At 45.3% G+C, this 57,671-nt stretch carries 46 protein-coding genes, 1 other RNA gene and 1 pseudogene (1 of these 48 running past the window's edge); 18 read left to right on the top strand and 30 right to left on the bottom strand.

The annotated features are described in order from the left end of the window. From nuoH to QUA07_RS13570, 9 genes are all read right to left on the bottom strand, one after another. Positions 1 to 217, bottom strand: partial view of an NADH-quinone oxidoreductase subunit NuoH gene (gene nuoH, locus QUA07_RS13610; protein ID WP_333325951.1) — the beginning only. 902 nt of this gene lie to the left of the window's left edge; 217 of the gene's 1,119 nt are visible here — the first part of the coding sequence; it begins with the start codon at positions 215 to 217; the stop codon falls past the left edge of the window. A gap of 611 nt (positions 218 to 828) precedes the next feature. Beyond that, positions 829 to 1,219, bottom strand: a transfer-messenger RNA (tmRNA) gene (ssrA, locus tag QUA07_RS13605). Between the two features lie 351 nt (positions 1,220 to 1,570). Beyond that, positions 1,571 to 3,349: a serine/threonine-protein kinase gene (locus tag QUA07_RS13600; RefSeq protein ID WP_333325948.1), complete on the bottom strand. Its 1,779-nt coding sequence runs from the start codon at positions 3,347 to 3,349 to the stop codon at positions 1,571 to 1,573. A 55-nt stretch (positions 3,350 to 3,404) separates the two neighbouring features. Further along, complete coding sequence (locus QUA07_RS13595) at positions 3,405 to 3,569, bottom strand: hypothetical protein (RefSeq protein WP_333325945.1); 165 nt, start codon at positions 3,567 to 3,569, stop codon at positions 3,405 to 3,407. Between the two features lie 17 nt (positions 3,570 to 3,586). Then, a complete protein-coding gene (locus QUA07_RS13590; RefSeq protein ID WP_333325942.1) occupies positions 3,587 to 5,932 on the bottom strand; it encodes a hypothetical protein in 2,346 nt (781 codons plus the stop codon). Between the two features lies 1 nt (position 5,933). Beyond that, the gene (locus QUA07_RS13585) at positions 5,934 to 9,890 is read right to left on the bottom strand and encodes a hypothetical protein (RefSeq protein ID WP_333325940.1); all 3,957 of its coding nucleotides are present in this window, start codon (positions 9,888 to 9,890) and stop codon (positions 5,934 to 5,936) included. Positions 9,891 to 10,054: 164 nt separating this feature from the next. Beyond that, positions 10,055 to 10,294, bottom strand: a complete 240-nt coding sequence (locus tag QUA07_RS13580) for a type II toxin-antitoxin system prevent-host-death family antitoxin (RefSeq protein ID WP_333325937.1) — start codon at positions 10,292 to 10,294, stop codon at positions 10,055 to 10,057. A gap of 58 nt (positions 10,295 to 10,352) precedes the next feature. Continuing rightward, positions 10,353 to 10,622, bottom strand: a complete 270-nt coding sequence (locus QUA07_RS13575) for a ParE family toxin-like protein (protein WP_333325934.1) — start codon at positions 10,620 to 10,622, stop codon at positions 10,353 to 10,355. Continuing rightward, positions 10,619 to 10,837, bottom strand: a complete 219-nt coding sequence (locus QUA07_RS13570) for a hypothetical protein (RefSeq protein ID WP_333042039.1) — start codon at positions 10,835 to 10,837, stop codon at positions 10,619 to 10,621. The genes QUA07_RS13575 and QUA07_RS13570 overlap by 4 nt, the downstream gene beginning before the upstream one ends. An 18-nt stretch (positions 10,838 to 10,855) precedes the next feature. Here QUA07_RS13570 and QUA07_RS13565 point away from each other — a divergent pair, with 18 nt between their 5' ends. Beyond that, a complete protein-coding gene (locus QUA07_RS13565; RefSeq protein ID WP_333325931.1) occupies positions 10,856 to 11,473 on the top strand; it encodes a hypothetical protein in 618 nt (205 codons plus the stop codon). On the opposite strand, the gene QUA07_RS13560 is transcribed toward QUA07_RS13565, so the two are convergent. The 4 genes from QUA07_RS13560 to QUA07_RS13545 all read right to left on the bottom strand — a co-directional run bounded on the left by QUA07_RS13560 (position 11,470) and on the right by QUA07_RS13545 (position 15,414). Then, complete coding sequence (locus QUA07_RS13560; protein ID WP_333325928.1) at positions 11,470 to 11,739, bottom strand: hypothetical protein; 270 nt, start codon at positions 11,737 to 11,739, stop codon at positions 11,470 to 11,472. The genes QUA07_RS13565 and QUA07_RS13560 overlap by 4 nt on opposite strands. Positions 11,740 to 11,876: 137 nt before the next feature. Next, positions 11,877 to 12,404, bottom strand: coding sequence for a GNAT family N-acetyltransferase (locus QUA07_RS13555; RefSeq protein ID WP_333325925.1), 528 nt, complete (start codon positions 12,402 to 12,404; stop codon positions 11,877 to 11,879). 41 nt (positions 12,405 to 12,445) lie between these two features. Then, positions 12,446 to 14,386 (bottom strand): glycosyltransferase family 39 protein, encoded by a 1,941-nt coding sequence (locus QUA07_RS13550; protein WP_333325922.1) that lies wholly within the window; start codon positions 14,384 to 14,386, stop codon positions 12,446 to 12,448. A gap of 449 nt (positions 14,387 to 14,835) precedes the next feature. Beyond that, positions 14,836 to 15,414, bottom strand: coding sequence for a hypothetical protein (locus tag QUA07_RS13545; protein ID WP_333325920.1), 579 nt, complete (start codon positions 15,412 to 15,414; stop codon positions 14,836 to 14,838). A gap of 361 nt (positions 15,415 to 15,775) precedes the next feature. On the opposite strand from QUA07_RS13545, the gene QUA07_RS13540 reads away from it, so the two are divergent. Both QUA07_RS13540 and QUA07_RS13535 read left to right on the top strand, forming a co-directional pair. After that, positions 15,776 to 16,108 (top strand): DUF565 domain-containing protein, encoded by a 333-nt coding sequence (locus QUA07_RS13540; RefSeq protein WP_333325917.1) that lies wholly within the window; start codon positions 15,776 to 15,778, stop codon positions 16,106 to 16,108. Between the two features lie 96 nt (positions 16,109 to 16,204). Then, positions 16,205 to 17,425 (top strand): glycerate kinase, encoded by a 1,221-nt coding sequence (locus QUA07_RS13535; protein ID WP_333325914.1) that lies wholly within the window; start codon positions 16,205 to 16,207, stop codon positions 17,423 to 17,425. A gap of 190 nt (positions 17,426 to 17,615) precedes the next feature. On the opposite strand, the gene QUA07_RS13530 is transcribed toward QUA07_RS13535, so the two are convergent. Then, positions 17,616 to 17,984 carry a hypothetical protein gene (locus QUA07_RS13530; protein ID WP_333325912.1) on the bottom strand — a complete coding sequence of 123 codons (369 nt, stop codon included), beginning with the start codon at positions 17,982 to 17,984 and terminating at the stop codon, positions 17,616 to 17,618. 327 nt (positions 17,985 to 18,311) lie between these two features. On the opposite strand from QUA07_RS13530, the gene QUA07_RS13525 reads away from it, so the two are divergent. Beyond that, on the top strand, positions 18,312 to 18,839 hold the full coding sequence (locus tag QUA07_RS13525) for an orange carotenoid protein N-terminal domain-containing protein (RefSeq protein ID WP_333325909.1): 528 nt from the start codon (positions 18,312 to 18,314) through the stop codon (positions 18,837 to 18,839). A gap of 249 nt (positions 18,840 to 19,088) precedes the next feature. Here the strand turns inward: QUA07_RS13525 and QUA07_RS13520 are convergent, their stop codons facing one another. After that, on the bottom strand, positions 19,089 to 20,957 hold the full coding sequence (locus QUA07_RS13520) for a PAS domain-containing sensor histidine kinase (RefSeq protein WP_333325906.1): 1,869 nt from the start codon (positions 20,955 to 20,957) through the stop codon (positions 19,089 to 19,091). Between the two features lie 397 nt (positions 20,958 to 21,354). Here QUA07_RS13520 and QUA07_RS13515 point away from each other — a divergent pair, with 397 nt between their 5' ends. Next, the gene (locus QUA07_RS13515; RefSeq protein ID WP_333082892.1) at positions 21,355 to 22,074 is read left to right on the top strand and encodes a response regulator transcription factor; all 720 of its coding nucleotides are present in this window, start codon (positions 21,355 to 21,357) and stop codon (positions 22,072 to 22,074) included. Positions 22,075 to 22,558: 484 nt separating this feature from the next. After that, positions 22,559 to 24,211: an alpha-amylase family glycosyl hydrolase gene (locus QUA07_RS13510; protein WP_333325903.1), complete on the top strand. Its 1,653-nt coding sequence runs from the start codon at positions 22,559 to 22,561 to the stop codon at positions 24,209 to 24,211. A gap of 272 nt (positions 24,212 to 24,483) precedes the next feature. On the opposite strand, the gene QUA07_RS13505 is transcribed toward QUA07_RS13510, so the two are convergent. Both QUA07_RS13505 and QUA07_RS13500 read right to left on the bottom strand, forming a co-directional pair. After that, on the bottom strand, positions 24,484 to 27,132 hold the full coding sequence (locus QUA07_RS13505) for an EAL domain-containing protein (protein WP_333325901.1): 2,649 nt from the start codon (positions 27,130 to 27,132) through the stop codon (positions 24,484 to 24,486). A 401-nt stretch (positions 27,133 to 27,533) separates the two neighbouring features. Further along, complete coding sequence (locus QUA07_RS13500; protein ID WP_333325898.1) at positions 27,534 to 28,337, bottom strand: DUF2267 domain-containing protein; 804 nt, start codon at positions 28,335 to 28,337, stop codon at positions 27,534 to 27,536. Positions 28,338 to 28,881: 544 nt separating this feature from the next. On the opposite strand from QUA07_RS13500, the gene QUA07_RS13495 reads away from it, so the two are divergent. Then, positions 28,882 to 29,340, top strand: a complete 459-nt coding sequence (locus tag QUA07_RS13495) for a response regulator (protein ID WP_333325895.1) — start codon at positions 28,882 to 28,884, stop codon at positions 29,338 to 29,340. Here the strand turns inward: QUA07_RS13495 and QUA07_RS13490 are convergent. Together QUA07_RS13490 and QUA07_RS13485 are read right to left on the bottom strand one after the other, a co-directional pair. Beyond that, positions 29,294 to 29,725, bottom strand: a complete 432-nt coding sequence (locus QUA07_RS13490; protein ID WP_333325892.1) for a DUF2294 domain-containing protein — start codon at positions 29,723 to 29,725, stop codon at positions 29,294 to 29,296. The two genes, QUA07_RS13495 and QUA07_RS13490, sit on opposite strands and share 47 nt — an antisense overlap. A gap of 104 nt (positions 29,726 to 29,829) precedes the next feature. Continuing rightward, on the bottom strand, positions 29,830 to 30,207 hold the full coding sequence (locus QUA07_RS13485; RefSeq protein ID WP_333082899.1) for a BON domain-containing protein: 378 nt from the start codon (positions 30,205 to 30,207) through the stop codon (positions 29,830 to 29,832). Positions 30,208 to 30,231: 24 nt separating this feature from the next. Between QUA07_RS13485 and QUA07_RS13480 the strand changes: the two genes are divergently transcribed. Further along, entirely contained in the window at positions 30,232 to 30,369 is a 138-nt protein-coding gene (locus QUA07_RS13480) for a hypothetical protein (RefSeq protein WP_333325889.1), read from the top strand. A gap of 124 nt (positions 30,370 to 30,493) precedes the next feature. Here the strand turns inward: QUA07_RS13480 and QUA07_RS13475 are convergent, their stop codons facing one another. After that, positions 30,494 to 30,712, bottom strand: coding sequence for an alpha amylase C-terminal domain-containing protein (locus QUA07_RS13475; protein WP_333082901.1), 219 nt, complete (start codon positions 30,710 to 30,712; stop codon positions 30,494 to 30,496). A 1,162-nt stretch (positions 30,713 to 31,874) separates the two neighbouring features. On the opposite strand from QUA07_RS13475, the gene QUA07_RS13470 reads away from it, so the two are divergent. Further along, positions 31,875 to 32,123 (top strand): hypothetical protein, encoded by a 249-nt coding sequence (locus QUA07_RS13470; protein WP_333082902.1) that lies wholly within the window; start codon positions 31,875 to 31,877, stop codon positions 32,121 to 32,123. A gap of 161 nt (positions 32,124 to 32,284) precedes the next feature. On the opposite strand, the gene QUA07_RS13465 is transcribed toward QUA07_RS13470, so the two are convergent. Together QUA07_RS13465 and QUA07_RS13460 are read right to left on the bottom strand one after the other, a co-directional pair. Beyond that, positions 32,285 to 33,130, bottom strand: coding sequence for a cyanophycinase (locus QUA07_RS13465; protein ID WP_333325885.1), 846 nt, complete (start codon positions 33,128 to 33,130; stop codon positions 32,285 to 32,287). Between the two features lie 346 nt (positions 33,131 to 33,476). Beyond that, on the bottom strand, positions 33,477 to 33,674 hold the full coding sequence (locus QUA07_RS13460) for a hypothetical protein (protein ID WP_015175364.1): 198 nt from the start codon (positions 33,672 to 33,674) through the stop codon (positions 33,477 to 33,479). A 381-nt stretch (positions 33,675 to 34,055) separates the two neighbouring features. Here QUA07_RS13460 and QUA07_RS13455 point away from each other — a divergent pair, with 381 nt between their 5' ends. The 5 genes from QUA07_RS13455 to coaBC all read left to right on the top strand — a co-directional run bounded on the left by QUA07_RS13455 (position 34,056) and on the right by coaBC (position 41,366). Beyond that, positions 34,056 to 35,966, top strand: coding sequence for an ATP-binding protein (locus tag QUA07_RS13455; protein ID WP_333325882.1), 1,911 nt, complete (start codon positions 34,056 to 34,058; stop codon positions 35,964 to 35,966). A 375-nt stretch (positions 35,967 to 36,341) separates the two neighbouring features. After that, on the top strand, positions 36,342 to 38,429 hold the full coding sequence (locus tag QUA07_RS13450; protein WP_333325879.1) for a CHASE domain-containing protein: 2,088 nt from the start codon (positions 36,342 to 36,344) through the stop codon (positions 38,427 to 38,429). Between the two features lie 565 nt (positions 38,430 to 38,994). Beyond that, the gene (locus QUA07_RS13445) at positions 38,995 to 39,618 is read left to right on the top strand and encodes an alpha/beta hydrolase (RefSeq protein WP_333325876.1); all 624 of its coding nucleotides are present in this window, start codon (positions 38,995 to 38,997) and stop codon (positions 39,616 to 39,618) included. Between the two features lie 45 nt (positions 39,619 to 39,663). Further along, complete coding sequence (gene isiD / locus QUA07_RS13440) at positions 39,664 to 39,876, top strand: protein IsiD (RefSeq protein WP_006632739.1); 213 nt, start codon at positions 39,664 to 39,666, stop codon at positions 39,874 to 39,876. Positions 39,877 to 40,166: 290 nt separating this feature from the next. Beyond that, complete coding sequence (coaBC, locus tag QUA07_RS13435) at positions 40,167 to 41,366, top strand: bifunctional phosphopantothenoylcysteine decarboxylase/phosphopantothenate--cysteine ligase CoaBC (protein WP_333325874.1); 1,200 nt, start codon at positions 40,167 to 40,169, stop codon at positions 41,364 to 41,366. A 15-nt stretch (positions 41,367 to 41,381) separates the two neighbouring features. On the opposite strand, the gene QUA07_RS13430 is transcribed toward coaBC, so the two are convergent. Together QUA07_RS13430 and QUA07_RS13425 are read right to left on the bottom strand one after the other, a co-directional pair. Continuing rightward, entirely contained in the window at positions 41,382 to 41,777 is a 396-nt protein-coding gene (locus QUA07_RS13430) for a transcriptional regulator (RefSeq protein WP_333325871.1), read from the bottom strand. Continuing rightward, positions 41,749 to 42,097, bottom strand: a pseudogene (locus tag QUA07_RS13425) (type II toxin-antitoxin system RelE/ParE family toxin). Before QUA07_RS13425 ends, QUA07_RS13430 begins: the two are co-directional and overlap by 29 nt. A 148-nt stretch (positions 42,098 to 42,245) precedes the next feature. Here QUA07_RS13425 and QUA07_RS13420 point away from each other — a divergent pair. Further along, a complete protein-coding gene (locus QUA07_RS13420; protein ID WP_333325869.1) occupies positions 42,246 to 42,719 on the top strand; it encodes a hypothetical protein in 474 nt (157 codons plus the stop codon). Positions 42,720 to 42,959: 240 nt separating this feature from the next. On the opposite strand, the gene QUA07_RS13415 is transcribed toward QUA07_RS13420, so the two are convergent. From QUA07_RS13415 to QUA07_RS13400, 4 genes are all read right to left on the bottom strand, one after another. Beyond that, complete coding sequence (locus QUA07_RS13415) at positions 42,960 to 44,030, bottom strand: aromatic ring-hydroxylating dioxygenase subunit alpha (RefSeq protein WP_333325866.1); 1,071 nt, start codon at positions 44,028 to 44,030, stop codon at positions 42,960 to 42,962. Continuing rightward, entirely contained in the window at positions 44,030 to 44,716 is a 687-nt protein-coding gene (locus tag QUA07_RS13410) for a methyltransferase domain-containing protein (RefSeq protein ID WP_333325864.1), read from the bottom strand. The genes QUA07_RS13415 and QUA07_RS13410 overlap by 1 nt, the downstream gene beginning before the upstream one ends. 307 nt (positions 44,717 to 45,023) lie before the next feature. Further along, entirely contained in the window at positions 45,024 to 46,976 is a 1,953-nt protein-coding gene (locus QUA07_RS13405) for an FAD-dependent oxidoreductase (RefSeq protein ID WP_333326035.1), read from the bottom strand. A gap of 493 nt (positions 46,977 to 47,469) precedes the next feature. Further along, positions 47,470 to 47,616, bottom strand: a complete 147-nt coding sequence (locus tag QUA07_RS13400) for a hypothetical protein (RefSeq protein ID WP_333325861.1) — start codon at positions 47,614 to 47,616, stop codon at positions 47,470 to 47,472. 296 nt (positions 47,617 to 47,912) lie between these two features. Between QUA07_RS13400 and QUA07_RS13395 the strand changes: the two genes are divergently transcribed. Further along, positions 47,913 to 49,436 carry a CHAT domain-containing protein gene (locus tag QUA07_RS13395; RefSeq protein WP_333325859.1) on the top strand — a complete coding sequence of 508 codons (1,524 nt, stop codon included), beginning with the start codon at positions 47,913 to 47,915 and terminating at the stop codon, positions 49,434 to 49,436. A gap of 127 nt (positions 49,437 to 49,563) precedes the next feature. Then, positions 49,564 to 51,651 carry a hypothetical protein gene (locus tag QUA07_RS13390; protein ID WP_333325856.1) on the top strand — a complete coding sequence of 696 codons (2,088 nt, stop codon included), beginning with the start codon at positions 49,564 to 49,566 and terminating at the stop codon, positions 51,649 to 51,651. Positions 51,652 to 51,705: 54 nt separating this feature from the next. Here the strand turns inward: QUA07_RS13390 and QUA07_RS13385 are convergent, their stop codons facing one another. Next, positions 51,706 to 52,653 carry a hypothetical protein gene (locus tag QUA07_RS13385; RefSeq protein WP_333325853.1) on the bottom strand — a complete coding sequence of 316 codons (948 nt, stop codon included), beginning with the start codon at positions 52,651 to 52,653 and terminating at the stop codon, positions 51,706 to 51,708. A gap of 9 nt (positions 52,654 to 52,662) precedes the next feature. Next, positions 52,663 to 54,273: a glycosyltransferase family 39 protein gene (locus QUA07_RS13380; RefSeq protein ID WP_333325851.1), complete on the bottom strand. Its 1,611-nt coding sequence runs from the start codon at positions 54,271 to 54,273 to the stop codon at positions 52,663 to 52,665. A 1,207-nt stretch (positions 54,274 to 55,480) separates the two neighbouring features. On the opposite strand from QUA07_RS13380, the gene QUA07_RS13375 reads away from it, so the two are divergent. Beyond that, on the top strand, positions 55,481 to 57,541 hold the full coding sequence (locus tag QUA07_RS13375; RefSeq protein ID WP_333325848.1) for an iron uptake porin: 2,061 nt from the start codon (positions 55,481 to 55,483) through the stop codon (positions 57,539 to 57,541). Positions 57,542 to 57,671 lie beyond the last annotated feature (130 nt).

The following is a 57,671-nucleotide window of genomic DNA, read 5'->3' as shown; positions in this document are numbered from 1 at the left end:
CTCCCAGAGGGCCGATGAATTCCGGGCCTACCCGCTGTTGAGCGGCGGCGGAAATTTTCCGTTCCAGCCAGACGCTAGTGAGTACCCCGAAAACGGCAGCGACAATCATCAGCAACATTGGCAGCGGTAGCCAAAGCACTTGGGCGATGTCCGCCGGTAAGCCCAAATTCATGAGGGCTTCTACGAAACTTCCTTGTAAGTCAATTCCTGGGTTCATTTGTCCAGCTTTTGAGCGATCAGCATATAATTTTTCACCCGTCCTTTGTAGGAGTAGGCTTAGAAATCGGGGTCTTTGTAAAGATTTTTAATGCTTTACCGCCTAATAGTATATCCCCCGACAGGCTCCAAGAACGCACAGACAAGGTGAAGTTCTAATTATATGAGCCTGCAGCGTAACTAATGGGTGGGTAATTTATGGTTGAGGGTTGACTGTTGACGGTTGAGGGTTGACTGTTGACTGTTGAGTGCCCGATCGATTTTGAGTAAGAAATCAATCTGGATTTACGTACTCTCGTGCCTCCAACCTCGCTCCCTCCTAGCCATTCTTAATAACAGGGGGAAACAATATCTGTAGGGGCAAACCCCCATGGTTGCCCCGATGGCTGAAACGCCCATTCGAGCGTCGGTGGGGGATAGGCACGGGGGCACTACCCCTACAAAACCATGATTTTCCTGAGAATGAAACAGCCCTGGGATGCGAGGAGGCTCTAGACTCAGCTATAAGCCAGATATAGGCCAAACAAAAGGGCCCAGAGTTAACTCTGGGCCCTTTTAATGCTTTAAAGTAACTTTCAAATGGCTTAAACCATTGATTTTACGCTACTTCTTTTATGGAACTGGGCAGAATCGAACTGCCGTCCAAAATGGGTATTAACCTTCCGATCGTTCACAGGTTTATCCCCTCTAATCCTCGGGGCGGGAACCATTTTTATCCCAAATGGGGGGATTTTCTAGTGATTGCTTTCCCAGCTAGCCGACTAGAAACGTTTAGCTAGGGCATCCGTTGGGGGTTGTTATGCTACCTTTAACGGAGTGAGGTGGCATACACTCTAAACCAAGCTCAAGAAGTTTTTAGGCTACAGCTACGGCTTTGCGAGCGAAAGGAACGATGTTGTTCGCATTTACTATTTTTTTTGAGCCGATATTAACGAGAGTAGACTCCCTCTCGACCTGCATCACGGAGCAGCTTTCGCCACCCTGTCGAAACCATTACAGCCCCTCGTGTGTTCTTTTATGATAGACAATATTTCGTGTTGCGTCAAGTCGATATGGGATTTTCGATTTGGGATTTTCGATTTGGGCACAAAGCTGAGTCGGGAATATTTACATCTTGCACCATTTTTTTGAACAGGGAAGATGCCTGTTCCACAAGAGTTCCAGTTTTTTTGGGGTGGGCCCTCCTAGCCCGACCTTGAAAGGTTTATTGACAGTGGTCAAGTCGATTTTAGATTTGGGATTGTAGATTTTCGATTGGGGACTAAAGAAACCGGGTTTTTTGCTGTTAATGCGGGCTGTAACGAAGTATCTGGCAAAAAAACCCGGTTTCTGACCACCCGTGCGTAATTCCTAATTAATGCAAGTTGTCGTCCCAGACGCCGATGTAAATCCGATCGCGCTCATTGCGTTCGATCATCCCTTCGAGGGAACCCTTCCTAAACGTAAACCGATTACTCCGGCGCTGCTGCACGTCGCCCAAGCCTTGCAAAATCTCGCTGCTGGCGCCGCCCACCATCCCGTTTAAGGCGGTTCGCACTACCAAATCGTCCACCGACTGGGCAAAAGAACCCTCTGTTTGTACTAGCTGGCCCGAATCGCGATCGTAAATGTAGCCGAGAGTAATCCGATTTGGCAATATTTCGTAAAGTGCGGTGCGAGTATTTGGCCAATAGCCCCGCGCTTGAGAGTCAGTCGGTTCTCCCAATTCCGATAAAATCTGACTTTCCGGCGTACCAACCGCATACCCAGGGATTGTGGGAGTCTTCTGATCATTGGTTCCCGGTTGTTCGCTGGGTGCGGGCGATCGATCGGGCGGCAACTCTTTGTCAACAAGTTTTTCTGTTGGTGTGGGTTCGACAGCCTCCGGAGAAGGCGCTGGTGTTGGCGCTGGTGCTGGTGTTGGAGTTTCAGCAGCCGGTGTTGGAGTTTCAGCAGCCGGCGCTGGAGTTTCAGCAGTCGGCGCTGGAGTTTCAGCAGCCGGCGGAGTTTCTCTGGGAGTCGGCGAGAAAGGCGTTGGTGTCGGCGCGGGAATGGGTGCGGGGTTTGAGCGCGCGTCTGGATCTGCGGGGGTCGAAGTGCGATCGTCCTGGGCTATCGGTGCGGGTTCCGAAGACGGCCGGCTGAGGAAAACCCTAGCAATCCCGACCAAACCTGCAACAATAAGTGCGATCGCCACGAGCCCCAAAATCCACCAAACCTGGCGGTTGTTGTTCCCTGAAGGCACCACCGCAGGCGCTGTTCTCGATCCCACAGGCGACTGAGGCCCGTGTCCCGGAATCACCGCCACCGTCGGCCCGGTGCTCGGCGACGCAGCACCAAGAGGCTGCCCGTGCAGCAGCGACAGCCACTCATCCACGGTAGCAGGGCGATTTTGAGCTTCTACCGTCATCCCCCGCATCACCGCAGAGCTGACTGTCGTACTTAGCTGAGGCTGCAAGTCGCGGGGTGAAGGCATCGGCTGGCTGGTACGCAAAATTGCAGCCACCGGCACCTGTGCTGTCAGCAGAGTATAAAGCGTCGCCGCCATACCGTAAACATCTGTTGCGGGCGTATATTTTCCTTGGGCAAAATACTGTTCTGGGGGTGCGTAGCCGTCGGACACCATATTAGTGTGACTTTGGGTTGCACCAGGAGTAAATTCGCGGGCAATGCCAAAGTCAATCAGCACGACTTCCTGAGTACCTTGGCGCAAAATAATGTTTTGTGGCTTGACATCTCGGTGCAGCAAACCCTTTTGATGAACTGCCTTCAAAGCAGCCCCAATTTGAGTGATGTAGAGAATTGCGAGATTTTCTGGCAGCGGATTATTTGAACCGACTACATCGCCCAAATTCTGACCGGCAATGTAGTCCATCACCATGTAAGGCTGCCCGTCTTCGACAAAGAAATCGCTGACGCGGACAATATTCGGATGAACGCAGGAAGCCAACCGCCTCGCTTCGTCTTGAAACTTGCGATCGAACTCAGCAAAATTGGGTTGCTGCCGCAGAGATTCGTTGAGGGTTTTAATGACTACAGGCTGTCCTAAATAGCGGTGATTTGCCCTGAAAGTTATTCCAAAGCCGCCGCGGCCCAATTCTTGTTCGAGGGTGTACTTTCCACCCTGTAAAGTTTTGCCGATTAGCGCATCCATAGGTTCAGGCGATCGCGTACCAGATAATATGGCTGATTATTGCACGTATGGTCGGCTAAGTTACCAGTCTAAAGGGCGATCGAGAAGTGCGATCGGCTCTAAGTAGCAGGTTGACTTCTAGGTGACGTTGATACTTGTCTCCCGCCTCAGACCAGGTGTGAGTGTATCCGATGAGCTTTTCCGATCGCTGAAAAATCTGGATTTTTTCTGAAAGCAGCATTCAAATTCATCCTTTTTTCAATTTTCAATTAATACTTTTGCCACTTTTTCTAACAGAGATGACTGACTGTTTTCACCGATTTTTAAAACATTTTGAGTTAGCGTACTAAAATGTAAAGCTGTGATGGGATGGTCGATCAGCTCAGATGTGGGAATTGACTCTCCGCCATATCTCTTCCCAATCAAATGATAGGATCTAAACCCTTTCTTAATCGAGGCGGCAATATTTTGCCTTGGAGGTACATTATACTGAATAAATGTTTTGTTCTTCAAATCCAAACATATCATATTTTGGATTCTGTTGATAGGTTTAATCTCGCTGTTGTAATGGGATACCAAAGGTAAGAATCTACTACTCTTTTCACTTTGGTTTTTTCGATCAATTGTTAGTTCTCCGCTTTCCAAGTCTTCAATAATACCAGTCCGTCCAATTAACGTTGGCGTATACAAGTCGTCTGTATAACAACTAATATACAGCTTCTCTGCGTCATCTACAAAATATTTTTGATCGTTAACTAATTTTTCTGAATTATTTCTTCGCCTTCTTAAGAATCGAAACTTAGATTCTATTTGTTTTAAGTCGTATATGACATTTTTTATGTATATACAACCATCTTTGTAAAGAAATTCTACCGCAACCGCTTTAGGTTCCTTGTTTCTGGGGCTGCGGACATAAATACTAAAAAATTGTTTTTCAGGAAATGGTTGAGGAGTAATAGGCAAGCCCAAGTTTGGATTTAAAATACTCTGCGCGATCCAGTTCTTAATTCCCAACTCAATCAATACCTTCTGAAATTCTGGGGAAAGATTTATCTTGTATCGTTCGCAGAAACTTTCCCATTGTTTGCTATCTGCTTGTTCTTTGAGATAACAAAAAATAGAGTCCTCTACATCCAATATTTTCCCTTCTGTAAAAGCTTGCGTCTCCTTGTGTAGACTATCTCGATCTCGATCGATTTTCCAATTTGTATAATTAAAAACCGCAAAATTAGTTTTTTCATCTCCCACAGCACGAAATTCTGGTATATTTATCCCCTGTGTGCTAAAAAACTGTCCCGTCTCCAAATAGTTAAATTTTTTCTTTAACTGTGAATAGAAATCTACTTGCGATTGATTATCTATTGTTGTTGATGGATACCACAGATTGTCTTTTGCCTGATAAGCCATCGAACCTGCTTCTTCCTCCAAAAGTTTATTGAAAACTAGATAGTTTTTTCCTGCTTCGAGTTGAATATCTGACCATTTAATAGATTCCGTAATTCTCCAGCACACTTCGTCCTCACCGTCAGGTACTTGTTCGTAGGTACTTACAGTTTTTCCATCCTTGTAAAATGCGATCGTAGATACCCCTTGATGTTTCAGGAAGCATTGCAGAAATTGTCTGTCAGATTGAGTTAAATCGACTCCTGTATTGTTAATAATCTCTAAGAATTCTACAGAGTCTATGTTTTTGATAAAAGGGTTTTCCAAGTAGTGGTCAGCCTGAAAATGAAGAGACTCAAAAGCAATATTACACTCACTTAAAAAATTCTCAAGTTTTGTCATGAGGTTTTGGTAGTGATAAAGCTGAGTTTTTTTGAAATTCTCATAGTTTTTGGGGTTTTCATCAAATTGCATAAAATTTATTTTATTTTTTTTCCGAGCATCAAGATCGCGATCGAAGTAGTAATTCTTATCTTTGTATAGCTTTTTGTATAGCAACACATCTCCTAAGTCTTCTCCATCTACAGTCTTGTATTTCTTTTTGTCTTTCTGTAATAAGAATTTTCGGCTTTTTCTAGAAAGTGTTAATGTTAGTACATCGTAGGGATTGTATTTGATGAACAAATTATGCCCCCACACAAAAAGAGCATCTTTCGATTTGGGATTGGTATTCATGGAATGAAGTAAGAGTAATTCTTCAAAACCATTTATGGTATCAACGGATAAGCCTTGAGAAAGAATATAAAACTTGAAAATGAGGTTGAAAATTCTTTCTCGATCGCTAGAATTTTCAGTAAATAACTTTTGCCATCCAGAATGACTTTTATTAGGGGATAAATAGAACACGTATTTTTTGCCATTGGTGTAGGAGAGGAAGTATTGAATTTCTGAACTTTCCCGTTTATCCCCACGTTCGTCCAGACGTTTTTTGATTTCATTCTTAATGTGTTTATGCTGCTTTTTATAAAAATTAGCCTGTGCCTCCTCATTTTCAGGGTTTTCCTCGTCAGCCTGCCTATATTCAAGCTGAAAATGTTCTATCCCTTGTTCATTTTTAAATAAATACTGAAACAGTTTTTCTGCGAGTTTTTGTTGATTTTCTAAAATCTTGAGTTGGTTGGTTCGCGATATATCTGATAATGCTTCTACTTTATTTTTCATGTTATTTCTCCTTTTGAAACAGAAAGTTTGTGAGGATATTGGATTGTACTGGAGAATTGCGATCGTCAAAGACAATCAAATTTCCCGAAAATAGCGTGGGTGAGTATTGTTGATTTTTTTCTTGGGCAGCGTGCAAATTAAGAAGTAGCCCCCTTGCGGTGCTAAATTCTGGATAGTCTGAAACAATCGCCTTCAGCTTGTTTTCGGTTTTATCCAGCGTCTTTTTGGACAGGCGATTTCCCGAAGCCACGCTCCAAGCTTTAACATCAATACAAAATAGCTTATTCTCCTTGACATAGTACAAATCAAACCGCTCGTATAGCTTACGATACTTTTTGAAATCTCGCAATGACTCAAAACCATAGATGGATTTTATGGCTTTCCAGTCTTTACCGTTGAAAATTACATCTTGAATCCAGTGTTGCACAAAATTTTCAGCAAGTGAGGGATACAACACATCGTAAAAAAAATGCGGACGCGGAATATAAGTATTAAAAACTTCAGGTTGTGGAATCAACTTGTTGTACTGTTTGTAGATTGAATCAGTCGAAGGATCTCGCGAGCCAATTTCCTGCTCTTCTGAATCATAGGAGGTATCGCTGATTTTTAGATATTCAGGATATAACCGCTTCTGGTAAGGATAAATTTTTTCGCCATTGATGCTATCGCTGATAATCTGGAATTTTTGGCCTCTTTCTTCCTCGGAAGCCAAATATGGCGTAAATTCAACTTGTTCTGGGTTGTGATAGAATAATGACTCAAGAAAATCATCAGGAAATAGCCCTGAATCGCGCAACTTTTCCAGATACTTGGCTGGCTCTTTGAAAACTATTGGATCGCGCAACGCATTCCACGCTTTTGTGATGTTGTCAAAAGTATGTTTGTTAAGATGAAATAGATCAATTTGCTCCAACATTTCTGTTCTAAACGCTTGGAAAGCCCGAGTGGCATCAATCTCATCAATAACATGAGCGTCATAATCCTTAATAGATCGTTTTTTCTCTTCTTCTCGAACGCTTAAGTAAACTTTGTGGTTGTTAACGGAAAACTTACGAATTTCCTCCTTTTCTTTCCCTTCCAGGTATCTGTAAAAATTGACTAAATTTTTTCTGGTTTCTTCATTAACAAATATTTTTACCACTTGGTTGGGAAAATCGCGTCTCTCAGATCTGCCGATCGCTTGCAAAACTTGTTTCCCTAATAAAATCTGGTGTTGCTGCTCTCTAAATGCTCCCGCTTCTGGTTGACTGAGGTATTGGTTGAAATCTTTGATTTCAATATTAGACTCTCCCAAGTTGACAATACTTTTCATTAAGGCAAAATGGTAACGCGTAATAGAAAGTCCAGAATCTTTTGATTTGTTAAGTGATGGCCCCATTACTGTATAGTAACTGTCCATTAACAAAGCTAAAGAATCGAAATCCTTTTCATCGCCTTTGTGGTTTTTGATGATAGCATTAAACCCTTTGGAAGCTGACTGGTAAGCCGATATAAAGAAGATTTTCTCCCCTTCTTTTTCAACCAGCTCATCCAAATACTTGTGAGGAAGTTTTTTGTCGCAGTAAAGACTGTTGAATGATGCCTCGTACAAAATTATTTTAATCCGAATCTTACTCTGATATTTATTATGCTTCACTTCCACATAATATATATTTGGATGTTCTGCTGACACCTCAAATATAAAGTCAGCACGATTGAGTAGCTCGCAATATTGAATCAACTTTTTAACCCAGCGTAAAGTTTGAGTAAAAGCAATAGTTTCTTGAATAGAGTCATCCTCAAACAGGTAAAACAAGAAACGAATAAACTTTTGAAGTTCTTGGATTTTGTAACTTCCCAGCCAATTCCCATCCTGCTTGATATCGTCGATAAAACCTTTTAAAATCTTTTCTTCAAATCGTTCCACAACTTTTTGAGTTGCGTTATTTGGGAAAGACAATAAATCCTCACCGAAAAACTTTACTGCAATCTGTCGCTTCGCCTCACGACTCTCTCTGATGTTTTCGCAAAGCGATACTTCTTCCTCGCTCATTTCCTTAAAGGAACTTTCACCGGATTCACTAGCATTCCGCAATTTATCTTTGAAATACTGCATATCATAGCTCGTGCTTAAATCTCCTAAAATTCCTCCTGTTGCTGAAATCAGAAAAATTACATTACTATTATTGCATAACATGGAATTTATCTTGAATTCAGGCGAAGTCAATATAGCCGTACTACCAATAGAAACTTCTCTAAGAGCGCGATCGATCAGATTATTTTTAGGATTTTGATAACGAGAAATTTCTTTGATATTTACGATCGACTTATAACTTTCATAGACATAAGCAGTATTTAAGTATTTTAGCAGTTGATTTGGCGAGGGGCTTTCTTCACGTGCCTTTTGGACTCTAGCTATTTGTTCTGACCAAATTTCTAAAGAACGGGATTGAGAATCTTCAGCATCTAAGACCTTCGCTAGAAAATCTTTGATGGTTTTGATTTGCGAGCGCACAGCGAGAATGGCATAAATTAACTCTGCTACAGAGGTATTATCTGCAACTTTTTCCTCGGCGATTTGGACGTGCCCGCCAGAAGGTTTGGTTAAAAACAATTTTTGCAGAGGTTCGAGGTTGTAGATGTATAGGTTGTTGTATGCAAAAATGTTCATTAAATCATCACAGATTTTATTGTAAAGCTTTTGAGGAATCAATAAACTTCTATTATTCTCGAATTTTGAAATAACTCTGGATAACATTTCAAAATCTACTATAATGGGATTTTTTTCATCATTATTCTCGAAAATTCCAACAATTTCTTCCATTGATGCGTCAAGCCCATTTTGAATTTTTACTATTTGTTCTAAAAAATTGATAGAGTTTCCCTCCTCAAAGGTCAACCGTTGATATATGCGGGCGAATTTTTGCAGTTTGGGTTCTAGGGCTTTGTCTTTTTCAAAATGTTCTTGAAATTCGTAAAAAGCTCCCTTGTTCTTATCTATGAAATTTAAAAAATCTCTGTTTTCATTGTTTTTAGTTGAAAACAGCATAGAAAATTCTCTATTGATAGATGACAGCGCATTATTGATGGCCAGTTTTTCAGGAGATATGATATCAATCTTCTTCTCTAGCATAATTTGATAGCCATCTTCCTGCTCATCCAAGGCAAGGATAAACTTTCGGTAGTTGTCTGTATGCTCAATAACGTATTTATCGAGATGACTGCTTTTCTTTATCCATTTTGTACCGTTGTGGATAAAGTACGGAATAAGCGTTTCAAATTTATCATACGTGAGCATTAAAATTCCAGATTTATTTTGCAGAAGATGGAGTGGGAAAAATAGTTCAATTAACTTTGAGCATTCAGCAGGACAATTTCTTTTATCTAATTCACATTTGATAAAAAATTCTAAAAAGCTTTCAATTAAATGATTCAGTTCCCGTCTGGCTCTCGTAATTTCAGAATCATTAAAATCCTCATCTCCCAAACCTGTGTTTTTTACATATTCAAGGCGTTTAATCACCTCTTTTACTTTCTCAAGGTTGCGTTTATTTTCCTGAACCTTTTCCTCAGAACATACTTTTTTATCGATTTTCCAAAGTTTTGTGTTTTTGAGAATAGAAGATATCAATTCCTTGTATAATTTGATATACTCATCCGTCGTTTTCATTTCTAACGAATTTATTTTATAGACGGGAATATTTGGGTATTGGCTCTCAACTGAAGTTGGAACACATAAGTGTTCTCTCAATGGGGCAACATATATACCGATTATTTGATTTTTTGGATGTTCTTGTATGGTTTTATAAATCGCTTGAAACAATTGGTGAGTTTTTCCTGAACCCGTACCATAATTGATAAGTTTTAGTTGGGGACGGTTTTCGAGAAAGCTATCTTCAATAGTTGTAAGGTAGGAATTAATAATTTTGCAACGAACTGATTCTAACTGCTGATTAATATCGTCTGTTTGCTTTTGCATTATGTGTTATCACCTTATCTAGAGTAAATACATATCGTGGGATAGTCTTTTCTTTGACTGATACCCATAGTAGCGCCTGAACTCTTGTGCTTTGTATCGTAAATTGCTAAACACCAGTTTTTTGGCATCTTTCTGTGCCTGTTTGGTGTATACCAAATTCCAATTCACCACTCCAACTCCCTAGCGCAATCCTCAATTGGCGTTGCCATTCCTTCCCGAATTGATTCCCGCATCCCCGCTACTGAGAGAAGATACAATGTTTCACGGGCAACCGATGCGGAGTCTGATTCAGATAATAATACTGTATTGCTAGTCTGTCCTGCGATCGCGATCGGTTGAAGTGACTGACTCATGGGAGCGATCGACTGTTGCAACTGCTGTTGAGCTTCATTAATTGGGATCATAATTTTCCACTTGTCTAAATACACTTTTCTAATTGATATTGGCTGGCTGTAGACACTGCTACAACTGCCCCAGAAACTTGTCGTACTCTGCGTGTGAACCAACCCAAAACCAGATTACAGTGTCTCCATCCAACTGACCAACTGCTCGATAGTTCTTGCTAATTCGGGCTGAGTAAATTGGTAAGTCAGGATGCACCTTCTTGAAACGCAGGCTTGGATGACTTGGGTCTTCCTTGAACTGGCGATACGCCCCGCGTGTCTGCTGTTGAACTTGTTCGGGTAAATCAGCAAATAATCTACGGAACTCGGTTGTAGTGTTTGACTTCACAATGTTTCTGGATCGAGTTCTTGGGTTTTGCCTGCACGATACTCAGCCATTGCGGCCGCTGCGAGTTTAGCAAGAGCATCTGGGGAACGGGAGAATGCTTGATCCCAGCGCCTATCGTCTTCAAGTTCTTCCAGAATCATTGAAGCGAGGGCATCTTGCTCGCTGGCAGACAATGTTTTTAACTTGGCGATCGCACGTTCGAGTAACTCAGTCATGGCTACCACACTTTTACAATGAAAATGGCATCCTATCTATTATCCCTTGTTTCAGCCAAGTTGAGGGTAGGTCGAACAAATGGCAGGCTAATTATCATCATTAATAACTACGGGAAACCCACTTCTATGTTTTCTATTAGCTTTTTCATGCACTTAAATACATCTCTATATATCGCAAATGCAGGGATTCCATTATTCAGTCAGAGTGTTTTCTATCAAATTATTTTGCTAATCCCAATTATCGCGATAGAAGCTTTCCTTCACAAAAAAATACTCAATCTCAGTATCCTAAAAGCAATTTTTATTGCTTTTATAACAAATATCATATCGACGATTGGGGGAGGTTTTATTATCCTCTGTATTGGGGCGTTTATTGGACATATCGTCTTCCAAACAACCGTGCCTGTACAGCCTGGTTCTTTTCCATTTCTGCCGTTGGAAATTATGATTACACTGATTCCTATGTTTTTCTTTTCCGTTTACCTAGAATTATTAATAGGTAGTTGGGGACTAAAAATAATTGAAAAAAGCCAAGTTAATAAATCATTTTTAATAGCTAATTTATTCACTTACTTAATGCTTGAGGTATTAGCTCTTACCCAACTTCTCAAGGGATACATTGAAGGGCGTGGCTAACCAAAACGTTCTATATAGTCGCATCGCTGATCGACATCTTGAGCCACCATCATTGCATTGATGTGGGTAAAGATGCGATCTAATTCCCCAATGGCGTCGAGTTCCGCTACCTCTTCTGCCATTAGTTGATCTGCCTTTTTATTCTCTAACAATTGTTCCATCCGCTGTAGCAGCGGTTCACTAAATTTGAACAACTTCCACCCATCGACTTTTTCAATGCAAATCTCATGGACTAACGAGGAGGGTTTGTTGAGAATTGAAACCATTGTAGGCTCCGAGCTTCGGGTTTTAGGTAGTGACTAGATTATAGCTTTTATTCAATCTGGCAGATTTAATGCTCCAACCGAGAACCTTCAAATTACCGCCAAAACCAGTGACTTAAACAGCCAAACGGCGTTACAGTTCAAGTCGGATGATATTCATCCCTGCTTATTTGCCATCGCCATATCTTGCCTTCTTCAGGATCGTCCACCTCTGCAATGAACTTCATTCCCACTTTTTGCAAGACGCTATTCGAGGCATTTTTTTCAGCTAAAGTGTGAGCGATCACTGCTTTCACCTCCTCGTGATCAAAAGCATAATCAATCATTCCCTGTGCCACCTCAGTTGCAAATCCGCGATTCCAATATTCAGAAGCAATTTCATAACCTATCTCTACATTCCCCGACTCATCAGGTGAGCCTGTGAAACCTCCATTGCCGACAAGCACTTGATTTTTTGGATGAATAAAGAAGTAGCTGTGCCAGTCAGTTGGAGGCGGATTGGATTCGCAAGATTCGTCAGCAGGGAGGGAAAATGCTTCCGGGAAATGAGGCCAGCTATTAGGCACTATGACATTTAAAATTGCTGCAAGCTGGCTTTTACTTCGTAAGAAAGCTTCTATGTGAATCCTTTCGACGGCAAGTAGTTGAAGATTCTTAGTTGTAATCATTTTTCTACCTTGTTTAACAAGTATGAGATCACACTATGGCACTATCGAAATGCTGTTCTCGGAACCCTGGCGAGTTGGTAAGCACCCCGACTTTCCAACAATTGATATTGATTTGGCTGCAATCCTAATTCCACAAATTTTTCTGGATATCCCAGCAACAAAATAGAGGGAGAAGTTGAGTTTTTAGATTCCTTAATGTAGTCGATCGCCCTTCTGACAGCTCGGTAGTAAGTCACCGGCCCTTCGGTATAAAAAACCAGACTGGGTTTCCAGAAACCAACCATAATAAACTCTTCCCCCGGCAGTTTTTGTTGAACCGCAACCTGCGCTAATTGTCTCAGAGGTAACTGGCGGTTGATATCGACGACTTTGTAGGCGGGAGTAAGACCAAAGATGATAAATGCTACTAACCCGATGAAGTTAGCAACCAAAATCCAGCGTTGTTGCCGCTGCCAAAGTAAAAGTGCGATCGCCACCCCTGTAGTTATCCAAATCGTACCGCCGACAATCAGCAATCCCGACTGCTGAATTGCTTGGGGAAAATTGGGCATTGCCGGGTCGTCTCCCAGCCAGTTGTAGCAGTAGAAAGTTGCTCCGGCTATAATTAATAAAAATACGACATTGAAAATGTATGTAGCTAACAGCCCTCGCGGTAAAGAATTCGGTTTTTTTTCTAACTTTACCCGCTTGTTTTCGGGTTCATTGCCTGCAATAATATCGCTCCACAGCAGCGTTACCAAAATTGCAGCGGCGGGGATTAAAGGCAATACATAACTGGGCAATTTGGTCACGGCGATCGTGAAAAAGCCAAAAATGCAGCCGAACCAAAATAGGGCAAATAAACTCAACTGAGCCGATCGCGGTTGACGACGCCAGTAACTGCGCTGCCAAAAACGGGTGCGGGCGATCGCCACCGGCAAATAAATCGACCAAGGTGCAAAACCAACTAGCACTACAAAAAAATAAAAATACCAAGGGGCCGAGTGCTTGTTGACTACTCCCGTAAAACGCTGGAAATTGTGATAGCCAAAAAAGCTGTCAATATAAGTTTGACCGTTGTCTAAAATAACGAAAATGTACCAAGGCAAGGCGATCGCCAGAATAATCAAGATTCCCGACACCGGACGCATTTCGCGCCAAAGTTGCCGAAAATTTCCCAAATAAAGCCCGAAGCTGCCAACAATCAGCGCTGGCAAGACAATTCCCACAGGCCCCTTAGCCAGAATTGCTAAGGCAATTAGTACGTAAAAAGTCAGATACCATTTATTGGGAAATCGGGAAGCGGAAACGGGGAAAACTTCTGCTTTTTCTCTCTGTTCTTCTAGAGTGTAACCGAGAAAAAATGCGAGGAGTGCCGAACACATACAACTAACTAATAGCATATCGGAAACGCCAGTCCGTCCCCAGGCAATAGTTTGAGGATTTAAAGCTATTAGGGCAGCACCAATCCAAGGAGTAGAAAAAAAGAGGGGAAGACGGGGAGAGGGGGAGAGTGGGAGAGTGGGAGAGTGGGAGAGTGAGGGAGGAAACATAGTTACATTCATCCGTGTATCCGTGTCCGTATCCGTGTCGTGCTCTTCCTTCTTCCTCCTTCCTTCTTCCTCCTTCCTTCTTCCTCCTTCCTTCGATAGGGTATAAAATCCGAGGCAAGTCAGACCGATCGCGCACAAGGCTGAGGGAAGACGCACGGCCCATTCGTTAACGCCCAGAGTGCGGTAAGCCACAGCCATCAGCCAGTAAATCAACGGCGGCTTGTCAAACCTGGTTTCGCCGTTGAAATAAGGAGTGATCCAATCTCCTGTCACCGTCATTTGACGGGCGGCTTCGGCAAACAACGGTTCGGTTTCGTCAACTAAACCGATGTTGCCGAGATTCCACAAGAAACCTACCCAGGCGATCGCGCACAGCCATAAAATCGATAGCAGCAAAGGTGCGATCGGGCGATTTCTAAACTCTGACAAACTTTTAATAACTTCCTTCACCCAAACTTCCTGCGATTTTAGATTTTAAATTTTAGCTCGCATAGAGAGTCTACCGAAAGATTCGCATTCTCGAAACTCCCCATTCGATCGAATCTGGTTAAACTCAGATGTTGCACCATTCTCAACAAGGCTTTGATGGGCGGGCAGGATGCCCACCCCACAAGAAAATTCACTCTTTGTGGAACAGGCATCTTGCCTGTTCTTGAGAATGGTGCAAGATATCAGTTCAACTGAGATGTTGCACCATTCTCAACAAGACTTTCATGGGCGGGCTCTCCTGCCCAACCCCTACTCCCCACAATAAAATTCACTCTTTGTGGAACAGGCATCTTGCCTGTTCTTGAGAATAGTGCGGCTATGTGAGGTTAACTCACATAGCCGCACCCTTCTCAACAAGACCGGATCAACAGGCTTTCTCGACCAAAATCTCCGCACCTGCAGCTAAGCGTTCACGGCTGCAAAATTAACTGCCATTCTCCGGCTGTGCTGTTCCAAGCCGGCGAGGGTGTCTCCCCGGCGACGAAAGGCCCCCAGTAGCGGCGAGAACCATCCTGAGCAAAAACCACCAGAATGTCTCCCCGTTTGACTTGTAACTCGCCCTCCGGCAGCGATAGCATCAGTCCCTTGCCACCGCCTTCCCCCGGCGCAAAATCCCAGTGCGCGGGTTTTCCATAGGATTCCTTGGCTTGCCTTTTCGACAGCAGGGCCACTCGCACTGGGTGTTCGCTGCGGTTGCTGACGCGCAAAAGGCCGGAAGCTTTAGCATTTACAGGGACTGAGGAAAGCAATTCCTCCTCTGCATCTGGGGGGGTTGGTGTTGAGTCGGGTTTGGGCTCGCTGGTCGTGTCGGCAGAAGCTGTGGCGACTGGGGAAACGGGGAGTGTGGGGGGATATGCGGTGGCTTGTGAGGGCCAATCGCTGGAAGGATTTGAACCGTTGGAGATAGTGATTTCAAAACGTCCTAGAAACATTCCTGTAATTAGGACGATCGACACTCCAATTACGATCTGGTAAATTTTAAGATTCATAAATTTTAGGCTTACAGGATAGACTGCACCGGTAATGAGTCTTAACTATTTTTAATGTAAAACCAGGGGCTGCTGTGCCACAAGATACAGTTACACTTAATTACTGGACCGTTCTCGGCTATAAGTCCGAGATCGCTCAATACCATCTTAGATGTTAAATTTGAGATTTTAGATGGCGACATACTGACCCCGGTAAGGATTTGGAGTTGGTCGGGAGCGGCTTTTCTTGACTCATCGGTATAACTTTTAATACCAGTTTAAAAAAAGAATGCAACTATAGGCCCGTACCCCAAACCCCCATAGTCATCAGTCATTCCCAACCTCAAATCTCAAATCTCAAATCTCAAATTGTATAACTTTTATGCAGAATACCCGAATTAACAGATTGATTGATGTTCTGGGCGATCGCTTCCGAGGCTGGCTCAACAATCCTTGGCGGCGGATTTCGCTCCTGCTAATTAGTCTGCTATTCGGCACTTTTTTGGGAACAGCTATTTCGACGATCGCTGGACAATCTGCGGATTGGGATATTATCGCGGCTGGGCTGTTGGTGTTGTTGACGGAGTTCGCCAACTGGCTGGTTTACGCCCGCCTGCGGCCTGTAGCAGGTTCTTTTTCGGTGGATATGCTCAATGCTCTGAAAATTGGTATCACTTACAATTTATTTGTGGAGGCTTTCAAACTAGGTTCTTAAAAACTTTTTGAATCGGCGCGGGTTTAGGATGAAATATTTGTCACTTGCAGATAGTATTTGTACAAAACCCGCCCCCGCCTAGAGAGTTTTTAGGATATGGATCGATCGACTATAACCCCTGTTGAAATTTTACATCGGTGGCAAGCTGGCGTTAGCGAAGCCCGCCCCTACGGGGGCTACGCCAACGAAGAGGATCGCCCGTTAGCGTTAGCGAAGCGATCCGAAGGAAAGCCCTCGAAGAGGATGGCTCCCGACTTTGATCGACTGGCTTTGTGGGAACTTGCGGATGATGTGCGATCGCGCGCTTTTGGCATTACTCCCGACAATGTAGCCGATGTTGTCCGCTGCAAAACCGATTTATTCTTTTCTCTTCTTGACGAACTGCATACTTTCCCCCTAAAGTCAACTGTTTTCCTCGAAACTTTGTGGAATCTTTGGCTGCCGCTGGCAATGCAATTATCGGCTGCCAAACAAAGTTTAAACCGTCCTTTAATTCAAGGAATTTTAGGAGTGCAAGGAACGGGAAAAACTACTTTATGCCAAGTTTTGAGGCTGATTCTGGGAAAATTAGGATATTCTACTGTCAGCCTTTCTTTAGACGATCTTTACAAGACTTATGCCGATCGCCAACAACTCCAAAAAGCAGACCCGCGTTTAATTTGGCGCGGCCCCCCCGGCACTCACGATATTGACTTAGGAATCTCAGTTTTAGACAAGTTACGCGCTTCTCAAACTCGCCATTTAGCAGCAGTTGACAATCCACAATCTGATGCCCTCAAACCGGATATAATTAAACACATAGAAATTCCCAGGTTTGACAAATCCGCGTACGGAGGTGCAGGAGATAGAAGTCAACCCGAAATTATTTCCGGTGCCGATATTGTACTTTTTGAAGGCTGGTTTGTCGGGGTGAATCCGGTGGTTGATGCCAAATTAAACGAGTTTTTGGCGACTGCACCGTTTCCGATTTCCACAGAAAACGACTGTCAGTTTGCGCGGGATATGAATGCGAAGCTGCACGACTATTTGCCGCTGTGGAACCGATTAGATCGGTTGATGGTTTTGTATCCCCAAGATTATCGCCTTTCTCAAGTGTGGCGCAATCAGGCGGAACGGGAAATGATGGCGGCGGGGAAGTCGGGAATGTCAGAAGCTGAAATTAATCGGTTTGTCGAATATTTCTGGAAAGCGCTGCATCCAGAGTTATTTATTCAGTCGATGCTGGAGGGCACTCAAGTGGATTTAGTAATTGAAATTTTGGGCGATCGCACTGTCGGCAAAATTTGTCGGGCGATCGACTTAAAATTAAACGATTAGGGACACTAAAAATTAAAAATTTAAGGACACAACATTGTTGTGTCCCTACTGTATTGCAGCTTATCGTGCACTCACTTGACAATTCAGGACTTATGCAAAACGTGATTTGACGCGGGAATTATAGGGCTAAGGCGGGGCATCAGCACCCTACAATACAGAGGTTTTGCATCGAGGATGGAGAATTTCTAAATTAACTGCCAGGAGTCCCAAGATCGATCGCTTTCTGCATCAAATCGTCGGTAACTTCGCCCGGTGTACCTGCAGGCGTAATTTCCTGAGCCATCGAACGAAAATCAGCGGGATTGCCGCTTGTATCTGCCGGCTTTGCAATATTATCTGTAGGGGCGGGAATAGGAAATTTAGGTGCAGTTGCAGCGGCGGCAGCTTGAGCGCCGGCACCAGTGCGATCGATGTCACTAACGCTGAATTCTTTTGAAGCTTCGTAGTCTGCTGATACATCCACGGTCGGCAACTTTTGTTCTCCAGCTTCCGCGCTTTCAGTGATCTGCTGAGCGTCAAAGTTTTCAGTGTTATTGACTTCTGTATTGATTTGAGACATAGCCGACTCCTTGCTAGTTTTATTTAACAATTCACTGTATCAATTATTACTTTGCTCCCCGGCTTTTTCATCTACCCGCAGATGTATCGTTGGCTTCTATCTTAAGGATGATTTATTCTAGGTTAGTGCCTTAACATTACATCACTTTCCGAAAAGAATGCAGCTTTAGGCAAGCTCCCAACCCATACATACTAAGCCATTCCCCATTGTTTAATCTAAAATCTAAAATCTAAAATCTAAAATCGTATTACCTCTCGGGGATGGTGACTTGTACTTACAAATCTTGATATTTGTATATTCTGGAAGCATTTTTAAGGAATTTTGTTTATGAACTCACCCGCCGCCACCAATCCTCACTCTCTCTCCAACGACACTAAAAACATCGTTCAGACAATCAACGGGTTGGGTACAGATGAAAAACTGGCGCTGCTCTATTTTGTTTATGAAAAAATGGGAGATTCAGTTACACCAGCAGCTCCCGCCGCCGCCGACCCACAATTAGCTCCCATGCTGCTGGATGATTTTTACAAGCTTTCCCATGACCAACAACTGAATATAATGCGAGGTATTGTCAACGGCGATGACACGCCGTATTCTCACGCTTACGGAGCTTTAACTGCTAACAATCAGTTGGTAGTTTGGTATGCTTGGGCTATTGGTATGGGGGAAACAATTGTCGATATCCCCGAAGGATATGAGGCAACTGAGGCTGTCAATGGCGTGTTGGGTCAAATTGAAGGTCTTGAGTTTGAACAGCAAATTACAGTGCTGCGCGACGTAGCTAATAATATGGGCTACACCGATGTTAAACCAATTGCTACTCAGGCGGAAGTAGGGAAAACTTCTAGTCTGTAGATAAGAGTCTGCTGTTGCAACCTATCCTACACAAACTCTCCTCCTAGCAGAGAGGGACTCAAGAATAAAGGAATTACCCAAAACCTCTATATGTAGGGTGCGTCTCGGCGCACCCTACCGCTATAATTAGTAGGTAAAACCTTTTTTGGCTCTTACTCATATTTATTCTTTCGTGTCTTAGAGAGGGACGAAAGTTTTTGTATGATCAGTTAAAATCTGCCATTCTGATAAATATAAAAAGGTTTTCAGTCAGCAAGTGAGTTTTTTAGGGTAAACTTTTCGCGGGAATTCCATCCAAAATATCGAACCTTTGTTGGGTTGACTTTCGGCAGTAATTGTACCGTCGATCATCTTGACTAAAGACGCACAAATAGCGAGTCCTAAACCGGTGCCTGGAAATTGGCGAGTTGTTGTTTGGTCGCCTTGGCGGAATTTGTCGAAAATGTGGGGAAGATCGGTTTCACAGATGCCGATTCCTGTATCCCGAACGGTGATAATTAGCCGATCGCCCTTTAATTCCCGCACCTCAATGTAGATGCTGCCCTCATGGGTGAATTTAACCGCGTTGGAAACGAGATTGGTCAAAATTTGCCGCAGGCGCAACTTGTCATTAACTATCAACTGATCCTGCAAGCAGACGCTGACGGACAATGCCACGTTCTTATCGGTGGCTTCATTTCCGAATTCCAGGGCGACATCCATTACTAAATGCGCTAAATTAAATTTTTCAATTTTTAATTCTGTGCGGCCACTCTCGATTTTAGAGAGGTCGAGGATATCGTTAATTAGCAGTAACAGGTTTTTGCCGTTATGTAAAATGCGGCCCACCATTTCTGTTTGCTGGGCGCTCAGCAGTTGTTTGTGCTGGCGCAGCAGCAATTGGGAAAAGCCGATAATCGAATTCATGGGAGTTCGCAATTCGTGGGACATGATGCCCAAAAATTGCGATTTTAACTTGGCTGCTTCTAGCAGTTGCAATTTTTGCTGTTGAATGCGTCGCCCCTGATTTTCCAGTTCTTCCTGCTGGCGAATTAGCAGCTCGTTTTGCAAGTCTAAAAGCTGTTCCTGCTTTTTTAATTTTTCGATCGCCAGCGCGTTGTTAATTGCGATCGCAGCTTGTTTTCCCATCACCGCCAGCAGTTGCTGAGTCTGCCCGTCAATCGCCCTGCTGTCTTTCCCGTTGCCGATCGCCAACACACCCAGACGACCGCTTTGCCCCGACTCGATCGCCGCTGCACAAGCCGCCGCCGGCAGCAAGCCGTCGCCAGACTCCGATCGGCACAGTACAGACTCTCCCGTCGCAAATGCTTTCCACAGCAGCTTGTTTTGCACGTGCGGGGTTTTGCCCCCACCAAAGTTTTCCGTGCCCCCGACAGCGCTGACTTTGAGGCCGCTGCAATCGTACTCCAGGAGAGCAACTAAGCAAAATTCCGCTCCTGCGATCGCCTCTACAGTCGCATCCGCAATGCCTTGCAACAACTGGCACAAGCTACCCGCGCGCTGGCTTAACAGATTTGTAAATCGATCGATCGCGTGCAACTCCTGTTCCGCGTCCCTTACCGTCCGGGCTTCACACAAATTTTTTGCTGTGAAATTGTCTTCCGAGGGCACTTGAGCGGGAAAAAATTCTGGTTCTGCTTGGGGCTCGGCTTTAGTTTGTTTGATCGGCTCCATATCTGTGTAGGTTCCCACCCACTCCAAAACTTCCTGACTGTCTAGATTAGCGGGCCCTCCTCTGGCCAGGTTCCAGCGGTAAGTGCCCTCTCGCGTCTGCAGACGAAATAGAATTTCGTAGCTTGGCGGCGGGAACTTAGAAGTGTGCGATCTCGCCAATAGACGAGGGCGGTCTTCTGGGTGGACGCGCGCCAGATAGCCGAAACCCAAAGCTGCTGCTGCTGGTACCCCGGTGTACTCCTCCCAGCGCTGACAGAAATAAGTCGCCCAGCCGTCGGCATTTGTTTTCCAAACTATGTGAGGAATTGCCGACCACAGGCGATCGTCCTGAGTTTCGCAGTCGCCAACTTGCGGTTGGGGGGATGTTATTTCAGATACTTTGTGTAAGATTTCAGAGTCGGAAAACTCCGACTGAAAAGACTTATTGCCGTGATACTGAGTCATAACAGGTTATATAAATAAGCATTGGACTAGAGCCCTAACACCGGCTAAAGACTCGTGCTGCTAGCTTTATTGATTTTGACGAGCCAAGTGCATCAAAATTTTTTATACTTTAAATCTATCTGGGTAGTGGAATCCTTACCTCTATCAACGGGCGGACAATGAGATAATTTAGTTAAACTGTTGAAACATTGAGAGCTTACCTGTCCCGATCGGGCTCGTGCAGGCATCGCCGCAAAATAACTTAAAAATTAACTTGCATTCTTGGCGGCTGCATGAGTATGCTTAAAAATGATGTGCAGCCTGTAAAACCATAAATCAGGACACATTCTCAAATTTACTCAGTTTAACTGAGTCAGTTGACGATATTTTAAAAGTTTAGCGGACTATTGGAAGAAAGATGAGTAAAATTCGCGTTGCTTTGGTAGAAGACCATGACCTGACAAGAGTCGGCATCCGCACAGCTTTACAACAGCGTGACACGATAGAAGTTGTCGGCGATGCAGCTAACGCTACAGAGGGCTTGAAACTGCTTCAGTCTTCAAAACCTGACGTGGCAATTGTAGACATTGGGTTGCCGGATTTTGATGGCATTGAACTTACACAAAAGTTCAAGAAATCGGTAGCGGAGTCCGATCCTGATACAAAAATTTTGATTCTGACTTTTCAGGACAATGAAGAAGAAGTTCTGGCAGCTTTTGCCGCCGGAGCTGACTCTTACTGCATGAAAGATATTAGCTTCGATCAGTTATTAGATGTTGTAAAAGTAACTCACGAAGGTAACTCTTGGATCGATCCGGCGATCGCCCGCATTGTCCTGAAACAAGCTCGCACTCAGGAAGCCGCGCCGGAAGAACCGAAGGCTGAGGGCAAAAGAGTCACAATTAAGGCTGCCGAACCCGAATTTAGTCACATCATTGAGACTTACCCTTTAACCGAGCGGGAATTAGAGGTTTTGGAACTGATCGTACAGGGTTACAGCAATGCTGCCATCGCCGAAAAGCTGTACATTACTGTCGGTACAGTCAAGACTCACGTCCGCAATATTTTGAACAAGTTGTGCGCTGATGACCGCACTCAGGCAGCCGTTCTCGCCCTGCGTTCTGGCTTGGTTGGATGAAGCCTTATCATCAGGCAAAATCAAGTTAAAAGTAGGGTGCGCTGGGCGCACCTTACAGCCACTGATTAAGGGTGTGCTGTGCACACCGACTCACTAATTGTTACCAAAAAATTAGGATAGGCAGTGTGCACCCGCCGAAGAATTGTTTGTTCTTAAAAAGTGATAAAGTTTAAAGCTGCATCTATCCCAGTACAGATATTTTTTAAAGCTTTTAAAAAATTGAATCTACCCTAAGATAGATGCTGAAAAACTATCATATTACTAATACTTGTTGTTGAGCGATCCCCAGTTAGATAAATTTCGGTCGCCCTGCCAATATTGCGCGATATCACTTCATAAAAGGCGCAGGCAGAGGCAAGATTACGAGACTTTTAGGAATAGTTAAGGCTTAAAAAAATTATATCCGCAGAGCGATGCTGAGTTCGCTTAATTTTGTGAAATTAAAAGTATCAACTGCTACTGAAATATTTTAGAAAGAGGTATTATGGCCGCCCCAATTGAATTCAAGTTATTTGCTCCCTACAACAAAGGAGCTGCCTTGATTGGCTCTTTTTCTAATTGGGAAGAGATTCCGATGGAAAAGGACGAAGAGGGTTATTTCCGCACGCGAGTTGAGTTGGAGGATGGCGTTTATCAATACAAATTCCGCGTTCAGTCGAAAAGCTGGTTTGTGGAACCAGATCAGTGGGTAGATGTGGTCGATCCCTACGCCACTGACATCGACGATCCAAGTCAAAACGGCATTGTTCGGATCAAAGATGGCGATCGCATTATCGATACCTACGTCTGGAAACACGACGATAAACCGCTACCGGCAGATCGGGAATTAGTGATTTATGAAATGCACGTTGCCGACTTTTCCGGTGGCGAAGCAGACCCGCTGGCCCGCGGCAAGTACAAACACGTCGTCGAAAAACTCGATTACCTAGTCGAACTCGGCGTCAATGCGATCGAACTCATGCCCCTCAAAGAATACCCAGGCGACTACAGTTGGGGCTACAACCCGCGCTACTTCTTCGCTGCCGAGTCCAGCTACGGAACCACAGAAGAACTCAAAAACCTGATAGACGAGTGTCACGGGCGTGGGATTCGCGTCATCATGGACGGGATTTACAACCACTCGGAAGCGTCGAGCCCCCTCACTCAAATCGATCACGATTATTGGTATCACCATGAACCCCGCGATCCAGACAACAATTGGGGCCCGGAATTTAACTACGAATTCTACGACGAAAACTTAGGAACTTTCCCCGCACGCAGATTTGCTGGCGATACAGTCCGCTTCTGGGTTCAAGAATATCATCTCGACGGCATTCGTTTCGACGCGGCGCGACAAATTGCTAACTATGATTTTATGCACTGGGTAGTTCAAGAAGCCAAAAATGTCGCCGGCCCCAAACCGTTTTATACCGTTGCCGAATACATTCCCGACGAGCCCAGCATCACCAATCTAGACGGGCCGATGGACGGCTGCTGGCACGACAGTTTCTATCACTCCATAATTCCACAACTCTGCGGGGACAATTTTGATTTAGAACGGCTCAAAGAGGTAATCGACTGCAAGCGGCAAGGTTACTTGGGTGCTACGAATGTAGTCAATTATTTGAGCAATCACGATCACGATCGCATTTTTGCCGAATTGGGCGATCGCGGAATTTTGGATGAAGCAGCATTCAAGCGGGCGAAGTTGGGAACCGTACTGTTAATGACAGCAGTTGGCGTGCCGCTGATTTGGATGGGCGAAGAATTTGGCGAATACAAAGGCAAAACAATTGAGCAATCTAAAATTGACTGGACGCTGCTAGGAAATGACCTGAATAAAGGTTTGTGGGAATACTACAAAGGCTTGATTCACCTGCGTAAAAATAACCAAGCACTTTACACAGAAAACATCGAGTTTTTCCACGAAGATCCCGACTCGAAAGTTTTTGCTTACACTCGCTGGAACGATGAAGGTTCGAGAGTTGTAGTAGTGGCGAATATGTCGGAAAATTATCTGGCAGGTTACAGCGTTCCCCACTTCCCGGCAAACGGAACTTGGCACGAATGGACTGGGAATTATGATGTTGAATCTGGCGATGACAATATTATGATTGACTTGCCGGAATACGAAGCCAAAGTGTTTGTTTGGCAGTAAGCTGTCATATCAATTCCGGTTACACCGGAATCATTGTTGACTGTTGACTGTTGACTGTTGACTGTTGACTGTAAGTCACAAAAATGAAAATTGCGCGAATTATTTGTTGGCAGCTTGATTCGACTTTACGCCCGACGATGAAGCGCGGATTTGATATCATTCCGGCCTGCGCCGGAATTGATATCACTATAAACTTATAAGGGTTATTTGACAGGTTCTTATCTAATTCACAACTCAAAACAGAAACTATTTTATGTTCCGGTTCCTGATGGTTAATTTAAACTCCTTATTTTCCCCGATTGATTTTCTAGGCACAATTGCGTTGCCGCCGCCGCCGGTATTGGTTTGCTAAAGAAGTAACCCTGACCCATATCGCACTGATGCGATCGCAAAAACGCTAACTGTTCTGCTGTTTCCACTCCCTCAGCAATCACCTGTAAATTCAGCCCCTGTCCCAAGGCGATCGCCAGTTTCACAATAGTAGCACCGCTGCTGCCGGTCACCAAATCGGCCACGAAAGATTTGTCTATTTTTAAATTATTGAGGGGAAAGTTTTTCAGAGACCACAGCGAAGAATAACCAGTGCCAAAATCGTCCAGAGAAATGTGAATTCCCATGTCCTGCAACTGCTGCAATACCGACACCGTGAAGCTCACATCTGTCATCGCAATGCTCTCGGTAATTTCTATTTCTAAATATTCGGGATTTAACTTGGTTTCTGATAAAATTTCAGCGATGGTTTGTACAGTGTGAGGTTGCAGAAACTGGCGGGCTGATAAATTCACTGCTATCCGAATCGGCGGCAATCCCAGTAATTGCCACGCTCGATTTTGCAAGCAAGCAGTCCGCATCACCCATTCGTCAATTTGGCAGATTAATCCTGTTTCCTCAGCTAAGGGAATAAATCGATCGGGAGGAATCAAACCCCGTTCGGGATGCTCCCAGCGAATCAGAGCTTCCATGCCCGCTATTTTGCCAGTATTTAAATTTATTTGCGGTTGATAGTGCAGGACAAACTCAGATTTGTTTAGAGCTTTGTAAAGATCATTTTCTAAGTTAAGATCCTCGGAGACTTTACTGCCGATCGCCTGCGTGTAAAACTGATAATTATTGCGACCTTTCTGTTTAGCTTTATACATCGCAGCATCAGCATTTTTTAGCAAAGTTTCTGCATCTTCTCCGTCGTAAGGAGCCAAAGCAATTCCCAAGCTAGCCTTAATATAAAGTTCCAGACCTTCAAAATTAAAAGGACTGCTTAAACTCTGGATAATTAGCTTGCAAATTTTAGTTGCTTCCTCCGGGGTGTTGATATTGTACAGCAGTACAGTAAATTCATCTCCGCCCCAACGAGCCATCGAATCCCCCACGCGCAAACACTTAGTCAAACGCCGAGATACACTTTGCAGCAACAAATCGCCCACTGGATGACCGAGGGTATCGTTAACATTTTTAAATCTATCTAAATCTAGAAAGATTACCGCCAGCATTTCTCCATTTTGGTGAGCGCTAGCTAAAGCTAAAGACAGCCTTTCATTAAACAGTAATCTATTAGGTAAACCGGTTAATGGGTCGTGAGAAGCTTGATGTCGGATCATCGCCTCGACACGCCTCTGCATTGCAGCCATGTACAGGTGAGTTCCTAAAGATTGTGCTAGCTTCTGTTCTTCGCTGGTCCACTTTTGAGCTTCGCCTGTTTTGATTTCTTTCCAAGCTGCAAATGACTGTCGGGGACGATCGTGCCGGGTGTCCGAACTGCAACGGCCCGCCCACAAAATTTCGGTTTGTATAGGGCTGCGAAAAACGGTGAGACAGCCGATGCACTGTTGGCGGTATTGCAGCGGTACTGCCAAAAATGCTCGAATGCAAGCTGCGACTAAATTGGCAGATACAGATTTGAGTTGAGGTTCTTTAGAAATATCGGAAATTGCGTACAAGTGCGGTACGAGAAAACTGGAAATATTGCTGTCAATTGAGCTGTAATGCTGGGAATATAGATTTTCAAAAATACCTAATTGGCTTGTATGATTAGCTGTTTGTGGTGGATCGTCTTGGTTTGCCCTCCCCATAATCTGCTGCCAAAATGGGCTGAGTTCAAGGTCGATGTCCGCGGGCTGCTGGCCACAGGTATAAAGCAAAGCGGGCCGATCGCCAAACTCGGCTGCAATGTAGAGTCGCCCTCCTGAACCACGCAAATGCTTGACAGTTTGTTCGAGAACTACTTTCCGAATTTCGTTTAGTTCCAGAGGAGAATGCAGCAAACTGGTAATTTGGTTAATAACGGCTTCGTCACGCGCTTGCTGTCTAGCTTGACTCAGCAGAAAAGATTGGGCGATCGCAATTGAAAGTTGATCCACAAGCAACTGCACCATTTTCAATTCTCGATCGCTAAACCGTTTCGGTTGACTATGGTGAGACACCAACAGCCCCCAAAGGTGATTTTGATGCAAAATCGGCACAGTCAGAGAAGAACGTGCCCCCATAGCCTTCAGATATTCAGCGTGACAAGGGTCTACAGGACGATAGGTAATATCTTCAACTGCTAAAGTTTTACCGGTTTCGGGACAATCTAACCGATTAATTGTTTGATGCTTCAATTCCACATCTACAATCACTCGCTGCCGCGCTTTGAGAAACATTTCCCGAGCACTATGGGGAATGTCGCCTGGTGGAAAGCGCAAACCCAGCATAGAGGGCAAATTGTCACCGTTGATGGACTCAGCAATGACCTCACCGCTACCGTCGGTCTCAAAGCGATAAACTTTTACTCGATCGCTCTGTAAAAAGCTGCGGATTTCTCGGGCAGTTGTCGTCAAAATCTCTTGCAGTTCTAAAGAGTTGCGGATGCGATTGGTAATTCGATTGAGTAAAATCTCTTGTTCTAAAGTCGATCGTGACATTTGTGTAACTTTGGTGCGGGTCATGCCTTTTGATCTCCCGGGCTGTTGACAGCATTTTTGCGAGCCACAGTCTTAACTTGCCTTGTATTATACATTACAATACTTTCGCTCTGTCTAGGGGCTTGACCCAACCCAAGAGCGCGAAACTCGGTTTCTGGGGATATTTCTGATTTTTAGACAAATTTGAGTGATAAACCGGGTTTTTCACAGCACTTACAAGGCAAGGCAAGAGCGATCTGACAATTAGTGAGGACGAAAGTTCGATCGAGTTCGATCGGACTTTCGTCCTCACTACAAAGCAATTGCAGAGCTACCAGACAAAAAGTATAAAGAAACCGGGTTGAGCAACCAGTATTCTGCCCTCTTGAGGGAGAATACTGGTTGCTCAACCCGGCTGGTAAGTATTTATACCTTAAAACGTCTCGTTAAGCAGACTCCCAAATTCCCCGAATTCTGTCCGGCAAAAAGCCAGCTATTTCCTGAATTCGCTCCTCGGACAGCTCATCCTTCGTTGCCGAAAATACAGCCGCGATCGCAGTTTCCGGTTTTACTCCCGAAGGAAGTGCGCCTTCTAGTTCCACCCTCCGTGCAAACAAATTGCCATCGATCCCCAAGGGTGCAGGCGCGCCGGTCAAAGGTTGACGCACCCGGCTGAGCAATCCCACCAGCGGATTGGTATCTTTCCAGAGGTCGGCTATTTCTTGTTGCAGGGTTTTGTCATCCGTAGGCAAAACTTCTTTGTGCAATTCAGATTCCACGTGCTCGATGGCTTCTTTTGTCATCACATCGCGCATGACCCGGTACACTACTTCGGTAATGTCACGGGCATCAAAAATATCCTCCAAGTGACCGTTTACCATCACTTTTTCCAAAAACGGCATATCCTTTGAAGCGATAGGAACTGCCGACCCTTCTTGATGGAGCGACTTCGGAGGATTCGTCTCCATTTTGTGTAACAGTTTGCGACCTTTTTCTGTTAAATCAGCTTCTTGAAATGCGACTAAAGGCGGCAATACCTCAGTTCCTCCGTAAGGTTCTCCACTAAAGTCAGCTTTGATAAATTCTCTTTGGTTGAGGTAGTCCAGATGACCGAGCAATTCCGCTTCCGCCACCTGGTGACCCACATATTCTTCGGCTGCGTTCCTAATTTCCGACTCTCCCCTGCCGTTTCCGCTGCCAATCTTTTTGAGCAAAATGTAAGTCAGGTCGTCTCTGATTGGAATTGTCATTAAAACCTCCTAGGTTAATATCCGGTAAAGCTCATGTAAAAACTTAATTTTTTTACTGGCTTAAATTGTGATGATTACTACTTAAAAACATTGAAGTATAAAGTAGAGTAATCAAGTATCTCTCAGCAGGTGTAAGTTATTAAATTCAAGTTGGGGCTAGAATATTCCTTTAGGTAGATCCATGTATGGGAACCCACGTCTAATGTTGTTATTATCCTTAAAAGCTGTCGCCACTCTTCAATGCTATTAAGCGAGGATGCTTTATTGGTAAGATTATCCGTATTTATTGCGTGTTTTTACCAGGGCTGACGCACCAAGAGCCCCTAAGTTGGTAATTGGCGCTGGGAGAGGTAGAATTAAGCAGGTGCTATGGGGTTAATCAACAGCGGTCATTTTGCCCGCAGCTTGTAGCGATATTGTATCGGATTAGACCAAAAACTGGTCATGGAAGAGCTACCAATACGAGCCAATCTGTTTCAAGTGCCGCAGTGCCACTTGAAGAATGCCTCGGTAACAAATTTTTTGATCGTTTCGAGCGGCATTTATGAACTACCTTCATTGGGACAATAAATTGGAATCCTCGTCTTTGATTAGCGGTCAACCCCAGGTTGACAAGCGTCCTTTAGTGTTGGCTGTAGACGACAATCCGGACAACTTAGAGCTGCTGACACAAATACTCGATTTATTCGGCTGCGAGTGTGTGGGAGCAGTTGACGGGTACGCAGCTCTTTCAGCAGCAGTCGATCGACAACCCGACCTAATCGTGCTCGACATTTGCCTGCCGGATATAGACGGTATGGAAGTAGTAAAGCGGGTCCAACAAAACCCCGAGCTCAGACATATTCCGATTGTTGCTGTCACAGCACTAGCAAAAGCAGAAGATCGCGATCGGATTCTCCAAGCAGGCTGCGTGGAATACCTTTCCAAACCTTTTAACATCAAAGATTTAGAAAGAATTATCCGCCAGTACCTGAACTCTGAAATGCTTTTGGTGGAGTTTTAGATTTATAATTAGAATCACGAAATTGAGGTGCAGAGTCCAAAATTGCGATCGTTCCCGTGCGGCCAGTCTCTAAGGTCGCATCGCGGAGCAAATCAGTGACTCCCACGCCCAAAACCTTTTGAATTAATTCTTTCAGTGGCAATTCCAGAACTGATTCTAATTGTGCTCGCACCTGCAAAGCCAAATCGTGCTGACCGTTCTGAGCCAGCAGTTTTTCTGGTTCAGTAAGCCCATTTTCGATAACAATTATCAATTTGTTATCCAAAAGATTGCAGAGCGCTTGACTCGTTTGGTGTCCGAGCTGAGAGCGGTACAAAGCTTGAATTCCCTGCGAAAGAGTGCGTTCTAATTTCCCGCGAGTAGGTTCTAATGTTTCGCCTGTCATATTTTTTATTGAGATAAAGATAAATCAAAAAAACAGTTAACTGTTAACTACTAACTGGTTAACAGTTAACTGCTAACTGTTAACTGTTAGAAATAACCGTCGCGTTATCCGACAGTAACTTCATTAGTTTCCACCCCAGTTGCACCCTTAACGCCTTTAGCAATTGTCACCAACTTCTTGACAATTTCCTGACTGGGAACTGTACCTTTGAGAACCACCGTAGTGCCAAGTTGAGCCACATAAACAGTCTCAATATCCGCAACATCTGGATTTGCATCGAAAGCCTGAGCAACCCGTTTAGCTAAACCGCTTTGATCGTATTCTCCGTTCAAGCCCATGCGTTCCGGCGGGATTGTCTGAGCGCTCGCAGCAGGTTGAGCTTGAGCTTGAGATTGAGCTACAGGTGCTTGGTAAGCAGGAGCATCAACAGTTTCTTGATTTTCAAGTTTTTCTAAACCAAACAATCTTTTTAGCCAGCCCATAGAGTTTGTCCTCCGACAAAGTTTGTGTTAATTGACTTGTTAATTGACAGTTGGCACGTCGCCGTGCAATTTTTCTTCTCAATACCAGGAATTACGATCGCACTCTTGGATGCAGAAACCGAGTTTTTTTACAAAAAAGTATCGTTACAGCCATCCACCTAGGTAGAAAAACCCAGTTTGTTGAGTTTGGTGCGCCCATCCTAAATACAATCTACTGTTGTACAACTGAGCCGATCATCTGCCTGGAGACATAATTCTCCGGCTCTCAAACAAATACTTGCGCTGATCATTCCGGCAAATCCAACTTAAACCCTTCTTGCCCAACTTCTACTATTTTGTTATACATCCACTCGTGCCAACTTCCTGCCGCCGGAAACTTAGGAATGCTGTTACCAGATAGATAAGTATCAGAAAAATTAGCGACAACTACTGCTCGCGTTTCCTCATCGCTCCAGCGGTAGTAAGCCAGCACTTTGGCTTCGAGATTTTCGTGGATAAATATCAATATTTTCGGTATAAAGTGCCGGAACTTTTTCCCGCAGCCGAATCACGTGTTTGTAGTATTCCAAGAACTCATGATTTGGCTAATTTTTCAACAAAAACCATTGCAGTTTATTCGAGTGGTTGCGAGTTAGCCGAGTGGATTGTCCAAACTCTTCGCCCATCCACAGCATCGGTATTCCTACTGCTGTGACTAACAAAACCGGGCGTTGCTGATTTATGGTATGAAAGGCTAAATATGCAAGTCATAGAAACCAGTATCTACAAAGCTTCGGGATTTTCAACTTATTTTTTTATACCCTAATTAAGCAACGCGCTGAATTTTAGTGCGGAAATAACCTCTGTCATCTTTTTCTAATAATTTTTTTGCCATTGGGAAAAAGCGCCGAGCAGTGTAGCTGCTTTGTGGTTGGGAGCGAAGAGTTTGAATTCAATTGCAGCGGCCATGAATATCTGGTTTGCAGAAATTATAAGTGTGATTAGTATTGATTTTTACAATTTGGTAAATCTGTCGCCCTCGTTCTTAAGAGTTACAGGTGTAACTCTTATGTTGTTAGGTAGTTATAGGCGCACCCGGAGGGTTTAGTAGTAGACACCCTAGCGATTGAGTAAGGTGCGCCACTAAGCACCCGGAGGCCAGATTTAAATCAATCAAAAATGTAGTTAAAGTAACTAAAAAATATTAAGGGCTGTTTATGAAAAGTAATTTAACTTTTGATAACTATATAAATCGTGGTCAGAGTTTAATATTTGTAACTAAAGGAACATTTTTTCGCTAACAGAGCTAATACTGTAGAAAGATGTCATTTTAGGCGGAAATAGCGAGGATGTGATTGTAATTATAAGGCAAGGAAAACCACAAGAATGAATGCTTTATTCCACTGGATTTTCGCGCCATCGACTTTAAGCCAAGTTTGAGCCGAGAATAGCAATGATTATTTTTGCTTATGTCTTGGCAGCAGTTGTTTTATAGTTTTTGACTGGCAAACTTGGCAGAACCGAAATCAGCTTTAACGACTGCTGCTACCTCAGTAATTGGTAATTGGTGAAAATCTCATTCGTCCCTGTTACCCGTTAGATATTCCGAGCAGTGGCTCTAAAGCTCTAAAAGTTTAATTGGGGATGTTGGCGAATTACCGTTACTGTAAAACTCTGGAGTGTTAAAAATGCTAAAACAAATGTGTTGGTTGCCCAGACTCGGAGGCAAGGGAGAAAAGATATTGCACTTACGCACCGATGCCCGTCAGGGGTGGCGGCCTTATACAGCTTTTCCGCAGTTCGCTGTACCCGACTACCGGGAACCGGGCGGTTCTAAGGGATGGGCAACTTATCAGAAGCTGAGAACTCAAGGGTGGAATTTAATATCGACTGCAGAAGGGCAGCAGTCGATTTTTGGCGAACAGAAAAGTGCTTAAAAAATCCGAAGCCGCAGCAATAAAAGAAGAGGTAAAATCCTCTTCTTTTTATTGCTTGTGGAGAGAGAAACTGGGTTTTTAACCGTCCTACTTGCTAGAATGGGTAAGGTTTGCAGTGCTCACCTTAGATAATTTTAAGATGTTTGCCAGTTGCAAGTAAATTAGGCGATCGCCCTTTCTTTCTCTGCTGTAGTTGCTACGTTATGGAGCACCGGCTGGCGAGTTTTCAAGTTAAACCGGTATCCGTGGGGGAGTATGTGCAACTTAGCGCCGCAAATCGCCAAAGCCTCATCCTTCAAAAGTCCCTCTACATTGTCGTGGAGTTTTTCCGACTCGTCGATGACAGTTACAGCGCTTTCGCCAATGACTTCCAACTCGTCACCGTGGACTAAAATAGCTGTATTTTCGTCAATACCAAATCCCAACACGGCAGGTTGCAGCAAGAGTGCCGAAACTAAGCGTCCCAGACGGCCTCGCTGGGCGAAATGCTGGTCTATGACAACTCCTGGAAGGAAACCCATTCCCGGGCCCATTGCTACCACATCAACGCGGGGATTTGTCTCTGAGTCTCCTTCAATAATCATCATGTCTGGCATCATTGCCGCGCCGGCGCTGGTGCCACCAACAATCGCCCCTTCCGAGTAGCGTTTGTGCATAGCTGCGTCGAGTTTGGTGTCTTTCAAGCAGCTAATAATCCGCGCTTGATCTCCGCCTGTAAAGAATATGCCAGTGGCTTGTTCGATCGCTTCTAAATAATCTGGATTGCTGGCATCTTCGGGTTTCTGGGTGTCAACAACTCGCACGTCTTCAGCGCCAAGTCGCTCAAACACTCGGATGTAATTATCTCCTACTTCTCCCGGCAAGCTTGTTGCAGCAGTCATGACAACAATGCGCGCTTTAGTTCCTCCGGCGCACCGCAAGAATTCCCGCAGAATTTTGCAGTCCCCCTCTTTGTCTTCCGCGCCACCAATAATTAGCAACTTCCCCTGAATTTGGTTGCTCGCCATAATATCTCCACTGTTAATTTATTTAATTTCACTAAAACACAAACTTCTTTTTTCCGAAAACGGCCCAAAGGTATATATAGATACAAAAAAATCTCATACTTCTACCCCTCCAGCACGCACACAGCTCAAGGGTGATGTGGGTGTTGACTCATCCTCGACGATCGACAAAACAAACTTACCCCCCCTAACAGGAGATAGGAGGGGTCAAGAAATGAGCTTAAATTACAGGGCCCACGCGCGCGCGGTGATCAATCCGGTTTCTGATCCGATTCTTCGCTAATCCTCCTCTGATTGCTCGTAGAAATCAGATTGATGAGCGTCAGTCCTCAATTAGTCCGATCGCCCGTTAGTGCGATCGCTCGATCAAATTGCTCAATATGGTACTCGCCCGTTCTAAAGGTAGGTGTCTGGGTTTGCCGTTCCAGACAATCTGATATTCGTTGCTGTTTTGACCATCACCGTAGCCAGAAATTAGCTTCCGGTGAAATGCTTCCTCAGCTAAGTGGTGAACTTTTTCCCTGAGAGCAGTTTGTGCGATCTTCATAATTTGCTGCCTCTTAAATTTTCTTTCACTGTCATAAACAATTATAAGTACACAGTGTACCTCTCAAAAGTTATAGCTTTTTTTTGCAAGGGGGGAAAGAAGTAGTCGTTAGTCATAAGTGCTTAGTTATCTATGCTTAGTTATCTATGCTTAGTCATCTATGCTTAGTTAGATGTTGAAGGAAGAAGGAATATTTTCCCACTCTCACCCTCTCCCCCTCTCCCCATCTCCCCTACTCTCCCACTCCCCCTATCGGGCAATACTGAGGGCAGAATTGCTGGGAGTATTTATCTCACTGCTGGAATATCTATGCCCGCAGGTAGTATCCCCTGCACCGACTATAAAGTTACCGTAAAAAATTAGCTCAAAGGAGGTTAGAAAATGCTGCAAGAAAAAAGCACGGAAACAGCTCGCGTCAATGCTCGAAAAACCGATATTTTTGATGTGTTCAACTTCAAACACTATATCGGGCCCAACCCTTATTTAGACACCGCGGCTTTAGTTTTTGATTTCGCGGTGACGGGCGCGAGCGAACCTTTGCCGATCGCACATTACCAGAAAATTATTGGCGATCGCTACCCGCAACTGCTGCACGAAACTTTCTCGAACCATGCCCAACTGTTCGGCCGTACCGCCTCAGAAGTAGCAAAACTCGACATGGGTTTGCATTTTCAACACTGGAACATCAAGCCGTTTTCTCAGTTTAACAGAATCAGCATAGAAGCACTTCACGCCCGCACTGCCCGAGCAGTAGTGTACGCAGTTTGGGATTGGTTTGAAGCCATTAATCAAAATCAAGACTTTCCCTTGGAAGCACAAATGGGCGCGCTGCAAAATATGTTCCGGCAGTCAGTTTACGGAGGCCCGACAGTTTATTCGTTAATGCGATCGGCATCCCAAAAAGGCATTCCCGCATTTTATTTGTGGGATGAAGGACTAATGCAATATGGGTACGGTAAAAAACTGGTTCGTGGCTCTGCAACTACCTTTGATTCTGACAGCCACTTAGACTCAGATTTTACCACGCGCAAAGACGATTGTAAAGCTTTTCTCGCTACATTAGGCTTTCCTGTTCCCAAAGGCGATATCGTCTCCACAGAAAACGGAGCTCTGGCAGTTGCTAGAGAAATTGGCTACCCAGTTGCTATCAAACCAGTAGTGGGTCATAAAGGAATTGGCGTCACAGCAGATGTCCGGGAGGCCGAGGAATTGCAGGCAGCTTTTAAAAGAGCAGTTAAGGCCATTCCCGAAACAGATCCGGTACGAGTAATTGTGGAAAACAGCATCAAAGGATCGGATTTTAGGCTGCTGTGCGTTGACGGCAAATTTGTTTCTGCCACTGAACGCCGACCCGCTTGCGTAACAGGTGATGGCGACTCAACAATTCGCGAATTGATCCGCCGTGAAAACCGCAAACCAGAACGTTTGGATACGCCAACTTCGGCGATGAGCAAAATTCAGTCCGACGAAGCGATGGAAATGTATCTGGAAGAACAAGGACTGTCATTGGATAGTGTGCCAACTCGCGATCGCACTGTGTATCTACGCAAAGTCGCTAATCTTTCCGCAGGCGGTGTCAGCATCGACGCTACCCGCACTATTCACCCGGATAACATTGTTTTGGCTCAAGATATCGCCCTACATTTTCGGTTAACTTGTTTGGGGATTGATGTGGTAACAGAAACTCTCGCCAAATCTTGGAAAACAGGCAATTTTGGGATTATCGAGATCAATGCCGCGCCGGGAATTTTTATGCACCTTAACCCCGCTGTCGGCGAAGGAGTTGATGTGCCTTCGCATATTATCGAAACTTTCTTTGAATCGGGAAAATCAGCTCGAATCCCAATTATTACTTTCAACAGAATTTCGGTACATGACCTACAAGAAACTATCGACCATATTCTGTTGCAGCATCCCGATTGGACAATCGGTGCTGTTTGTCGCGGTGGACTTTTTGTTAACCGCTCTGAAAAAGTTTTGAATAAGAATTACCATCTTAACGTGCAAAGTTTGCTACGGAATCCCAAGCTCGATTTGTTAATTGCTGAATATCCCGAAGATATTTTGGAAGCTGAGGGAATGTTTTATCGGGGCAGCAATATGGTGGTGCTAGATAATCCGGGAGAAACTGAGATGATGTTGGTTAGAGAAAGCACTGATGACGATACTGTTGTGGTGAGGGAAGGAAGTAGTATTTCTCTTCGCCGCCAGGGGTTGATCGAACAGTATACTCTGGGGGATGATGAACCGTTTACACGGGTTTATTTGAAGGAAATAGGGACTGTTTTGTAGGCGCTTCCACAGTTAAGTTGGTTTTGTAGGGTGGGTATTGATTACCCGCCCCACCACATCAAGGTTTTTTCTCGTTCCCAGGTTCTTCCGGGGAAGGAATTTGGGAGGGATCAGATGGGAACTGGCTTCGTTACACTTAGTTACAATCGCTTTCAATTCCTCAGTCGTGGATACACTATTCGTAAAAAGCCGGTTTCTTCCCAACTTTCTCGTTACCAGACCAATAGTTTCGTAGAAACTGAGTTGCTCAGGGTAAGTCTTATTCCTGCGATCATAAGTTTTTAGACAATCTGGTTTCTGCGCTGCCCTTCGTGCTATCAAGGAATTTTACAAGTCTTTAAAAAATTGCACTCCGGTGGCAGAAGGTCTGGAAATATGAATTTTGCGAGCAATTGGTTTAATTCGCTGACCGAAAGTTTACTGTCGCACCGTCGCTACATTCCAGCAGCCCTGACTCTTTGCACTGGTACGAGTTTGTCATTGGCAGCCGCAGCCGTTGTGTGGCATTCGGAAAACCAACGAATGCAAGCTCAATTTCATCAGCAAGCCGATCGCCTGAATGTGGCATTGCAGCAAAGCATCAATAAAAATTTAGAAGTTTTGTACTCACTTGAAGGATTCTACAGGGCGTCTACTGAAGTTACCCGAGAAGATTTTAAGCACTTCGCTCAACCTGCACTTGCCCGCAATACTGCTATACATTCTGTTAACTGGATTCGGCGCGTACCTGCTGCCCAAAAAGCAGCTTATGAACGGAGAATTCGAGCCGAAGATTTTCCCGCATTTCAAATTTACGAGCGAACTCCTGACAAAAAGCAGGTCAAAGCAAAAGTGCGATCGGAATACTTTCCAATTATTTACAGAGAAGCACTAGAAGAAGATAATAAAGTGATCGGTTTTGATGTTGCCTCCAGCCCCGATCGCAAAGCAGCTTTAGAGAAATCGGTGAATACCGGGAAAATAGGGGCTTCCGGGCGGATTAGATTAGTCAGCAACAATCAACCGGGATTGCAAGTATTTCTACCAGTACACCGCCGCACAACTTCTGCTGATAACTCCGTCAACGGCCGCCAAAACCTCATGGGAGTTATTGCGGGCCTGTTTCAGATCACCAGTATGGTCGATTCCTCTTTAGAATCGCTAAATTTAGACAAGATTAATTTTTACCTCTATGACAACTCTGCTATAGAGAAAGAACGCTTTCTAGTGCGCTACGACTCACAAGCTAAGCAGTTAATAGATAACCCAAAACACGAAAAGCCAGAGTTAGCTAATATCCGGGGAAAAATCTGTCAAAATCCTAGTGCTTGCACTCGCCTATTTAACGTAGCAGACCGCCAGTGGAGGCTGCTAGTTTTGCCTGGGAAGGGGTACCAGAGCATGAGGACGCATCAGGGTTCGCTGGCAATTGGCGCGATCGGGCTATTGATGACTGGCAGCTTGACGATTTACCTGTTGATGTCTCTAGAACGTACTGCAAAAGTAGAACAGCAAGTGTACGATCGTACAATTCAACTAAAACAGCGCACCGCTGAACTAGAAACAGCACTAAAAAATTTGCAGGAAGCTCAATTTAAACTAATCCAAACTGAAAAAATGTCCAGCCTGGGGCAGTTGGTGGCTGGAGTTGCCCACGAAATTAACAATCCTGTGAACTTCATCTCTGGCAACCTGATCCATACAGGCGCATATAGTCGAGACTTGCTGGAACTTGTGGAAATATACCAGCAGCAATATCCGAACCCAACGCCCGAAGTGCAAGCAAAACTAAAAGATATTGATTTGGAGTTTATCACTGAAGACTTGCCTAAAATCCTACAATCTATGAATATGGGAACTCAACGGATCAGCCAGATCGTGCTTTCTCTGCGGAATTTTTCGCGCTTGGATGAAGCTGAAATGAAGTCAGTTGACATTCACCAAGGCATTGACAGCACCTTGATGATTTTGGAGAGTCGGCTGAAACCAAAAGCTGATTTTTCTGGCATTAAACTCATCAAAGAATACGGAAGTTTGCCATTAGTGGAGTGCTGGGCGGGACAATTGAATCAGGTATTTATGAATGTTTTGAGCAATGCCATTGATGTTTTATATGATGCAGCAAATCAAAACAAGCTCGAAAACAACGCCTCGAATTCTGCATTTTTACCTACTATTCGGATTCGCACTGAACTTTTAAGTTCTAATTGTGTATGCGTGCGAATCGCTGACAATGGAACGGGCATGACGGAAAATGTCAAAAAGCGTTTGTTTGATCCGTTTTTTACTACCAAGCCTGTAGGCAAAGGTACTGGCTTGGGATTGTCGATCTGCTATCAAATAGTAGACAAACATCACGGTTCGCTCAGGTGCGTATCGGCTCCGGGAGAGGGAACTGAATTCTTGATTGAGGTGCCGGTGCGGCAACAGTTCGAGCAATCTGTTTCTAAGGTTTCACCTGCGGTAAGTGTCATACCATTTTAGATTTTAGATTTTAGATTTTAGGATTGAGAATAACTTACTGTCTAATGGTTTAGATGTCTGCTACAGTTGCAGCTTTTCTGAGAACTAATATCAATTGCAATTAGCTGCAGAAATTGGGAACATTTCAATTTTGTCAAAAGACTTTTTAGGAGCGCGAACCGGAGAACTCGATTGATATATAGTAGTTCTCAAAAAGATTCGCGGACGCTTGGGTTTTCGGTGTTCGGTAATCGGGAATCGGGAAAAAGGTCATCATGAAAAAGCTTGCTGTTCAAAAGCAGGGTAGTGCCATTATTCATTACCCATTACCCATTACCAGACATACCTCACTCTTAATGAGACTGGGCTATATATACCTAGCGAAAATTTGGCTTGCATTCCTGTGAAAGATGCTCGCGGTGCTTAGGTTGCACCCTACAATTAACAGTCAACTGTCCTGAGTTAGAGTTATTGCCAAGCGCGTCTTAATTTATAGTTAAATATCGCCCAAAACAAATATTTGGGGTTTTACCCGTCGTGACAATTTATAATTGTAGCGATGCCAGATTACCAATTACTAACTACGATGTCTTTACAATTTATTAGCATTCCGCCAAAAACCGATCGCAAACCTGTCGCTTTGATTGTCGCTTTGCACGGATGGGGTGCTAATGCTCGCGATTTGACTTCCTTAGCACCCTTTTTCAATTTGCCGGATTATCAGTTTCTGTTTCCCGATGCCCCGTTCCCCCATCCCCAAGTAACGAGCGGCAAAGCGTGGTATAACCTTCAAAGCAAAGACGCTCAGGGATTGGTAGAAAGCCGGCAATTGCTGAGGGAATTTTTGCTGTCTTTGGAAAGCACCACGGGCGTGCCTTTGTCTCGCACGATTTTAGGCGGCTTTTCTCAAGGCGGAGCGATGACTCTAGATGTGGGATTGACTTTGCCCCTAGCTGGTTTAATTTGTCTGAGTGGTTATTTACACCAGATTTCGCCAGTTGCGGGGAGTGTTTTGCCACCTGTTTTAATCGTACACGGTACTCAAGATACTATTGTGCCTGTTAGTGCTGCTGTGCGATCGCGCGAGAGTTTGACGGCTTGGGGAGCTGCGGTGCAGTATCAAGAATTTAACATGGGACACGAGATTCTGCCGGAAGTTATAGAGGTAATGCGAAGTTTTGTTGTAGAAACTGTGTCGAAATCTGATTAAAGGTTTAGTATATAGTATGGCGGAAGTCTCGGGCAGGGGAAAAAAATGAAAACTTTAACCAAAGCATCGCGCGATATAGCTGTACTTACTTCTCAGGACGTGGCAGAATTGGCTGTCCGTTTGGAAGTTGACGATTATACAGATCCTTTTGAGGGATTGAATGATTGGCATTTGTTGCGATCGCTTGCTTTTCAGCGGCCGGAGCTGGTTGAACCTTATCTCCACCTTCTGGATATGGAAGCCTACGACGAAGCATAGACTGAAAAATCTAGCTCAAAATTTTCGACGGAATTGAGGAAGAAGTTAGCAGCATATTTTGTTGCGGATTAAACAGATGAATTAGGGATTGTAGTCTGTTTTTATCTTAATTTCTTTCTTGATTCTTTTTTATGGCTGAAGGAAGAAGGAAGAAGGAAGAAGGAAGAAAGAATGAGGAAGAAGGAAGAAGGAAGAAAGAATGAGGAGATGCGATCGGGCAATTCTCCGCAATGGTTTCAGGAATTCCTCAAGTTCTCATAACCTCGAAGGTTGCTGTATTACCAAAAATCATGAAGGGCAGACGAATTTTAATCGGGGTTAGCGGCGGGATTGCAACTTATAAAGTTTGCGAAGTAGTTTCAACTTTAGCGAAAGCTGGAGCGGAAGTTAAAGTTATTCTTACTGATGCCGCCGGGGAGTTTGTAACGCCTTTGACTTTTGCTACTCTGTGCCGCCATCCTGCTTTTACTGACAAAGATTTTTGGCAAGCAAGTCACGGGCGCCCCCTGCATATTCAACTGGGAGAATGGGCGGAAGTTTTTGTTATTGCTCCCCTGACGGCTAATACTTTAGCTAAGTTGGCGGGGGGTTTTGCTGATAATTTGTTGACTAATACTGTCTTAGCTTCTAATTGCCCAATTTTGCTGGCACCGGCGATGAATACGGATATGTGGGAACAGCCGGCGGTGCAGCGGAATTGGCGTGAAGTGTTGAGTTATGGGCGCTATCATGCTGCGAATCCGGGGGCGGGAATGCTGGCGTGCGATCGCGCGGGTGTCGGCCGGATGGCAGAACCTGGTGAGATTTTGCCTCATATTGAATCGCTGTTGTATGCGAAGGGCGATCGAGATTTAGCGGGCCTTCGGGTGTTAATCAGTGCGGGAGGAACGCGGGAACACCTCGATCCGGTGCGGTTTATTGGCAATCCTTCCACGGGCAAAATGGGTATAGCTTTGGCGCAAGCTGCACAGCACCGCGGCGCGACAGTGACGCTGGTACACAGTATAACTGGCGAATTGCCGCTCTCAGGTGTGCGGGCGATCGCAGTTGCGAGTGCAGAAGAAATGCGGCAGGCGATGCTGCAATGCTTTCACGAGGCGGATTTGACAGTGATGGCGGCGGCGGTAGCGGATGTGAAGCCGGCTGAGTACAGTAGTGAGAAACTGCCCAAGCGATCGCTCCCGAATTGTTTACCGTTGGCACCGGTAGCGGATATTGTGGCAGAGTTGGGAAAATTGAAACAGCCGCACCAAAAATTAATCGGCTTTGCAGCACAAACTGGCGATATTGTCAAGCCTGCTTTGGAGAAATTGCGGACAAAGAAACTGGATGTAATTGCCGCAAACCCGATCGATCAAATAGGTGCAGGTTTCGGCAGCAATACCAATCAAGCAATATTAATTAATGCCGCCGGCAAGCAAGTAGAAATAGCACCTTGCAGCAAGCTTGAAATGGCTCATCGTTTGTTAGATTTTGTGAGGGAAGGGTGAGGGCGCGATTACTCATTAACTGGGATTAATTACTACTGGTTCGGGCGATAATTCTGATTCCCCAAAATCCGTTGATTTCGAGTCAGCCGACAACTCAGTATCTGCGACAGTAATTTCTAGTTTAAATCCTAATGCTTCGAGCAATTCTACAAAGCTGTAAATTTCCAAACCGCCGCTTTCAGTCAGCATCTTGTCGAGTTTTTCGTGATGTTCTTTTGCTGACTCCGAAAGAGCATTCATCCTGATTCGAGCCTCAATCACCTTTCGGATGGCATTTCTCAAAAGTGCGGGTTCAGGGTCTTTTTCTTCCAAGATAGCGCCGATAAAACCAGCAGCTTCTTCCGGCTCTTTGAGAGATTCAATTAGGTACTCGCGGTAGCTATCACTTGTCGGTGCTTTCACGTTTTTCATAATCTGTCCAGTATTCTATAGCTTGTCGAATGTCCTGTTCTTGGGTGCTTTTATCCCCAGCTATGAGGATGACCACAATTATCAAGCCGACTTGTCCGAAGTAGACGCGGTAGCCCGGGCCATAACTAATTCTGAGTTCAAAAACTCATTGTCCCACTGACTTGAAATCTCCGAGATTACCTTGCTCAACTTCGGTCAAGCCTAGATTTGATTCTAACTCTAACATTCGGATCGCGGAGGGCATCAAGCCACTCGGCGAATGGTGCCCTACCCTCTGCTGTAGTGTAACGTCTAATTTCCCTGGGTTGTACTTCCCTGATTTTATCGTACTTGATTAACAATTTCTATCGTAAGGGCGATCGACAGTCCATTCAACAAGCAAATCATACTTAAGACAGAGGTATTCGATCGACAAAATAGTAAACCTTGTTTGAGGGAATAAACTTTACATCAAACAGGGGATTGTGAATGAATTTTAAATCGATCGCAAAAACCAATCTACTATTCGGCAGCCTGATAATTAGCCTCGGATTGCAATCACTTCCAGCCACAGCGCAAGCAGTCACCGACGCACAAGTTTCCGCCCTCGTAGAAGCAATGCGACAAGCCGCCCCGCCACAAGCAGCAAATGACGGAATGTACAGTCAGTGGCAAGTTTTGCCAGGGAATATTTCCCGCTGGGCAAAATTCTGTACCAAACAAGATTTAACACCCCAACAATTTGAGGCCGACGCGACAAAAGCCAAATCAATTGTTACCTGTATCGTGGGCGATTTGCTGCGCGACGAATACAAAGCTAGCAGCAGCAATGAATTAACCGCTGTACGCCGCGCCGCTTGCTGGTGGATGACTGGGGACTCCGCAGCTTGCAAAAGTGGCGCAACTGCTACTTATGCGGATAAGGTTGTCAGCGTTTACCAGCAGCAGCGGCCTAAAAAGTAAGGTTTTTGCTGCGGGATTTAGATTTTTTTACCGCTGATGCACGCGGATTAACGCAGATGAATTGCGCTGGGTTTTATTCCCCGCCAATTCATCTTCTTTTAAAGTAACTTTTAGTCTAAATCCTAGCGCATCCAAATACAATTTCTGCGTTCAGGACTAGCCGAATTTTCCTCGCTTATACTTCCCTGATTTTTGTGAAATATACATATTAACCTGTGCAGCTTGGACTCTGCGACTGAATTATTCATTTTCTGCCTGACTTCTCATCAACTTTTGCACGCTGGCTAAAGCTCGATTTAATTCGTAACTCTTTCTTTCTGAATTCTGCAAAAAAGCCTGCTGTTCTTCCTCAATCATTAACACATCCTGCCGCACCAAACCATCTAATAATTTTTGAGCAGCACCGAAACAACTATCTTTGATAAACCGGCGAAACCATACAGGCAATTTGTGCAGCCGCCAAAACGCATTTAATGAGGTAAAATGAATTAAATAAGCCCGAGTTGCCGTCTCGCTCACCGGACAAACCAAGCAGTAAATTTTAAAGTCGCTCCCCAAAGTTGAAACCCAGTGCGGGTAAACATAACTCACCTCCAGCGGTTCCGGGTGCAGTCGGCGCAGAGATTTAAAAAATAACTGAGAAATTGACCAAATTTTATCTATTTTGTAATAACTTTGTGCCTGATAGCGAGCAGTTACTTGATGCTCGTTTTCTTCTAAAGTATCTAACACCGGATTTGCCCAAGCTTGCCAATCATCGTGCAAGTGTCCGTGGTACATATCCATCAAGTTTTCAATTAAAAATGAATAGTGTGCCTGACAGTCGATGACTGAAACTGTGGCAATATAATTGAGATGTTCCCACTCTGGCAAATCCAGTAAATTAGTTTTTTCGGCTGGGGTTTCGTCGCCGGGAAACAGCCAGATAAAACCGTTTTTTTCCTGGACGGGATAGGAGCGAATTTTGCAGTTAGGTAGCTTTTGGTTTTCTGCTAAATAATCGACTTCGGCGCATTCTCCCCTTGCATTTAACCGCCATCCGTGGTAAGCACATTCGATTAAATCGCCTTTAACTTTGCCGTGGCTGAGTTTAACTTGCCGATGGGGACATCTATCTTCTAAAGCGTTGATTTTACCTGCACTGTCGCGGAAAAGTACGATCGCCCGATTCCAGATTTTCGCAGCGACGGGCTGAGTTTGCACCTCGCTGCTGCGGGCGATCGCATACCACCGATCGAGATTAATGCCCAACTGGCGGATGTGAGTTTTTTGTTCCCTTGCAGATTCCGATTTTATCGCGTTGTTTTGCATTACAAATGTTCCCAAATTACGCCCATAAAACAACCCAATTTTACAAAATAACAGCCTGGAAAGCAACGACCGTAAATTTTTCTAAATCTCCGTTCTGACAAATACCTATCGCTAGCTAAATGCTTCAACCACCCAGGGGACAATCGAAATTTTAATAATCTTAAAGCATTGCGAAATCCGTAGGTGGAACAGTCGGGTCTAAAATCTCTCGCAGCACCTAATATGTAGCCTATTGTAGCAGGTGTTTCGACTTCCGAAATATTATCTAAAAAAACGATTTTTCCGTGGGGCTTTAACATTTTTTTTATTGCATCGAGGGCTGCGGGGAGGTTGGGCAGGTGGTGAAAAGTAGCAGCACTAACTATTAAATCAAATTGGCGATCGAGCGCTAATTGACTGGCATCCATTTGGATGTATTCGATATTGGGAGCGGAACGTTTTTGACTGGCGATCGCCAGCATCTTTGCTGACAAATCGACGGCGACAACATTATCGTAATACTGGGCTAATTCAAAAGCAAGAATTCCAGAACCGCAGCCAATATCTAATGCTGCACCTTTGCTGGTCGATAGGTTGTTAGTAAAGAAATCGTTCTGGTTTTGCAAGGTGGCGGCGAAATCGTATTCTGTTGCAAAAGCATCAAACATTACAGATTTATTACCAATTTTGCAGTTACTATTCAGCATCTATTATTGCTTTATACTCATTCAATAATATTTTAACCGCATATCCACCCCCCTCAACGCAGATATTTTTTTTGTTCGCAAGCTCTGCCTTTTCTCCTCAGCGAAACCACACCCACAAACCGTAACTCATCTTAACAAAAGAATGTAACTGTAGGAAACCTCTAAACCCTTATTGAATCAGTCATTCTCATTCCTTAAAATCTCAAATCTCAAATCTACAATCTAAAATGGTATGGCTGGGGGCGGGTTTTACCGAGAATAGCAGCCGATAATTGACGATTGATAAAACCCGCCCCCGCTGCCAAGCTTAGATTTTTAACACGCCTTCGGGATTCACCGTCAAGAGCGATCGCCTCTGCAAACCCTCTTGATATAAAATAGCATTAGCTGCCAACAAACCGCTGCTCACTGCCCTTTCCATTAAACCGCAAGGAAACGGCATTTTCACCCAATCTCCCGCAAACAAAAGATTAGGTACAGCGCAGCAAGTCTCCGGGCGTTCCGCATAACTACCGGGCGGATATCCAGAAAAATTCTTTTGATTTACCAATTCCCGGTGCAGCACATTTGCCTCTTTTAATTCCGGTACAATTTCGTACAATTCTTGCTCAAAAGTAGCCAGTAAAACTTCCTGGTTCGGAAATTCTTTCTCCTTGTAACAATAAGCGTGCAGTTCCACTACACTACCGCCAGTTTTCTGATTCCATTCGATGAACTGATCCTGAATTCGGTGGTAAAGCGTAATGCTGTCAGTCAGTTTGTAGCCGGAAAGCGAACTGAAATTGCTGTGTTCCCAGGGAAATTCGCGATCGAACCAAAAACGGCCCACCGCAAACGGATCTGCTATTTTTAAGCTCTCTATCCGGCTCTGCACCTGCGGATTTACCTCACCGCTGGCCAAACTAAACAAATGCTGCATCCCCGGAACATCCGCCGCAAAAACATAGTAATCAGCCTTCAATGTTTCCGCCAAATTTTGCGGCTGCGATTGCTTAACCGCTGCTACTAACTGTATTTCATCTGCTTTTTCATCTACTACCTTAAATCGAGGCAAATCCCGCTGAGCAGGCCCACTGACAACTCGTCCTTCGGCATCAAAAACGGCCCCGTGACAAGGACAGTGAAATTGACCGTCGTTTTGTTTCTGAACTGTGCAGCCTTGGTGAGTGCAGCTCAGAGAAATTGCCTCTTTTCCCGACGGTGCGGCGGCAAATACCCTGTCCCCAGCGCCGAAATATTCGGTAGAGTTGCTGTCAGTTAATAGCGCGTTTCGCTTCACCCAAAAAGGTATTTTACTTTGCACGTCTCCAGACTGGTAACTCAGAGAATCAATCTTGCCGTTTTCCCAGCGAATCTCACTGACTGCGACATCTGTCAATACTTTGCCGCCTTTGCTTTCAATGGATCTGGCAATAGGCTGCACCAAACTCGTGCCCATATCTTGCCGCGTGCCGTTGAAGGCCAAACCCTCTGGATTTCCGAAAAAGTAAAAGTGGAAAAATTGCATTAATTCTCCCGCGCTCAATTCGTCGGGAGCGTTGAGGCTGGATTTGGCAAAAGGCAGAAAATACAAGTCATAAAGTCCGCGCGGGAATTCACCTTTTACCCAGTCGGCAACGGATATATTGTCGAGGCGAGCGAAAGTTTTTTGAGTTTGAAAACCGCCTATTTCTCGAAAGACTTCCCAGTGAGCAGGTTTTGTCAGATTGATTCCCCACTTGAGCCGATTAGGAGAAGATATCCCCAAATCAACTATATTCCAGGGAAAAGCTGAATGGTTGGGACGGAAAACTTCGGGTTTGTATTTGCCGTCTCGAAACACAACGGCGTAGGATTCTAAAGATACAAAATTATCGGTAATTTCTAGTTCTTCAACAACACTTTTGAGGTTGTAGTATTGCGGAAAAAAACCGTGGAAACCGTGTTCCATCATAAAAGTTTCGTTCCCGACTTGTATCGGCCAACTCGCAATTTTGCCGCCGAGTTGGGGCGATTTGTCGAGTAATGTTACGGCGAAACCCCGCTGGGAGAGTTCGTAAGCACAGGCGAGCCCGGCCAAGCCTGCGCCTACAACTGCAACGGTTTTGCGGTTATTCAGCATTCGCGGCAAGTCAAGAGAATCTTGCACAAAAACGGCGGGCTCTGGCTTGGAAAACCGAGAGTAGCCCAGCAGCCCGCCTGCGGCACCGACTCCGAGGAATTTGAGGGCGGTTCTTCGAGAAACTGGTTGGGATAGCGGTGAATTGGTTGATTGACTCATCAGCGGTACGCGGTAACGGGCTTTAAACACAAATACGCCATAAGGCATATATCATAGACCGAAATCAGGATATGTGAAGAAATACTAAGACACATCCCCCAATCGGATCGCGATCCTCTTCGAGGGCTTCGCTAACGCACCGTGCCAAGTTCGATCGCACACAATGTATAGTGGAAAAAATAAGGCTTTAGTTATCTAGCAGAGAAGCAAGAATCAACAAGGAAAAAGCGATCGACCGCATCGCGTAAAATCCTCTAAATAATTAAGTGTTTTTATTTATGTTGATCAACTCTTGGCAACCGCCGCCAATGATGCTAAAAAACTAGGAGATTGTCAGGTCAAATCTTAGGCCAAAGGCAGTCTCGGCGAATTGTACGAAATAACCGAGCAGATATCCAAGGCAAAACAATTAATCAGTCGAGCTTTAAGTAAGTTGGCGCGAAAAAACTTAACTATTTTAAAATAAGTAAATACAGAGAATATATCTACTGAGCTAACTCAATATATCGGCGATCGATGCAGGGTATTCCTCACTTAATACCAAGACAAAACTCGATGCAACCTGAGAAGTGCGGATGTGCCACAAAAATTCAAAGACGCCCGTATAGCTAATGCCGCTTAAACTCACATCTTGCACCATTCTTAAGAACGGGCTCTCCGGCCCGTTCCACAAAAGATTATTTTTTTGTGGAACAGGCCGAAAAGCCTGTTCATAAAAGGATTATTGAGAATGGTGCAACATCTCAGTTAAATGTACCTGGCTGCTATGTAAAAAATAGGACTGACTTGAAGAAACCGGGTTTTTGCGTAAGTCCTGTTTATGCAAAACCCCTGCATAATTTACAAACTTTTACATAAATCGTGCATTTCTTGGTGCGGGGAGTCGGTTGGTGCTGGTATCCACACCCTACGGTAGATATTTGGGGTTGGTCTTGAATGCTAGAGTTGTGCCGCGATCGCCAGCACAGTCAAAATTCACCCACATCCAAACTTTTGCCAACTGCTGCCGCCAACGGCGCTATTAACCGCCCCAAAATCATGCACTACCAATCCCAGCAGCAACGCCAAAAACACACGACTCAGAAAAAAATTAAAAAAGCTATTTTTTACTGTTTGACAGCAATATTTTTCTGCTGGAGTACCGCGAACCTCGCTACAATTGCTCAAAACACAGGCCAGGGCGGGCTTAACGGGCAAGAAATGAGAAATTTGCTCGATCGGGGAAACCTCACCGAAGCCGTAACCCGAATCGAAGAAAACTGGGAAGAAGACTATCAAAAATACTTTGAACAAGACTTTGAGGGCCGTGCTAAAACCGCCGAAGCAATATCAAAAACTCTCTCCCGGCTAGCAGTTCAAACCAAGAAAAAACCTGCTTTAATTTACGCTATCCCACGCACCGACCAACTAGAATTAATCTTAATATTGCCCGATCGCCCGCCCATTCTCCGCAGCGTCCCGGAAGCCAAACAAGAGAAACTGCTCTCAGTAGTCCAAGAATTCAGCAGCGAAATCACCAACCCCGTAAAAATCAACACCACCACCTATCTAGAACCAGCCCAACAACTCTACAAATGGATAGTTGCACCCCTAGAAACAGATTTGCAAACAGCAAAAATTGAAACCTTGCTGTTCTGCGTCGGCGCAGGTTTGCGAACCGTACCCCTAGCAGCAATGCACGACGGAAAGCAATTTTTGATCCAAAAATACAGCCTCTCCCGCATCCCCGCCTTCAAACTCACAGACAGCAATTACACCGACCTCAGAAACGTGAAAGTCCTAGCAATGGGAGCATCAGATTTCGCAGAAACGGCGAACAAAGAACCGCTGCCAGCAGTTCCATTAGAACTAGGCGCGATCGCCCGACAGTGGCCCGGTCAATCCTTTCTCAACGAAGATTTCACCATAGTAAACTTGCAATCCCAGCGACTGCAACAAAGATACGGAATCATCCACCTTGCCACCCACGCCGAATTCCGCCCCGGAACCCCAAATAACTCCTACATTCAATTTTGGGACACCCAACTCGGTCTCGATCAAATGAGAGATTTAAAATGGAACAATCCGCCCCTCGAACTATTAGTATTAAGCGCCTGTAGAACCGCCTTGGGAGACAAAGAAGCAGAACTCGGATTTGCAGGTTTAGCACTGCAATCGGGAGCAAAATCAGCCCTCGCCAGCCTGTGGTACGTCAGCGATGCGGGCACTCTCGCCCTGATGACAGAATTTTACCAGCAGTTAAAAATCCGCAGGCCAAACGACCCTCCAATCATTAAAGCTGAAGCAATGCGGCAAGCACAAATTGCCGCGATCGAAGGCAAAGTGACGATCGAAGGCGGTCAACTGCGAAGTGCGCGAGGCGACATTCCCTTGCCCCCGTCCATCCCCAAACTCGACAGCAAAGATTTATCCCATCCGTATTATTGGGCAGCTTTCAGCATTATCGGCAGTCCTTGGTAAGTGGGCCTCTTGACCGAAACTGGTGATAGGCTATAAAACATAAGTAATTTAATATCTGTAGCTGTCGCTCAACCAACCACCACCAACCTGTGACGAATCAAGCGGGAGCCTTCAAGGGGAAAGAAAGATGAAAAAATTAGAATTTTTGCTACAGAAAGAAGGCGATCGCGCCTGGTTGCCCCTAGAAACCTCCGACGTGGAAATTCTAGAAGGTAAATACCGCGTGGTTGCTCGCATTCAGCACCCCAACACCGACATCGAAATTCGCGTTACCCATACTTCCTTCGACCAAGGGGCGCAGCGGAAAGTCCAAAGCCGATCGGCCCGCACCAACCCCGAAGGATTAGTCGTGATCATTCCCTACACCAGGCTCAAACCCGGACTGTGGGAACTCTCCTGCTTGCCAGATCCCAAAGCAACACCACTAAAACCTTGGCAGTACGGCGTTCAGTTGGAAGTATTGCCCGCAGAATCGGAAACCTCCGAACCCCTACCGCCGATCGACCAAATCGAACCTGCTGCTTCCACCGCAGCCCCACAAATCGCAGTACCGGTCGATCGCCCAGCAGCACAAATCGCAGCACCGGTCGATCGCCCCGCAGCAACCCAAATCCCAGCAGCCGCTGAGGCACCGCAGCAGACCAAAATCTACCAATTCCCAATTCCCCAAACCCCCGAACCCAAACCGGGCGTCAAACTCGAACTCGTCCTCGATCAAGAAACCTTCGTCACCCAACTCGGTCGCCCCTTAATCATTTCCGGCAAAATCGACATTCCCCAACACCCGCAACCAAGCAGAAAAACAGCAACTCTCATCCCCGAATCCGAAGCGCTAGAACTCAAACAACTCATCGGTTCAGCACAACTGCAAATTTACCTGCGCGACCCCCAAACCTCAAAAATTCTCGCAGAAATCCAGCAGCCGATGCCAGAACAAGTTCCCCCCTGCATCTTTGCCTGCGTCACCTACATCCCAACCGAGTGCAAAAGCCGCCTAATTTTAGGAGAAGCAATTCTCAGCAGCGGCGGCGTCACCCTAGCCACCAAACTATTCACAATTACAGCTCGTTTAGAGCACCTTCTACAGGAAATTAAAGACAATTTCATCGAAGAAAAGCATCAAGCTGAACCCTCCCCAACAGCCTCAAAACCGTCTGGAAGCGCCAAAAATATATCCTTCCTCAAGCTAGTAGAAAAATCCTTAGACCCTCCCTCCCCCGCCGAAGTCCCAACCACTGAAGCCCTACCCCCTCTACTGGCTTCGCGTCACACCCCAAGTGCAGGCGGTTTAGAATTGCCCGCCTTCGGTAACAAACTGCCCGACAGCAGCCGATCGCAATTGCTCTCAGAAATCTCCAATTCGCCTCAAACTGCCCCAGAGTCGATCGACCCACAAACCAAACCCTCAGACATCCCAAATCCCGCTCAAACAGCCGAAATCGGAGCGATCGACCAAAAACCCGAAAACATCCCCCAACGAGAAACAACAGCCCCAGAAACCCCGCCAGCACCCACAAAACAGGCATTTCAAACCTTAAACGTCGAAAGTCGATTTTGGTCGCGACTGAGTTCCCTAGCCAGCAACGGCGAATCCTCCGACTGGCTGAAAGCAACCACCCTGTCACCAACTCCAGCAGCCGCCGCAAATAGCAGCGACGAAATTGCCGTTGTGGAAGAAAGTAGCCCAACCCAGCAGCAACCCGAAACCAGCGAAACAATTTCCGATCCCCAATCCACTAGCCCGGAAGCCAGAGAATTTGTGGTTTTTGACGAGCCCCCGCAACCAAAACAAGTTGCTCAAAAAACCGCAACTGTCGTAGCAGAAGTAAATCCCCCAACTCCCTACGTTTTGCCAGAAGACGAGTTAGTACCGATGCCGGTTTTGGAATTGCCGCGCGCCGAAATCATCGCGGGCCAGGCTGTAAAAGTGCAAGTGCAACTGCCGGAATTAATGCCCCGGATTTATGTAAAAGTTTGGGTGTACGATCGACAAACCTACCTGATTCTCGACGGGCCCCGCTGGATTACCGAATTTAAATCTAACGGGTTGGGAAATGTGCGAGCAAGTGTCGAGTTAGAGATTCCCTACGGCTGCATGGAAGTCGAATTTGAGGCGATCGCCGTCGAAATGCAAACTCAGCGGGAAAGCCACAAAATAAGCGTTCACCGCCAAGTTTTACCCCCAGCCGGGCCAAGTTTGCCCCTCGAAGGGTAAGCTCAAATCCCCGTGCATCCCCGTTCATCCGCTAACATCTGCGGTTAAAAAATCTTACTTAGTTCCCGCCAACTGCCGAAACTTCTTCTTAAACTTATTCTTATACACGTAGATCAATCGCTGTAAATCCTCAACTTGCAGCGACATCTCGGCAGCCAAACCCGTGCGGTTCCAAACATCTTCCTGGCACTTGCGGCGACAAAAATTCATCGGTTCCGAGTAAACTTTCCGACTAGATAAAGTAGGCTTCGGGCCGCACCAGTGAATCACCGTCCCCTGAGTACGATCGCCCGCAGGCCCGCTTTCTTCCACCGGAAACTGCTTTCTTAGCAAATCCTGGTCAAAATCCGGCACCAACAACTGCATATCCACATTCTGCACCCGCAGTTTGCCTTCTTGAGCGGCGCGGAAGACCATCAGGTTAAAAAAGCCCATGTCTCCATACTTAAATATGTCTGGATGTTCATCATTAAAATCCAGAATCTTTCTATACTCCTCTAAGCTGAAAACACCTCGTTTCCCAAAGAATGTGCCTGGACAGACATAGCGAGAGCGATAGTCTTGCCAACGAAAATCTGGAAAATACTTTTCGACTCCTGGAATGTCAAAGAAAAATTCCGTGATATCCGCATCCGAGTAATCGTAACAAGGCTGGTCAATAATAAAGTCGAAGTCTTCAAAATTAGCCAATTTGAGGACATCTCCCCAAACAATTGTATCTGCATCCATCAGGAGAAAATTTTGCCAAGGACTTTCCCAAAAGGGAATCATATGACTTTTTCCCCAACCAAAGCTTCTTTTTCTCAGAAGTGGCTCAGAGACGGTATCGTGATTAATGACGCGCACTCCGTAAACTTTTTCTAGGGGACTCACGGAAAACGTACCGTCAATCAACAGGCAGATGGGAACATCTCCCAGGAAATATCGGATGCTAGCACAGCAACCCTTTGCCAACAAATAATCTTGGTCGCAGCAAGCAATAATAACACCAAAATCTTCCATAAACCCTCACTATTTTACTAACTTGCCTAGCCACAGCGTTTCGGTTTTTTGTTCTGAAAGCAGCTCGATTTTCAAGTTTTGCATTTTAGCCAGCTTAGCACTAAACTTCTGCGATCGCCCGTAGACAAAAACATCACTAAAACCGCTAGGAATATTGGGTATAGTTGGTCTGTCAAACAACTGAGCTCGACGGCGCGCTTTCGGGTCAAGCAACACCAATTGCAGCCGCACTTTCGGTTGTAACATATGACTCATTGACAGTATATTTCCCAGACTGACTTCCGAGATATCACTGACAAGCAGCGGCTTTGGGGCACGATCGATCCTGCGAGCAATTTCGGGATTTTCCCGGCCCCATTCCTTAGTCCACCAAGTCTCGGCTTGAGAACTAACGGCATTCGACAGCACCCCGCCCGTTAACAGTACAACTGTCAAAACTTTCCACATTTGCCGTTTCCAGCTTGGCACGCCCAGCGCGGTAATTTTAGTCGCTAACAGGTAAGCCACAGCGATTTGCATCCCCAAATAAGTCGGAAATAGGTAGCGAGCTTTAGTCGATCGGATTCCTCCCAATATAACATCCGGCAGCACGAGTGCCAGTGCTGTCACCGCCATCACCGTCACCACAAACAGCCAAACCTGTTTCTTCGTCTCCGAACACAGAAAATAAACTGCATACCCTACGATTGTCAATAAAATTAAAGTCGCTGCCACTAAACCAATAATATCTACGGATATCGCATTAGAAGTTAGTCCGAAATCCCAAAAAACGCGACCGATATTTCCGGCCCAATTCTTAACTAAAGATAGCCTCTGAATTTCTAGATTGGCCCAACTTGTTGCCCCGGAAGCTGCACTTTTATTTACCATTAAAATTACCATCCAAGGCAGAAATGCTAGCAAGGACACGGCAATTGCGATCAAGTAACTCAGTAGTTTTTTATTCGACGTAAAACCTTGAGTTCCTAAGATATAAAATCCATGTCCTAACCCCACTAACAGACTAAATAAATGAGTGTAAAATCCCATAATATTTGCTACTGAGTAAATGCTCCAACTCAGCTTATTTTGCAGCCGCAGTGCTCGCAGCAGAGACGCACAAGAAAGCAAAATCAGCGCCGACCACAAACTGTAGGGACGTGATTCTTGAGCGTAAAGCACGTGCAAGGGAGAAACTGCTAGCAATCCCACGGCTATCCACGCCACTTCCGGCGATGCAAACAATTCCCGGCACAGCCAGTACAGGCAAGGAAACGTTAACAAACTCATCCAAACTGAGAAACTTCTTGTCGCTGCAGGAGAATCACCGAATAGTTTTGCCCAACACTTGACTGCCAGAAAATACAGTGGTGGCAGTTGAGGTTCTTCTATTGCCAAACTTTTAACAGTATCGCCAAAATTTTTGATCGCATTGAGGCGCTGATATTTCATTAAATCTTTTGGTGCTACTAACTGACCGCTGCTTATTTCACGAAGGACTTCTGTTTGCGTGTATCCAGAAATCCGCAGGGAAGTAAATACTTCATCGTACCAATAAAACTTTTTGTCGATGTTGACGAAGCGAAAGAAAAATCCTAATAGCAATAATACCACTACTAACAGCCGCAGTTCTCTTTTCATCCCAGTCAGAGATGGTGTAAAAAATATAGATTGTACGCGTCAATTTAACATACCATAGAAAGAGCGAGTGCATTGCCCAATCTACAGGTTGTTCGATCGCCCTCCCATAACTTACGGCATTTACTTGTGTTCTTAGCAAATTAAAACCGTCTTGGATGCACTCCTTACTCTCATAAACCCGGTTTTTTAACTTCGATCGCCTAAAAGGAAGTATTTGCATTCCTCAAACTCGGTTGATGCGTCCTGGACGCCCGGAGAATCAATGGATACTTTGCCAGTATCCGCTCCATAATTCGGGGCGGACTACCCACTCAGGAAGGATTTTGCGTCATTTGAGGTGCATCGTTGAGCGATTTATCCCGGATTATTGAGGGGATATCTTTGGCAGTGGCATAAATCACAGAGAAAATGTGCTTTGAGATCCCGAGGCTGTACCAAAAAAATAACTGGTTGTCAAACCCAAGACAGCGAGGCCACAAAACTATAATTTCAGCTAACAGGGATTCAGTCGGCTGCTGCTGCCAGACCGCAAAAAAATTGTGTTAAAGTAGCGGGAAATTAAACCCGCCGACGGTTAGTCTCAAAAATGGCGATCGTCCTGGCAAGTCCCGGTGGCAGCGGGCATCAAAAAACCAACATTGGTCAAGCCTGAACTTTGGTTTGGATCGGGTAAATCTACCAGCCTTTAGGTCTCAATTCCCCACTCCTGGCGGGAAAATAGCCCATGCCGGGTCGCGAGGTTTAAAGTTAGGTTAAAAAGCTTGACATTATAAGATATAAAGCTGTATAAGGGATGCGACAAGCAGCCACAATCCTACCTATAACTGTCTGTTAAGTCTGGCGTAACCGAGGACGCTGGGCAGTTGTCAGTTAGAGGCAGATTGTGGTCGAACCCGTAGAACCAGTTGTCGATCGCCCGTAGAGCAACTCAAGCAAGTCGGGCGATCGAGAGATGAAATTAGCACGTGATGGTATAATCAACTGTAATGTAATGTGGGCTTGACCTGAATTGATGCCGGGGCGGTATAAGGGGTGGGCCCCCTACGTTCAAGCAGAAGTAGACACGCCTACTGTGAATCAACAGTGAATCAACAGTTATGGATAGGTTCTATTTTGGCAATTATTGTCAACAGGCAAGCAACCACAAAAAATAGCAGTTGGGAATTGCTGCTCGTCGAGTTGAATAGAGTGTGAAGGTGTGAGGAAAATGAACAGAACTTTTTGGAATTTACTGCTAGTATCCCCGGCAATTCTGGGGCTATCATCAGTCATGAGTGCCACTGCGATCGCCGCAGAAGCGACCGCAACCCCTGAAGCCAACCAACTAGCTACAGCTCAGTCATCTGAGTCAAAAATTGCAGAAATAGTTGGAGAAATAGTTGCAGAACCAGTTGCAGCAGCCCCTGCTGCCCCAGAAAACCTGGCTTTAAACAGCAGCGTCGAAGCGGCCCAAACCCCGGTCGTTAACGAAGCAGACGCTGAAAAAATCGCCTCAATCGAACCAGAAACCAGCGCAGCAGCACTGCAAACAACACTGCAAACACCAGGGAGCGACATCGGGTTAGCAGCCCCAATCGCTCCGGCCAGCGCAGCAGCGACTGAACCCCTAGCAGCGGCAGGCGCAGCCGAATCCTCGCCCCAAGCATCAGACTTGGCAGAGCAAATCAGCCAGACAGAAACCCCTGGGAAAATTGAAGTGCCAGCAGTCGCCAGCACCCCAGCTACTACCCCAGCTACTAAGGTAGAAATTGCTCAGACACCAGCCGCCGGAATGGGGGGCCCCATCGTCCCTGTTGCTCCCCAAGCGCTGCCGGCCCAACCGTCGGGAACCATGTCCCAGGTGACATCAGTCACTCAGCTCTCCGACGTGCGCCCCACAGATTGGGCATTCCAAGCCCTGCAATCCCTAGTCGAACGCTACAGTTGTATCGTAGGTTATCCCGACGGCACCTACCGCGGCAACCGCGCCCTGACTCGCTACGAATTTGCAGCCGGCGTCAACGCTTGCTTAGACAGCATAACCCAACTCATTGGGTCAACAGGTAACTTGGTTACCCGAGACGACTTAGCCATCTTGCAACGCCTGCAAGAAGAATTTGCAGCCGAACTCGCTACCCTGCGCGGACGAGTAGACGGCCTAGAAGCTCGCACCGCAGAACTCGAAGCCAACCAGTTCTCCACCACCACCAAATTGGCTGGAGAAGCCATTTTTGCCGTCAGCGACACCTTCGTCGGAGATGGTACCAACCTTGAGGACGACGAAACTGTCACCAACTTCGGCTACCGGGTGCGGTTGAACTTCAACACCAGCTTCACCGGTCGAGACTTGCTCAGAACCCGCTTGCAAGCAGTCAACACCGCCCGCTACGACAGAGCCACGGCTACCGGTACCAACATGGCTCGCTTGGCCTTTGACGGCGATGACGGCAGCCAATTCACACTAGACGAAGTGTACTATCGTTTCCCCATGGGTAAAGCTACAGTCTTTGTCGGTCCTAAAGGACTTGACCTAGATGAAATTGCAGACCAGGCTTCTACCTTTGGTAACTCTACGAGTAGCGGTTCACTTTCCAGATTTGGAGTTCGCAACCCGGCCGTATTCCGCGGGCCACAGGGAGCAGGCGCAAGTGTGAGTTTCAACTTGGGCAGCCTCCGAGCTACCGCGGGCTATCTGGCGGGCGACGGCGATGCTCCCAACCCAGCAGACGGCAGGGGCGTTTTCGATGGTTCTTTCAGCGCTCTGGGTCAGATCGGCTTTTTTAGCAGACCGTTTGACTTGGGCTTGACTTACACCCGGAAATACAATCGGGCAGGCGATGTTAGCCTCATGGGCGGCGTCGGCAGTGCCTTGGCTAACCGACCCTTCGATCAATCACCCACCGCATCAGATAACTATGGGGTGCAAGTTAATTTCAAACCCAGCAGTCGCTTTCAGATTGGCGGTTGGTACGGTTATACGAAGGCTGAACAACTGCGGGGTGGCAACAATGACGCTACTATCCAGAATGGTGCTATAACTGTGGCCCTGGGAGATTTTGCCCGACAAGGCAACGTCCTCGGTTTTGTCTTCGGTGTACCGCCAAAAGTTACTGAGAGTGATGTCGCTAGAAATCGCAACACCTCTTATCACTTAGAGGGTTTCTATCGCTTCCAAGTCAATGACTTTATCTCAGTGACACCGGGCGTTTACGTGATTCTGAATCCCGAACACAACAACAACAACGACGATATCTGGGTCGGACTCCTCCGTACTACCTTTAGTTTCTAAGGTTCCCAGACATCTAGTTACAGCTAAAAGCGGCAGGCGACTGCCGCTTTTATTTAGGGCTTGCTGAATAAGTTAGGGAAAATCACGATCGCAATTGATGGGTGATTCAAGTTCGGCGAAGCATAAGTTT

Origin of the sequence: Microcoleus sp. T3_A4 (assembly GCF_036700465.1) — a bacterium.
Classification (GTDB): Bacteria; Cyanobacteriota; Cyanobacteriia; order Cyanobacteriales; family Microcoleaceae; genus Microcoleus.
This window is presented reverse-complemented; position numbering and strand designations above follow the sequence as displayed.

Coding starts and splice junctions, on each gene's coding strand:
- QUA07_RS13495 (WP_333325895.1), top strand. CDS start 28,882: ATGAACTACCTTCATTGGGACAATAAATTGGAATCCTCGTCTTTGATT.
- QUA07_RS13585 (WP_333325940.1), bottom strand. CDS start 9,890: ATGCAAAAGCAAACAGACGATATTAATCAGCAGTTAGAATCAGTTCGT.
- QUA07_RS13515 (WP_333082892.1), top strand. CDS start 21,355: ATGAGTAAAATTCGCGTTGCTTTGGTAGAAGACCATGACCTGACAAGA.
- QUA07_RS13540 (WP_333325917.1), top strand. CDS start 15,776: ATGCAGAATACCCGAATTAACAGATTGATTGATGTTCTGGGCGATCGC.
- QUA07_RS13430 (WP_333325871.1), bottom strand. CDS start 41,777: ATGAAAAACGTGAAAGCACCGACAAGTGATAGCTACCGCGAGTACCTA.
- QUA07_RS13450 (WP_333325879.1), top strand. CDS start 36,342: ATGAATTTTGCGAGCAATTGGTTTAATTCGCTGACCGAAAGTTTACTG.
- QUA07_RS13580 (WP_333325937.1), bottom strand. CDS start 10,294: ATGATCCCAATTAATGAAGCTCAACAGCAGTTGCAACAGTCGATCGCT.
- QUA07_RS13465 (WP_333325885.1), bottom strand. CDS start 33,130: ATGGCGAGCAACCAAATTCAGGGGAAGTTGCTAATTATTGGTGGCGCG.
- QUA07_RS13500 (WP_333325898.1), bottom strand. CDS start 28,337: ATGACAATTCCAATCAGAGACGACCTGACTTACATTTTGCTCAAAAAG.
- QUA07_RS13505 (WP_333325901.1), bottom strand. CDS start 27,132: ATGACCCGCACCAAAGTTACACAAATGTCACGATCGACTTTAGAACAA.
- QUA07_RS13470 (WP_333082902.1), top strand. CDS start 31,875: ATGCTAAAACAAATGTGTTGGTTGCCCAGACTCGGAGGCAAGGGAGAA.
- QUA07_RS13460 (WP_015175364.1), bottom strand. CDS start 33,674: ATGAAGATCGCACAAACTGCTCTCAGGGAAAAAGTTCACCACTTAGCT.
- QUA07_RS13590 (WP_333325942.1), bottom strand. CDS start 5,932: ATGAAAAATAAAGTAGAAGCATTATCAGATATATCGCGAACCAACCAA.
- QUA07_RS13390 (WP_333325856.1), top strand. CDS start 49,564: ATGAAAAAATTAGAATTTTTGCTACAGAAAGAAGGCGATCGCGCCTGG.
- QUA07_RS13375 (WP_333325848.1), top strand. CDS start 55,481: ATGAACAGAACTTTTTGGAATTTACTGCTAGTATCCCCGGCAATTCTG.
- QUA07_RS13595 (WP_333325945.1), bottom strand. CDS start 3,569: ATGCTGCTTTCAGAAAAAATCCAGATTTTTCAGCGATCGGAAAAGCTC.
- QUA07_RS13405 (WP_333326035.1), bottom strand. CDS start 46,976: ATGAGTCAATCAACCAATTCACCGCTATCCCAACCAGTTTCTCGAAGA.
- QUA07_RS13560 (WP_333325928.1), bottom strand. CDS start 11,739: ATGGTTTCAATTCTCAACAAACCCTCCTCGTTAGTCCATGAGATTTGC.
- QUA07_RS13400 (WP_333325861.1), bottom strand. CDS start 47,616: ATGGTGCAAGATGTGAGTTTAAGCGGCATTAGCTATACGGGCGTCTTT.
- QUA07_RS13385 (WP_333325853.1), bottom strand. CDS start 52,653: ATGGAAGATTTTGGTGTTATTATTGCTTGCTGCGACCAAGATTATTTG.
- QUA07_RS13570 (WP_333042039.1), bottom strand. CDS start 10,837: ATGACTGAGTTACTCGAACGTGCGATCGCCAAGTTAAAAACATTGTCT.
- QUA07_RS13445 (WP_333325876.1), top strand. CDS start 38,995: ATGTCTTTACAATTTATTAGCATTCCGCCAAAAACCGATCGCAAACCT.
- QUA07_RS13565 (WP_333325931.1), top strand. CDS start 10,856: ATGAAAATGGCATCCTATCTATTATCCCTTGTTTCAGCCAAGTTGAGG.
- isiD (WP_006632739.1), top strand. CDS start 39,664: ATGAAAACTTTAACCAAAGCATCGCGCGATATAGCTGTACTTACTTCT.
- QUA07_RS13410 (WP_333325864.1), bottom strand. CDS start 44,716: ATGCTGAATAGTAACTGCAAAATTGGTAATAAATCTGTAATGTTTGAT.
- QUA07_RS13455 (WP_333325882.1), top strand. CDS start 34,056: ATGCTGCAAGAAAAAAGCACGGAAACAGCTCGCGTCAATGCTCGAAAA.
- QUA07_RS13420 (WP_333325869.1), top strand. CDS start 42,246: ATGAATTTTAAATCGATCGCAAAAACCAATCTACTATTCGGCAGCCTG.
- coaBC (WP_333325874.1), top strand. CDS start 40,167: ATGAAGGGCAGACGAATTTTAATCGGGGTTAGCGGCGGGATTGCAACT.
- QUA07_RS13395 (WP_333325859.1), top strand. CDS start 47,913: ATGCTAGAGTTGTGCCGCGATCGCCAGCACAGTCAAAATTCACCCACA.
- QUA07_RS13600 (WP_333325948.1), bottom strand. CDS start 3,349: ATGGATGCGCTAATCGGCAAAACTTTACAGGGTGGAAAGTACACCCTC.
- QUA07_RS13485 (WP_333082899.1), bottom strand. CDS start 30,207: ATGGGCTGGCTAAAAAGATTGTTTGGTTTAGAAAAACTTGAAAATCAA.
- QUA07_RS13525 (WP_333325909.1), top strand. CDS start 18,312: ATGAACTCACCCGCCGCCACCAATCCTCACTCTCTCTCCAACGACACT.
- QUA07_RS13490 (WP_333325892.1), bottom strand. CDS start 29,725: ATGACAGGCGAAACATTAGAACCTACTCGCGGGAAATTAGAACGCACT.
- QUA07_RS13535 (WP_333325914.1), top strand. CDS start 16,205: ATGGATCGATCGACTATAACCCCTGTTGAAATTTTACATCGGTGGCAA.
- QUA07_RS13545 (WP_333325920.1), bottom strand. CDS start 15,414: ATGAATCTTAAAATTTACCAGATCGTAATTGGAGTGTCGATCGTCCTA.
- QUA07_RS13555 (WP_333325925.1), bottom strand. CDS start 12,404: ATGATTACAACTAAGAATCTTCAACTACTTGCCGTCGAAAGGATTCAC.
- QUA07_RS13520 (WP_333325906.1), bottom strand. CDS start 20,957: ATGACTCAGTATCACGGCAATAAGTCTTTTCAGTCGGAGTTTTCCGAC.
- QUA07_RS13530 (WP_333325912.1), bottom strand. CDS start 17,984: ATGTCTCAAATCAATACAGAAGTCAATAACACTGAAAACTTTGACGCT.
- QUA07_RS13415 (WP_333325866.1), bottom strand. CDS start 44,030: ATGCAAAACAACGCGATAAAATCGGAATCTGCAAGGGAACAAAAAACT.
- QUA07_RS13380 (WP_333325851.1), bottom strand. CDS start 54,273: ATGAAAAGAGAACTGCGGCTGTTAGTAGTGGTATTATTGCTATTAGGA.
- QUA07_RS13510 (WP_333325903.1), top strand. CDS start 22,559: ATGGCCGCCCCAATTGAATTCAAGTTATTTGCTCCCTACAACAAAGGA.